The sequence below is a fragment of the Chitinimonas violaceus genome, assembly GCF_052601015.1.
Map to the genome: position 1 here is coordinate 1 of NZ_JBQXDJ010000022.1, position 56,624 is coordinate 56,624.

Below are 56,624 nucleotides of genomic sequence, written 5' to 3' on the forward strand. Positions count from 1 at the left end.
ACGGGCACTTTCCAGCAGTGGGCGAATGGTTTCAAATTGTTCGCGACTGACGTCGCTGGGGTAAGCGGTTCTCATTGGGCAAGCATCGCCGGTTTGGGGCTAGATGAAAAGACTTTGAACAGGTTCTAAGCGGAAGAAGTAGAGGGTGGATGTAAGCATCGCAAAGAGGCGTCGTTGGTGTAGCCCAGGACAATACGCTTTGAATTCAATCGCCTATAAATTACTACTGTGGGATCAGCTCGTTGTGCGGGGAAATGACAGCGTTGCTCATAGAAGCAGGTGTGAACTGCTGATTCAGATTGAGGAGAAGGCAATGGAACATATCACGATCAAATACAGGCTCCTTCTATTGGGCGCTATTGCGATGTCCGTCATGTTATTGGTTGGCGGCGTTGGATATTTCAGTAGTCGGAATTTGACCGATGCGATAATGCGTTCGGATCAGATGGTCAGTCTGTTACGTAACCAGACCGAAGCAGACATGATGCATGACGCTATCCGGTCGGATGTATTGCATATGTTTTGGCTGATGGCGCAGCAGCCGGCGCCTAAAAAGGAGGCGATTGACAAGGTGCGTACTGATCTGGCCGAGCACCTGGGAAATTTTCGGGATCTCGTCGATAAGAACGACAAGATGGATTTTCTGCCCAGTTCAGAGCGTACTGCGCTGGATGCGCTAAAACCCGATTTGGCCAGCTATGCAGCTCAAGCCCAGGTTGTGCTAGATAAGTTTGAACACCACGCAACGGATGCTGACGCTGCATTCCAGGTATTTTCCAGCAGTTTCTCCAAGCTTGAAGATAGCATGGAGAACTTCAGCAAGCTGATCGAGACAACTTCGCAAGCTCGCCACAAAGAGCAGGCTGAGATGATTGCCCAGGTGCAGCAAATCAGCGTCGCGGTCATTGTATTGGGTGCGATTATCCTTTTCGCCGCCATCTGGTGGATTGTCGGTGGTATCACCGGCCCGCTGGAAATGATCAGGGATTTTCTGCTCCGCATCGAAGGCGACCTTACGCTTCGACTACCTGACCTGGGCCGTAACGAAATCGGCGATACAGCCAGATCGGTGAATCGTCTGATTGAGGAGCAAGCCCGTACTATTGAACTTATCCAACGAGCAGTGCATAGCGTGGACGATGTTTCCGCTGAGTTGAAAGACCGGGCGGCGGACACCTGCGTACAGACCGAGGAAGCCAGCGTGCAGGCGTCACGAATCGGCAAAGCAGCAGAAGAGCTATCGGTAGCGGTGCAGCAGGTGAGTGCCAGCATCCAGCGTACCGTAGACCGCGCAAATGATGCGGCTACCACCGCTAAACAAGCTCATCAAAGCATTGCACGTTCTCAAGCTGCCAGTGAACAGTTAACCCGAGCGAGTGCGCAATCCTCCTCAATGATCGATGCACTTAGCCAAGCTGCAAATCAGATAGGGCAGGTGGCATCTGTCATCAAGGAAATTGCCGAGCAGACCAATTTGCTGGCACTTAACGCAGCGATAGAAGCTGCCCGGGCAGGTGAGAGCGGCCGTGGCTTTGCTGTCGTGGCGGATGAGGTGCGTAAGCTCGCGGAAAGAACCGCTACATCTACGGCGGATATCAGTCAGATGACGCAGCAGATCGAATCAGCCACCCGCTCTGCAGCTGCGGCAATGCGTGAGGTGAGCGAGGGTGTAGGCCAAGGCGTGGTTGATTTGGGAGAGGCCATGGGGGGTCAAGAAGCTATCCTGCGCGACACCGGTACCATGCGTGAATTGGCGACCGATATAGCCGATGCCACCCGCAGCCAAGTCGCGTCGGTAGAAGACACCACATCAAGCATGGTTGAAATTGGCCAACGCATTCAGGCGGCAGCGATTGATATGCGCGCCGTCGATGTTGGTGTCGAACAGTTACGCCAAGTAGTCAGTGAATTACGGCAGCATGTAGGGCATTTTCGTGTAGGGGCACCTTCAGCAAGCCAAACCTGAGTGGTAAGAGGTTGCCCGCTACAGAATAGCAACAAGCTTTAGCCAGTTTTTTCGTAAGGGGAAAGTAGTCGCCAAACACCATCCACCAAGCCTTCGATCGGACTGAACCGGGCCTTGTAGGCCATTTTTCGGCATTGGCCTATCCAATACCCAAGGTAGACATGCGGGAGCTTCAGCTGCTGGGTACGTTCCACCTGCCAAAGGATGTTGTAGGTACCATAGCTGGCATGGGTATCGTTGGGGTCGAAGAAGGTATAGACCGATGAAAGGCCGTCGCTGAGTTGGTCGATCAGGCTGACCATCTTGAGTTCGCCATCCAGCCGGAACTCGGCCAGGAAGCTGTCTACTTGGCTTTTCAGGATGAAGTTTTCGTACTGTTCCCTGCTGTCTTCATCCATGCCGCCGCCGCTATGGCGTTGTTTCTGGTATTGGTGGTAAAGCGCGTAGTGATCGTCCTGATAGACCAGCGGGAGAAGGGTGACAGTGAGGTTGCTGTGCCGTTTCAGGGCCCGGCGTTGGGTCCTGTCAGGTTGGAATTCATCAGCACGTAAGCGTACTGGCACACAGGCGCGGCATTGGTCACACCAGGGACGATAGGTGAACAGGCCACTACGGCGGAAACCGCTGCGTACGAGCTGGCTGTAGATATGTGCGTCGATCAATTCGGCGGGAATAGCCACCTGCGAGCGCGCCATCTGGTCGTCCAGATAGCTGCACTGGTAGGGCGCTGTCGCATAAAACTGCAATCGGATTAGGCGACTATCGCTAGGGTGGCTCACATTATTCTTCCCACTTTCGGGTGGTCGGGTAATGCCATAGGCCGGGTTGGCTGGGCGCTTGATTCAGTCTAGCCAGTTCGCTGCAAAAGACATCACGGCTGATTTCGCGCGCACCAAACCGGCTTAGATGCGCGGTACGCATTTGGCAGTCGATCAATCCAAAACCGGATTCTTCCAGCCAGCGTACCAGATGAACAAAGGCGATCTTGGATGCATCAGACCGATGGGCGAACATCGACTCGCCATAGAACATCTTGCCGATGGCAACACCATAGAGACCGCCAGCGAGTTCTCCATCCATCCAGCATTCGGCCGAATGGGCCCAGCCTTGCTCATGCAACTGGCAATAGGCGTCGATAATCTCGGGGCCAACCCAGGTGCCGTCCTGGTCGGGGCGCTGTACGGTGGAGCAGCACACCATCACTTCCCTGAATACGGTGTCAAATCGTATTTCGTAAGGTCTATGGCGCAGGGTTTTGAGTAGGGAACGCGGAATGTGCAGCTCGCTTGGCAACAGAACCATGCGAGGGTCCGGGCTCCACCACAGGATGGGTTCTCCTGACGAATACCAGGGGAAGATACCCTGGCCGTAAGCGAGTAGGAGTCGTTCCGGGCTGAGATCCCCTCCTGCGGCAAGGAGGCCATTGGGCTCGACCAAGGCAGATTGCAAGGGGGGAAAGGCCAGCGCCCGGCCCAGCCAAGGAATCATTGTGCTTTCAGCTTACCTGCAAGGCGGACCTGACACTCCGCACATATGCCGTACAGATACATGGCATGATCCTGAATCATGAAATTGTGTTTCTTGGCGATGACATCCTGGCGTTTTTCGATTTCAGCATCGAAAAATTCATCGACCTTGCCACACTTTACACATACCAAGTGGTCATGGTGTCCTCCCTGGTTCAGTTCAAACACCGCCTTGCCCGATTCGAAATGGTGCCGTACCAGAAGGCCGGCCTGTTCGAACTGGGTCAAAACACGGTAGACCGTAGCGAGCCCGACGTCATCCTGTTCATCAAGCAGCATACGGTAGACGTCTTCCGCTGTCAGGTGACGTTGGTCACTGGTTTCAAACAAATTGAGGATTTTTAGCCGTGGGCCGGTGGCCTTCAGGCCAGCATCTTTAAGATCGCTTGCTTTACTCATGGTTGTATCCGGGGGTATATGTTCTGAGTTAGGGTTCACAGATATGATACGGCACTTCCCCGTCTTGCCGCAGTCTAGGGTTTCTACTGTCTAGGTGCACTTGGCGACCTGAAACGGCAGAGAATCTGCTGGTATCGGATGTTGAACAGGCTCCTGGTGGCCACCGAATTCTCCTTTTACGTGTTTATTTGTAACCCATGCGCACACTTTTGATTGCTTTTCTGTTGGCTGGATTATCGGCCTGTAGCTACCTCACCCCCTATAAGTTGGAAGTGCCGCAAGGTAATGCGGTCACTGCTGACCAAGTGGCCAAACTCAAGATTGGCATGTCGCGTTCCCAAGTACGATTCGCATTGGGTACACCGATGTTGGCCGATGCATTTCATCCGGATCGTTGGGACTATCTCTATTACGAGAGCACTGGCAGCAAAGTGGCGCAGAACAAGCGTTATTACGTCCAGTTTGAGGGCGACCGCCTGATCAGCATGGGCGGGGAGACCTTACCAGCTCGCGCGGTGATTACCGGACAGGCACCGGCCAATCCCAGGGAGCAGGCAAAATGAGTTCTCAATTGCGTATTGCCATTGCTGGTGCGTCGGGCCGTATGGGGCGAGTGCTGATAGATACGGTGACCAGTCATCCTGATTGTAAACTCAGCGTGGCTTTGGACCGTGAAAGCGCGGAATCTCTTGGGCAGGACGCGGGAATGCCGCTTGGCCGGCAGACAGGCGTGGCGATTTGCAGTGATTTTCGTACTGCTTTGCGGGACGCCGATGTGTTGATCGACTTCACCCGCCCGGAAGGCACCTTGGCGCATTTGGCCATTTGTCGCGAACTTGGTGTGAATCTGGTGGTGGGGACTACGGGCTTTGATGATGCTGGCAAGCGTGCGTTGAAAGAGGCCGCCCGCGATGTCGGTATTGTGTTCGCCGCCAACTTCAGCGTAGGTGTGAATCTCAGTTTCAAATTACTGGACATCGCCGCTCGTGTGTTGAACACTGGTTACGACATCGAAGTGGTTGAGGCACATCATCGTCACAAAGTGGATGCACCGTCGGGTACGGCTCTGCGTATGGGCGAGGTGCTGGCTGATGCATTGGGGCGCGATCTGAAAGAGTGCGCAGTGTATGGCCGGGAAGGTGTGACCGGCGCACGTGACCCCTCTACTATCGGTTTTGCCACGGTACGGGGGGGCGACGTGGTGGGGGACCATACCGTGATGTTCATGGCGGATGGCGAGCGTATTGAGATTACCCATAAGGCCAGCTCCCGCGCCACGTTTGCACAAGGTGCCGTGCGTTCGGCATTGTGGTTGCGTGAGCAGCCTGCCGGGCTTTACGACATGCAGGATGTATTGGGACTAAACATCTAGGAGCCCGTTCACGGTCTTACTGCGTAGTGGCCAGCCTCAAAGTACCCAAGCACACGCTGGTTTCTGCGCTTCACCCTGCTGACAGCTGATCGTGAACATGTACTGATTAGGTTTGTGGACTAAACGCAAATAGAAATAGATTTTGCCGATCGTCGGCCGGATATCAGTTCACACAATAACGGGGAGCCGAGTGCTCCCCGTTTTGCTAGGCTCGATTCATCCCTATTCAATTTTATCCATTGGAATTGCCTGAATGAATTTGATGACAACTGACCTTAGTGACGAATACGGTGATCAGGTACAAGTAGTCGATCCGCTGTTTCGCCACTTTGGTCAACATGCACGTTTCGCCGGCCCGATTGCTACGCTGAAAGTATTTGAGGACAACAGTCTGGTACGTAGCACTTTGGAAACACCGGGTAACGGTCGTGTGTTGGTAGTCGATGGGGGAGGCAGCCTGCGGTGTGCGCTCGTAGGCGGGCAGTTGGGTGAGCTGGCAGTAAAGAATAACTGGGTAGGGATTGTGGTGTTTGGTTGTGTTCGTGATTCAGTCGAGCTCCATGCACAGGCAGTAGGTATTCGAGCTCTGGCGCTGCACCCACGAAAAAGTGTGAAGAAGGGGGAGGGAAGCAGCAATGTTCCGGTGCAGTTCGCCGGCGTGCGCTTCCTGCCAGGCTATTGGTTGTATGCCGATGAAGATGGCATGGTGGTTTCATCGCAATCACTGGCTACATAGCGTTGTTGGTTGAGGATCTGTAGAAACGTACTTCTCTACTGATAAATGGCGTTCATAACAGACCTTGGTTACCTGACGGAGATTGGACCATGTCTATCCTCATGCGCGTGTTAGCGATCTGCCTAACCCTGCTGTTGGCATCGTGTTGGAGCGGCAGCGGGACAAGCTCTGGAACGGGCACCGGTACCGGGCTTAACGTAACCATCACAGAGGTCAGTCCTCGTACTGTCCGGCCCGGTGGAACGCTGACTGTTACGGGTACTGGATTCAAGAAGGTGACATCCGCTCGTTTGGGCGCAGTATCAACTGCTACACCCAATATAATTTCAGACACCAGTCTTACTGTGATTGTGCCCGCGAATGCCGTCACAGGTAAATTGGAAGTGAGCGCTACGGATGGCACAGCAGGGAACGTGGCCACGACGGAGTACAATATAGTAGTTGATCTGTCACCTACGATTAGTAACGTTCCCTCTACAGTTGTGCCTGGCCAGACGATCACCATTACTGGCACTTTCCTGGACCAGATAGCAAGCGCCAAACTGGGCACGGTGGATTTACCCATCGTCAGTCAATCTGCTACGCAGTTGGTTTTGACTGTCCCCACCGACGCGACTTCTGGCGCGCCAGTATTGACAACCAAGAGTGGGACGCAAGTTACTAGCCCGCTGAACGTGACTGTATTGACCCCGTTGAATGTAACTGACCTCAGTCCAACAGAAGGTATTGCCGGTAGCAACATTACATTGACCGGGGCCGGATTGGACCGGATTGCGCAAGTCATGTTTGGCAGCGTAGAAGGGACGATTACCAGTAAGCAGCCTACCCAGCTGACAGTAACAGTACCTGTCGGGGCTACCCTGGGTACTGCTCCCTTGCAATTAGTTGCTGCAGACAGCTCACTTACTACATCGAAAACTTACCGGGTGGCCGCGCGCATTGTTGTCAACAGTTTTAACCCAACCTTTGGCTTGGCTGGAACTGTGGTAACGCTCAGCGGTTCTGGCTTCAGCGAGGTAAGTACCCTTAGTTTGTCTGGAGTAGTACAAACCATTGATCCGGCGCGTACCGATACATCGATGAGCTTCACGGTACAACCTGGCGCTACAAGCGGTACTATCACATTGGCGTCAAACAGTCAGGCGACAGTAACGGTAGGGAGTTATGCGGTTAGTGCCAATCAAGTTGCGACCATCAGCCGGATAGATTTCATGCAAACCTATTCACAAAAAGCCGGTGTGCAGTACCAGCGACTGGTTCCAGGTAAACCTGCGGTGGTAAGAGCCTATGTGCAGGGTTCCAACGGGATGACTGATCCCGGGATTACGCTGGTGGTGAAGAATGGCAGTACCGTTGTGGCGAGTTTGCCTATGACGGGGGGGCCGGGTGTCTTGCCAACCAGTGAGGACCCATTACAGTTGGGGCAGACCTACAACGCAACTTTGACCGCAGCACAGGTGGTCAGCGGACTCAATGTGACCGTCAGTGTGCCACCATCGGCTGGCGGCATCAGTTTGGATGCCACGCCGGTTATGGGGACTGCAACCAGTCTTAAACTGACCCTTGTGCCGGTCCGTACAGGTAGCGTTACAGCTACTGCCCCAACGCTCACGGAAGCACGTACTGAAATATTACGGACATTACCGTTAGCTACGACCAACGTGGACATTATCACCCGAGCTCCATATACCACATCTCAAGTTGGCGGCCCGCTAGCGTCCGGGGCGGATTGGGACAATGTACTGGATGACGTAAAGGCATTACGCGATAGCGAAGGCAATGGTCGCCAATACTATGGTTTCTTACCTAGCAGCAGCAAGCCTTATGCGGGTTTGGCATTCGTCAACTCTGTAGGCAGTAACAGTCATCTTGCAGGTATTGGGTTGGATACTGGGTATTCCGGATGGGCCGAGACATTTATTCATGAAATTGGGCACAATTTTAGCCGGTATCATGCGCCGTGTGGTGGAGCGGGTAACCCAGATGCTAACTACCCTTATGCAGGAGGTGCGCTGAACGGCACCCCACTTTATGATATCAACAGTGTTTATGCCGTTAATTACAGTGGTACTGGGGCCCCGGGAAGCATTGTCAACCCGGCTGGGCTCAACGACATCATGGGCTATTGCAGTAATTCCAGTTGGTTCTCTGACTATAACTACAACGCAACTCAGACTTACTTACAGTCCATCACCTTCCCATTGGTGATCAATCAGGCGCCAGAGACTGATTTGCTGGTAATTAGTGGGAGAGTCGATATGAACGGTGTGCGTTTTGCTACACCTACTGCCCAACGTGGTTTTGCCCGTTACGATGCCGGCGGGGCATATGTTCTGCGGATAACACTGGCAGATGGTACTGTACGTGAGCAGCCGGTTCGTAGTGTGCCTGTAGAGGATGGTGCGCCTGGACTAGAGCATTTCAGTCTGGCTATCCCTTATTCTGGGCCACTGGCCAAGTTGGAAATGTTCAAGAATGGTCGATTGTTAAACAATCAGTCTGTCTCGACCGCTGCCATGCAGACCAAGGTGGTTGATAGTGCGCCGAGTGTGAGCTGGCGAGAGCAGGATGGCATGCTGTTGGTGAGCTGGAATGCGGCAGCCTTTCCAAGTTTGACCGTGACGCAGGTAGGAAGCGAGCGACGGGTGCTGGCGATGAATTTGAGCGGCGGAAGTGCAAAGATTCCCTTAACAGGTATACCTGCTGGTGGGCAGTATGAGTTTGCCCTGGCGCACGCATTGGATGCCCGTCTCTTATACGGCAAGCGTTGAGAAGCGTATGAAGGCAGGGGCCATCTGGTTGGTACTGGATGGCCTTGTCTATAGTGATAATCTACATCGTGTTGCCAACGCGACTTGACGCAGTACTGCTGGCACCCACCAGTCTTAATCAGCAAAAACGGTCACTGGCTGTGATGTATACGAGTTCCGGGCTGGATTAACCTCATTTCGGTGCCTTCCTATGTTGCCACAGCGTTCACTGTCCGCTCTCGTGGCCGATCCTTCCTCCACGGCTCGCTTATCGCTACGCTCAATCCTGCAAGGGTTTGATATTCCGCGTATTGATACCGCGAGCACCTTGCACGAAACCCGGCGCAGGTTGTTGGAGAACAAGTACGACATTGTTCTGTGCGAATTCCATTTCGATGCAGAGGAAACAGGGCAGGATCTGCTTGAGGAGTTGCGCGAGAAAAAAGCACTACCGCTTTTCACCATCTTTATCATGGTCACTGGTGAAGCGAGTTATCCTCGTGTGGTTGGTGTAGCGGAAGAGACGCCGGATGAATACATGCTCAAGCCTGTACAGGCCGGCAGTCTGTCTGAACGGATCGAGAAGGCATTCAACCGCCGCCAGGCGCTGATGGAGATCTATGAGGGCTTGAACGCCAAAAACTACAATCAGGCGCTTAAGGCTGCTCAACAAATGATGGGGGTCAAAACCCCATATCTGACGGATATTGCAAAACTGTCTGCCAATATCCTGATGCGGTTGGGGCGGCTGGATGAGTCTGCCGCCATGTACAAGCGGATATTGGAAACCCGCAATCCAGCCTGGGCGAAACTCGGCCTGGCGAGGGTGGCGTTGCGTCAGGGTGATAAGCCGACTGCTGAAGCTGCGATGTTGGACATTATCGGTCAGCACCTTCGTTACCTTCCGGTTTTCAACCAGCTCAATGAATTTTATTTGGCGGATGAGCGCTTTGCCGAGGCGTTGGATATTACTGAGCAGGCCATCAAGATCACCCCGCATAGCCTTAAACGGCTTCAGCAGGCGGGGCAGTTGGCCTACAGTCTTGGACAACCGGAAAAAGCGGCTGAGTATCTCAACAAGGCTGTGAAAGTGAATGGCAAAGCCATCGACCTCGATTACCGCAGCTTGTTTCATCTATCCCTACTACAGTTCGATCAAGGGCACACTGCTGACGCTGCCAGCTTGGTAAAGCAAATAGCGGCGAAACAAAAGCATGAAGAAGCCGGCAGCAGCATGGCTACCCGGGGTGAATGGTATGGCGAGCTGGCGCAATCGGGCGAGGCGATTGCTAAGCGTGAACCGCTGGCGGCAATCGACATCATGCGCAAGTTGGCAGACAACTGGGAAGCGCCTGAATTCAACTTCGAATTTGCCTTGGACTATTTCACGGTGGTGGATCGCCTGTATGCCGATGATATCTCGGCAACATTGGCTGAATGGGTTGAGCCCATTGCCCTGCGTTTCGATACCGGCCGCAGTGCAGAGGAGCTGTTGGCACAACGATTCGCCTGCAGGCCGGCGCTTCTGGTGATTTTGACCTCGGCCAGTGACCATGTTGCACAGATCACCAATCAGGCTGCAGAACTGGTTATGCAGGAGAATTTTCGCGCGGCGGCTGAACTATTGGTCGCTGAAGGGCAGCGTACGCACAACAACCGTCTGTTGGCAGCAGCTGCCAACGCCGCAGTCAAAAGCTACCAAAATCTTCGTGACCTTGTCTTCAAGGAACAAGCAGAGGCTTGTCTCGCCACCATGGCGCCGCAGGACCCAGCTTTAACCCAACGTATTCAGGCTGCATTGGCAGAAGTGGTACCGAACCCACCGAAGAGTGAAGAGTCGGCAGAGGGTGAAAGCTAAGGACCTGTCTATAGTCTGATGCGCGTCAGCAATATGGCGTTAAAAACAGCCTCGGAATGCTCATTTACCACGCGTAAACTCCGCTTCCTCGGCTGTTTTCGCCTTGCCTTGCTCTAGCTCGCGAGACTTTAGACAGGCTCTAAGAACCTTTGGTCTGTTGCGAGCAGCTGTCAGCGGGGCGCAGAGCAGCGCAGGAACCGGAATGTACTTGGGTACATGAGGATTTCGAGAAGCACATAAGCCCTGATCACAGCTGCGCAGTAAGATCGTAGACAAGTTCTAAGCATTCTGGCCTGCCACCCAACCAGACGACCACGCCCACTGGAAGTTGTACCCTCCCAACCAGCCGGTAACGTCTACTACCTCTCCCACGAAGAATAGCCTTGGTACCTTCTTGACCATCAAGGTTTTGCTGGACAATGCGTCGGTATCGACACCACCACGGGTGACTTCCGCTTTCTTATAGCCTTGGCTGCCGCTAGGGATCACACACCATTCGTGTAGGCGTTGCGCCACGCTGTCCAATTCGCGCGGGGTGTATTGCTTCATTGGTTTGATGGGGACGACAGTCTCACAAAAAGCCTGGGCAAAGCGCTTGGGTAGCCAATCTGCCAGTACATTGGGCAGCAGCGTATCGCTGCGTTTCGCCTCTTCGAAGAGTGCATGCGCGTCGCGACCCGGCAGCAGGTCCAGCGCGATCTCCTGCCCAGGATGCCAGTACGATGAAATCTGCAAAATAGCCGGCCCGGACACACCGCGATGGGTGAAGAGCACGTTCTCGCGAAAGCTGGGTCCATCACCACCGTGTGCATCGCAGTCCAGTGAAACACCCGCTAGCTCATTGAAGAGGTCTTTGGGTTCGAAAGTCAGTGGTACCAGTGCAGCAGCCAATGGCGTGACGGGGAGGCCAAACTGCTTGGCAACCTCATAACCAAACCCGGTTGCCCCAATAGGTGGAATCGATAGCCCGCCCGTTGCAATGATCAGGCTCTGGCAATGCCAGCTCTCGTGTTCTGTATCGACCTGAAATCCCGTATCAGTCTTGGTAATACTTTTGATGGCAGTGCCCATACGCCATACCGTACCACCAAGGTCACACTCAGCTTTGAGCAGGTCGATAATGTCCTGTGCCGATTCGTCGCAGAACAATTGGCCGAGTTTCTTCTCGTGCCAGGCGATACCGTAGCGGTTGACGAGGTCGATGAAATCCTGCGCCGTATATTGTGCGAGCGCCGACTTGCAAAAATGTGGATTACGCGACAGATATCGTTCGGCCGATGTTTGGGTGTTGGTGAAATTGCAACGGCCACCGCCCGAGATTCGAATCTTCTCGGCCAAGCGCTCGCTATGATCAATCAATGTAACGCCGCGTCCGCGCTGGCTTGCGCTGGCTGCAGCCATCATGCCGGCGGCACCTGCGCCGATGACGATAACGTCTGTATTCACGTATTCCACCTAGTGTAAAAGCTCTCTAGTCGCTATAGTGGCGACAAAATGAGCCCCGCAATGCCAGTCCCTACGCGGGTTCTGACTAATCCAGTCCGTTGTGTCAATGAAGTCGGTTCAGCATTCAACACGCTGCACACGCGGGGCAGCATCGAATTCTAAAGCTCAACCACTCTGAGAGAGATACCTAAAAAATGAAACGCATTGGCTTGGTTCGTAAAACGTTTACCGCCTTAGCAGTGAGTGCTGCACTCGCGCCCGCAACTGTGTTGGCAGCTGGCGGTTATTCGAATACCTACTTTTTTGGCGATAGCCTGACCGACACGGGTGCATTTGGTAACCCTGCAGCCGGTACCGGTAATGTGCGTTTTACGACCAATTGGTCAAACTTCTATGCTGATCTGCTTGCTGCGAAATTTGGCAAGACCTTGAGCTCCGTCAACAGCGCAAATCCTGCTTTGGGCACTACCGGTAACAATTATGCCCAAGGTGGCGCCAGGGCCACTGAAGTGGCTGGTGCGCCGGCTGACTTGGGGGCCCAGGTAACCAATTTCCTGACCAATAGCGGTGGCAAGGCTGATCCCAATGCGCTCTATACCGTTTGGATTGGCGGCAATGACGTGGTGCCTGCATTGACTGCAGCTAGTGGTGCGGGCGGTGCGTTGGCTGGCCAGGCGATCATGGCTCAAGCCGCTACAGATACTTTGACGCAGATTGGTACGCTCCAAGCCGCGGGTGCCAAGCACATTCTGGTATTGAATGCACCGGATGTGAGCAAGACTCCCCGCCTCTTCTTTAATGTGGCAGGCATTGCCGCGACTACGGTAGCCCAAACAGTAGCTACTGGCGCAGGTGGTGCAACTGCTTATGCAACAAACTTACTGGGCGCAGTTAATCCGGCGTTGGCAGGCAATGCAGCATTGGTTTCTGCGACAGCATCGGCATTGACTGCAGTAACACCGGCAAATCTGAATGCCAGCGTACAAACAGCGTTGAACACCAATGCAGCGAGTTCCACGGCTACAGTGAGCAATGTGGCAACGGCTGCTACCAACTCGATTGTGACGGGTTATCCTGCTGCTGCGGCTAAAGCGGTGGCAGACGTGTTGTTTGGCGCGGGTGTGCTGACCACAACTGCACAATACAATGCTACCGTGGCTGCCTTGACTGCTGGTATCACAGCACAGGCTGGTGCGGCACTGAATGCACAATCCGCTACGATCAACACTCAGATTTCAAACGGCTATGCAACAGCTTCTGCGGGTGCTTTGGGTCTGGTAGACAGCGTTTACAACGCTAACCTCGCTGCCGGGTTGAGTGCACTGGGCGCTGATGGTTCGATCATCCAGTTGGACGTCAACCGTCTGATGAAGGAAGTATTGGCTAATCCAAGCGCTTATGGCTTTGACAATGTTACTGGTAATGCCTGTGCTTCGAATGCCAATAACTGTTTCGATGGCACTACTGGGGTGCCGATGTCGGCCGGTTACGATAACAGCCAGCGTTATTTCTTCTCTGATACATTCCATCCCACGCCGGAAGTACACCGCGCAGTTTTCCAGTACATTGCGTCGGTATTGGATGCGCCTTACTTCGCCGCCCAACTGGTTAATGCCCAGTCCGCTGCGCCACAATCGACCCATGCCGCTATCGATGAGCGCGGTGTACGTGCACGGTCGGTGAATGGCATGGATGTTTATGTACGTATGAACCGTCTGCATAACGATTTCAAAGGCAATGCTGAGACCCTGGAAAGCGATGGGGCCAATACGGCGACTACAGTGGGTATCGATAGCCAGGTTGGCGCCAATGCGGTGGTTGGTGCGGCGGTTACCCAGGTGCGCCACAGCACAGAGTTTTCCAATGGTATAGGTGAATTCCGCGCCACCAGCCGCTTGATGTCTCTGTATGGCCGGTACGACCTGGGCATGATGTCATTCGGTGGAGATGTGTTCTTCGGGTCTAGCCGCTTTGACAAGATCAATCGCCATATCACACTAGGTACCGCAACCCGTACCGAGAAGGGTGATACCAGCGGTACGATGGTGGGTTTCCGTCTGTTGGGCAGCTATACGATGGCGATGGGTTCGCTGTCGTTGATACCGACCGCCAGCTTGACCTATAGCGAGAGCACGATTGGTGGCTATGCCGAACAGAATCAGTGCGGTACCTCTGCTGCGCCGGCTGCCTGCAGCACGGCCATGCGTTTTGACAAGCAGCGCGTAGATTCGCTGTTGCTGGGTTTGGGTGGCAAGGCGGAGATGAACTTTGACCGTATCACACCATTCGCATCGCTCATGGCATACAAGGAAACCAAGGACGACAAGCGTACAGTAAGAGCCGGTCTTGTTACTCAACCGACCTCATTTAATACCGACGTTGGCGCGCCAGATTCGAGCTATACCGTGCTGACCGGCGGTGCGCGTGCCAGCTTCACCAAGACCTTGTCCGGCTATGTCAGCTACAGCCATACATTTGGCCTGGGTAAGGAAAAGCGCAACGCACTAGGGTTGGGGCTGCAAGGCACCTTCTAACAACCTATCAAAGTCCGCTGCGCGTCAGCAATACGGCGTTAAAACAGCCTCGGAATACTTATTTACCATAAGTAAACTCCGCTTCCTCGGCTGTTTTCGCTTTGTCTTGCATTAGCTCGTAAGACTTTGAGCTGATTCTAAGCGTCAGTACGATCTGTCGCGAGCAGTCGTCAGCGGGGTGCAGAACAGCGCAGAAACCGGAATGTACTTGGGTACATGAGGATTTCGAGCAGCACATAAGCCCTGATCACGGCTGCGCAGTAGAATTGCTTGCTGAATTACTAAGCAATAGCGCCTAAAGAAATATAAGTACTGCTCGTGATAAAGCCCCGGTTCTTATGGACTGGGGCTTTTTGTATGTGGACCTACCGCATATCGTTGTGCATTGAATATGCAGGTTTTTTTTGATTCACTGGTTGTGAGTCTGATGGTGTTTCACCCACGATGAACATCAGCAAAGAAACCTCGGCTTGCAAGCAGGGCAAGGCGCGGGGAACTATCAACGCGGCATGCGTTGGATAGAGATGCCGGTTTACGATCGGTGTAAACGGCTGTTGGTAGGGGGATATCTAGTTCCAGTCCAGGATGTGTCTGATACTCGGTCATTGTCTTCTCGTGTGACCTTGCAGGGGCTTGCTTTGCCTGAAATCCAGATGTACGCGTGCATCCTGGTTTCTATGCGGCTTGTTTCTTCAGTTGTCACTCGTTAAGAACCCGCTCAGGGGCGCGCTTTGGCTGGCGAGACTCTGAACAGGCTCTAAAAGCTTGATTACGATCTGTCACGAGCGGCTGTCAGCAGGGCGTAGAGCAGCACATAAGCGCTGATCACAGCTGCGCAGTTAAGAACCGTAAACAGGCTTAAGACCTTGAGCAGGTCTTCAGGCTCATGCGGCGAACTTTGGGAGCAATTGCTCCAAGCCCCGATCTCGGCTGCATAACCAAGTCGTGAAAAGGTTCTCATCAAGTGTTTCCCACATAGTGCATTGTCGTGCCCAAGTCGGTGTTTACAGTGATGTCCCGCATCTCTGTCCACTCACCAACAAGGAAATACACCATGCGTTATCTGAATCGCACTCGGCTGTTGACTCCCTTGCTTGTTGCGCTACTTGCCGGTCTTTCCGCAACCGCATTCGCTGAAACCGCTTTGGAGTTAGGTAAAAGTGAAGTAGTTATCGATATGTTGCGTATGCAGCGGACAAATTCTGCTGCATCGTTTCCCCGCACGCTGGATGGTGAATCACTAGAGGTCGAGATCAAGGACTTCTACGATAAGAACGGCTTGGTATCGATTTCCGGCCATGCCAAGGAGACCAGAAATTCGGTGTTCTTCCTGAAGGGGACACGTACGCAATTGCATGGCTACCTGGCATTTCATGACAAGCGTAAGGCCTATGAGTACCGTACCGATGAGCGTGGCGTGGTTACTGTAACTCAGGTCTCCATCACCAAGGTTTATCCTGACTTTGATGAAGCGTTTCAGCGAGGAGTCGATAAGGCGTTGGCAGACAGAACGCTTGCGGTGAACCACCCGGTGTATAGCCCCATGGCTTTGCGCCAAGCCCCGCATATTGGCTCCTACCCTAACACAGACCTTACCAAGCTCGAAAGCAAACCGGGTAGCCCGTGGGTGTTCTATTTGAATACCACGGCGGTCATGAATGGTTCTACACCGCTCAATGGCGTGACCAAAGAGCAGATGTATCGTACCTGGCAATCAGTGGCCGACCAGTTTTCGATGCTCAAGCTCAATGTCACCACCAACCGCCAGGTCTATGATGCCGCCCGTGCCGCCAACCCGCTGCGTACGGGCATCATCAACTACGTCAATCAAGATGGCCGCTCCTACGCCCCGGTGCATTCGTTCGGTACGACGTCTGCCGGTACCTTATTCCGTAACCCGTCTTCTGGTTGGGATTATGGTTACGGTATCGGGATGACGGCTGCGCATGAAGTTGGCCACCAGATGGGTATGCTGCACGATGGCGGTGGCAAAGGTGGAGAATACTTTGAGGGTATTCCTGCTTTCCAGTGGTGTCCCATCATGGGTAATTACTGGTATGGCGGCAGTTGGGCGAACCAGCTCTTCACCTGGAGTAAAGGCGAGTACGCAACGGCTTCCAATCAGGAAGACGACTTGCGCATCATGAATGTTGAAGAAAACGTGCCCTATATGGACGACGACAATGCCAATGGCAAAGCGTTGGTATTGCGAAGCGGTGGCGAAATCAACCCGCTTGATAATTGGGGGCAGATCGAACGCACGACCGATGCTGATGCCTTTACGTTCAACCTGAATAGCACCAGTACATTAAACCTGCGCGTCGACCCGATTGAGTATCTACGTATGCTGGATGTGGATGCTACGCTGTACAACGCGGCCGGTCAGGTCGTTGCGCAAAGCAATCTGGCAGTAAATCGTTCTGCGGAGTTTGTTGGTTTGAGCCTACCTGCAGGCAGTTATCGCCTGGTGATTCAGGGCGGGGCAGAAGGTACGCCGCAGAATGGATTTTCCAAGTATTCCTCACTGGGTTTCTATGCGTTGAAAGGTACGCTCAACACAACCGGTGGGCCTTCCGCAACGCCATTGACCAGTGGCGTGCCATTGCCGAATCAAGCGGGTGCAACTGGCAGCTGGAGCTACTACCGCATTGCCGTTCCCAGCGGCAGCACCTCGTTGAGCGTCTCGATTACGGGAAACAATGGTGATGCGGACATGTTTGTGCGTGCGGGTGCCTTACCTACCAACTCGGTCTACGCCTGCAAGGCAGATGGACCAACCAGCGCGGAAGGCTGTAGTGTGAATTCACCGGGCGTGGGCGACTATTACATTGGGGTGTACGGTTACGCTGCGTATACAGGGCTGGCTCTGAAAGCCACAGTAAGCCCATAGCCGAATTAACGCTTCATAAGCCAGCGGCGTGGTTGAGGGGGATTCCCTTAACCACGCCGCTTGTTTTTTACTTCAACTGGAGCCTGCTAAAAGTCTCGCGAGCTAAGGCAAGACAAGGCGAAAACAGCCGAGGACGCGGAGTTTACTCATGGTAAATGAGCATTCCGAGGCTGTTTTTAACGCTGTATTGCTGACGCGCAGCGGACTTTGACTCAGCCGGCCATGCCACTATGGCGCAGTAACGCATCAATGGCCGGTGTCCGCCCACGAAAGGCTTTAAAGCTTTCCATGGCAGGACGGCTGCCGCCAACGGCCAAGACCTCACGGCGGAATCGCTCGCCAATCAGCTTGATCTGCTCAGGCGCTTCCTCGAAAGCTGCATAGGCATCGGCACTTAGCACTTCTGCCCACTTATAGCTGTAGTAGCCCGCGGCATAACCACCGGCAAAGATATGGCCAAAAGCATGTGGGAAGCGGTTCCACTCGGGTGGGTGGTTGACGGCAACCTCGGCACGGATACGGCCCAGCAATTGCATGACAGTTTCCTTGCTGGCATCGAAACGGCTATGCAGCTCCATATCGAACAAGCCGAATTCTAACTGACGTGCAGTGCCCATGCCACTTTGGAAGTTCTTGGCGGCCAGCATCTTCACAAACAAGGAGTGTGGCAGCGGTTGGTGGGTTTCTGCGTGAGCGGTCATCGCAACGACACGATCCCATTCCCAACAGAAGTTTTCCATGAACTGGCTGGGCAATTCGACGGCATCCCATTCCACGCCGTTGAGTCCCGCGACACCCAAGTCGTCGACTTCAGTCAGCAGCTGGTGCAGGCCGTGGCCCATCTCGTGGAACAAGGTAATGACTTCGTCGTGGCTGAAGGTGGCAGGCTTACCATCCATGCCACGACCAAAATTACAGGTCAGGTACACCAGCGGGGTTTGCACGCCGTCGACCTTGATCCGCCGGTTGCGTGCGTCGTCCATCCAGGCGCCGCCACGCTTACCTTCACGTGCGTAGAGGTCGAGATAGAACTGCCCGACGAGCTTCCCCTCGCTGTTTACAAGCCGATAGAAGCGCACATCCTCTTGCCATACCGGCGCTTTGTCCAACTCGGCGGTCAGTCCGAACAACGATTGGATGACGCTGAACAAGCCAGCCAGTACGCGTGGCTCTGTGAAGTACTGCTTCACTTCCTGCTCCGAGAAGCTGTACCGCGCTTCTTTGAGCTTTTCGCTGACGTAGGCCAAGTCCCATGCTTGCAACTCCGCCATGCCCAGGTTGGCACGGGCAAAATCCTCCAGTTCGGTACGATCGCGTTTGGCGTAGGGTTTTGCGCGTTGGGCCAGGTCACGCAGGAAGGTCAGCACCTCATCAGGGCTGTCTGCCATTTTGGTTGTGACCGAGTAATCCGCATACTTGGCAAAACCCAGCATGCTGGCCAGTTCTTTGCGCAGCACCAGAATCCGGTCGATAGCGGCCGAGTTGTCCAGCTCCGGCTTACCCAGTTCAGAGGCGCGTGTTGCATAGGCATGATAAAGGGTCTCGCGTAGCTGGCGGTTGTCTGCATAGCTCTGCACTGGCAGGTAGCAGGGCATCTGCAACGTCAGCTTGTAACCGGACTTACCTTCTTTCTCGGCCATGGCACGGCACATGGCGATCACATCGGCAGGCAGGCCAGATAGTTCAGCTTCTGTCTCGACGTAAAGCGTGTAAGCGTCGGTCGCATCGAGCACGTTCTGCTCGAACTTGGCAGACAGGGTAGCCAGCTCTTCCTTGATAGCGGTGAAACGAGGCTTATCGGCATCGCTAAGTTCAGCGCCACCGAGGCGAAAATCACGCAGTGCGTTGTCGATGATACGTTTGCGGGCAGGGCTGAAGCTTGCGAATTCAGGGCCGGCCGCTAACTTCTTGTATTGGGCGAATAGCGCAAGGTTTTGACCGACTTCTGCACCAAACTGGCTTACCTTCGGTAAGTTGGTGTTGTAGGCTTCGCGCAGGGCAGGGGTGTTGACGACAGCTTGCAAGTGGCTGACCTGGCCCCAGGCACGCCCCAGTTTTTCGGTAGCGTCATCAAGCGGATTGACGAAGCTATCCCAGTTGACCGGGTTGACGACTTCCGCCGCTTTGACCGCAGCACGCGCTTCTTCCAGCAATTGGTCGATAGCGGGGGCGATATGCTCAGGCTGGATGTCGGCAAAACGTGGCAGGCCTGATAAGTCGAGTAATGGATTGCGCATTGGTCTGGGTCTCGGAAGCGAATAGCAAATTAATCGTGGACGGTTGCACCCGGATCGGGGGCTTTTCGGCTCGGAGCACACAATCGGCAACATGGCTGCCTGAGTCTGGCGTCGGCTATCTATTGTTGATTGGGGCGATAGGCCTGGAAAGCAAGCCATTTGGCTGCGAATTTATGTCAATGTTCCGGTTGTTGACGATCTTACTGCGCAGCTGTGATCAGGGCTTATGTGCTGCTCGAAAGCTCCGCAAAAAGTTCGCAGCCTCAGGTACTCAAGTACATTCTGGTTTCTGTGCTGCGCTTCAGCTTGCTGACGACAGATCGTAAACAGGTTCTTAGCGGCAAAAGTATTGTGTATACCCGGCTGAAATCACTCGTGATTTTTTCCAGCAGGGCCAGCTCCGTTATACTTGGGCGCACGCTTTTTGGGAGATGCTTCATGTCCATTCGCCCTTTCAAGGGTAACGTGCCCAGGGTGCCGGTTTCGGCGTATGTCGATGAATCCGCCGTCGTGGTGGGCGAGGTTGTGCTGGGTGAAAACGTGTCGATCTGGCCTGGCGCGGTTGTGCGTGGGGATGTCAACCACATCCATATCGGTCGGGATTCCAATGTTCAGGACCTTGTCTGCCTGCACGTAAGCCATAAACGGCCGGAAGACCCATTGGGTGCGCCGCTGATCATTGGTGAGCGCGTCACGATAGGCCATCAGGTTACTTTGCATGGCTGCACGATCGGTGACGAATGCCTGATTGGCATCGGTACGATAGTGCTTGATCGGGCGGTGATTGAGCCCCGGGTGATGATCGGTGCTGGATCGCTGGTTCCCCCCAACAAGGTGCTCAAGTCGGGTCATCTTTATGTTGGCCGCCCAGCCCAGCTGGTACGTCCGCTGACAGAAGATGAGATTAAACACTTTGCCTATTCGGCCCAGCATTATGTCCGTTTGATGCATGCACACATCAAGAGCCAGGTGGATTAGTTTCGCCCTACCTGTTGCCGGGGCCGGTATGGACTACCATGCTGGCTGATACTTCGAACCAAACTTTTCTGCTCCTTATGCTGAATTTCCTGCCTTCGCCGATTCTGGGTGTCTTTTCAGCCGTGCTGCTTGTGCTCAATGTGCTGGTGCTTGGCGCAATGATTCTTTTAATGGCGCTGATCAAGTTCTTTCTGCCGATTGTGCCGGTACGCCGCGTAATCGACCCGGTACTCAATGGTTTGGGCCAGGCATGGGTGGGCAATAACAGCTTTTGGATGGCGCTGGTGCAAAAGACCACCTGGCGTGTGGAGGGGCTGGATAAGCTATCAATACGCGGCTGGTACCTGGTGACGTCCAATCATCAGAGCTGGGTCGATATCCTGGTACTGCAGCGTGTATTCCATCGTCGCATTCCTTTCCTCAAGTTCTTCCTCAAGCAGCAGCTGATTTTTGTACCGGTGATTGGTTTGGTCTGGTGGGCACTGGATTTCCCGTTTATGAAGCGCTATTCCGAGGCCTATCTGAAAAAGCACCCAGAAAAGCGTGGCCAGGACCAGGCGACGACCCGGCGGGCCTGCGAGAAATTTTCGGTGGTGCCGACCTCAGTCATCAATTTTCTGGAAGGCACACGGTTCACCAAGGTAAAGCATGATCGACAGGGTTCGCCATTCCGGTATCTGCTACGGCCTAAGGCAGGTGGCATTGCCCTGGCAATCAATGCCATGGGGGAGAAGTTCCAGTCTTTGCTGGATGTGACGGTCTTCTACCCCGATGGCGCGCCGTCATTCTGGGACCTGTTGTCTGGCCGTGTCCGGCAGGTGGTTGTGCTGGTGAACGAGCAACCCATACCGCGTGAGCTGATCCAGGGCGACTACAGCGGCGACGCTGAGTTCCGAGCCCGCATGCAGGCGTGGGTGCAGGATTTATGGCAAGCCAAGGATCAGCAACTCGCCCAGCTGCACCAGCAATATCCAGCCGCCAAACAGACTGATTATGTCGGTAACCAGCAGAAGACTGCACCCTGAGTACGTTCCAGGGGGCTTCCCATTTTGAGAGGCAGCAGTGCTCATAGAGCCTATTTACGATCTGTCGCGAGCAGCAGCGCAGCAAGATCGTAAATAGGTTCTTACATTACATTTGTTTAAACAGATGCGCATACCCCCGGCTGACGGCAATCAATTCTGGGTGGGATTTCAGACTTAAGGTTACTCTTCCGGTGAAATCGCGTTTGGCTTCGGCGATTTCGCGCACATTGACCAGCGTGGCGCGGTGTACCTGCCAGAACTGATCGGTATCGAGCTGTTCAAGCAACTCCTTCAGCGGTGTACGAATCAGGTACTCGCCCTCTCGTGTGACCACTGTGGTGTATTTATCAGCTGCATGGAAGTAGCACACGTCGTTGATGGCGATCAGCTTTACTTCATTGCCTTGTCCGGCGCGAATCCAGCTTAGCCGTTGCGGTGCATTGCCTGGTGATATGCCATCCAAGGCGATGCGCAGCGATTCGAGCAGGGTGCTGTTGTTGGCGGGGCGCTGGCTGGCAAGCTTGCCCTGCAGTTTGGTAATCGCGCGTTGTAACCGTTCTTCGCTATAGGGCTTGAGCAGGTAGTCGATCGCATCGCGATCGAACGCTTCGACAGCATATTGGTCGAATGCGGTTACAAATACGCAATGGCAGCCATTGGCATTGCGTGCGACCTCCAGCCCGCTCAGACCCGGCATCTTGATGTCCAGGAATGCTATGTCCGGCTCGTGCTCGTGCAAAGCAGAGAGTGCTTCCAGACCATTGCGGGCAACTGTCACAATTTCCAGCTCAGGCCATAGGTTTGCCAGTTGCGACTTCAAGTAGTCTGCCAACAGGGGTTCATCATCGGCAATCAGGGCGCTGGTGCTCATTGCTTACTAGTGCTCCAGAGGAAGACTGATTCTTGCCCGCACGCCACCCTCTGGCTGACTACTTAATACCAGCTGGGCTTGGCTGCCGTAGAGTGTGTTCAGGCGTGCATGGACGTTGGCGAGGCCCACACCACCGCCGTATACGCCTGCAGGTAAACCCAGGCCATCGTCGACGATATCTGCGATCAACTGTTCTGCTTGTACTGAAACGGTAATGTATACAGTGCCACCCTCGATCTTTGGCTCCAGACCATGGCGAATTGCATTCTCGACCAGGGGTTGCAACAGCATCGGGGGGAGCAAAGCGTCTTGCAGCGTTGCCGGGCAAGCAATTTCAAATTTGAGTCGGTCCGCCATGCGTATCTGAAAAATGCCAAGGTAGGTACGCAGTAGTTCCAGTTCCTGGCGTACTGTCGCCTTGGTGTCACGTGTTCTTGCCAATGACGCACGCAGGTAGTCATTGAACAGTCCGAGCATCTGTTTGGCAGTGGTTGGTGATGCATCGATCAGGCTTTGTACGCTGGCCAGCGTATTAAATAGAAAGTGCGGTTCTATCTGTGCCTGCAGCATACGCAGCTGAGCTTGCACCAGCATCTTGTCCTGGCTGCCGCGTTTGGCTTGTTCTGCATGGTAGGCAGCTTCGAGTCGCCCGATTTTCTCCCTTCCCCACAGCACGCTGGCGACCACCGCGGCGGACAACATCATCACGATCAGGCTGGCGAGCAGGTAGCGTGGATATTCGATCACCATCCATGCGACTTCGTCCAAACGAACCAGCCAGTTGATGGCCAGCCCAAGCACACCGCCAACCGTGATGGCGCCCATGAAGTAAAGCGGTTCACGTGCAGGCGAAGGTTTGATGACGGTGAAGGTCAGCGTCAGGGCAACGAATACGGATACCCCAACGGTATGCGTGGTCAACATGACACGCCATGGGGGTGATTCGCTCGTCAGCGAAAAAAATATCCCTGCCAGTGTGTTGACCAGCAGGGTGATAAGCAGATTCCGCCACAGTGAGCGCCGGATCTGGCCCGCAGAAATGGGGGTGAGTGCAGCAGTATTCATGGGCTCACGGTACTTAGAACAAACGCTAACCGATTTGGTTGACCGGCTCCCGTTTTGCAGGAACCGCTTGCGGGGGGCGCAAGGGTATGACTTTGCCCGGTTTGGCCGCAGTTGTGGCGGGTTTTCGTCGTGCCATGGTCATAGGGCTGAACATATCTTCTCTCCTGTTTATCGTTTATTTGGGTTTTACGGCGGTAATTAACACACGCCAACGTTTCCCCGAAATGAACGGGTTTCGGAAACCTTTGTGTGCCGATAGTACCCAATGACGGCTAACTATGGACAGGGTGAAAGATAAGGCGTCAGTTTGATCGTGACGAGGGCCTTGCGACGAAATGCTGTTTGCAGGTGCGGGATGGCTGTTAGGACGGATGAGCGATCTGCCGCGGTGGACGAAAGTGTCGTGTATTGGCGTAGAACGCTGCGTCTTGTACGGGCCACCAGCCTGGAATGCCGAGCACAGGCAACGGCGGTAGGGAGCGTGGGTCGCGCAATTGTCCGGTATCGATGCGTATCGCCAGTTCGCTATCGAGCGCTGCCAATTGTTGGGCCAGCGGTAAACCGAACCAGCCGGTTTCCACTTTAATGATGATGACCTTGGCAACGATACCGATGAAGGGGGCCAGACCTTTTTCCTGTAAAGCATGGCCAAAACAATAGGCGGCTAATTGCTGGCCCCAAGCCGTACGCTGAGTTTGGAACAGGGTTATCCAGTCGTGGGAATGCAAGGCTTTGGCGAGTTCTGGGTCGGCACAGGCCAATACAAGCCCGGATTCATCAAATAAGGTGGCGGCATCGCGTGTCCGGTTACGCTGCCCTGTACGTTCTCGTGCCATTTCGCGCAGGTGAAGGGCATTCAATGCAGCCTTGGCTTGCGGCCAAGCCAGCCAGCATAGTGCGTTGAAACAGTCGTGCCAGTTATCGGGTCGCGTAGCAACTTGCCCGCTGTGCGCAATACGTAACTCGTAAGCCTGCTCGTCCAGTTGGTCTGGTGGAGTAAAGCGTAGGGTCTGGCCGGATTGAGTAACCGGTAACAGATCCACCGGTATGCCTGCCCATGCTTCAGCCGTTGGGAACTGTTGCCAGCCGAGTTTGTGCAACGTAGGCAGCAGTGGCGTAAACCAAGGGGAGTGGTGCAGTAAGTAGTTGGGCCAGGGCAGCATGGAAGAATGCAGGAAAAGTCTGGCACTATTTTAGCGGCAAGCGGTTACACCGTGGTTCGCGCCTTGTACCTATAGGACCAAGGCGCGTACACAGAGAAGTTAGAACCCGTCAACCATCTGTAGCGAACAGCTGTACTCAGGGTTGATCCGCTATTCGCGACAGATCGTAAACAGGTACTTAGAGTCGCTAACAAAACCCAGCGAAGCGATTCCGGCTAGGCGCACAAGCGTAGGCAGTACGTAGGTACGGCAAGCTTGTGCAACAACGCCAGAAGGGTTTTGTTAGCGGCTCTTAGAATCCCGCCAGTACCAACTTCCCAATCACTCGCCCCTCTTCAAGCAATGCATGGGCTTTCTTCAGATTGCTTGCATTGATTGGGCCTAACACCTCTCCCAACGTAGTTTTCAGTGTGCCGGCATCGATCAGTTTCGCTACTTCGGTTAGCAATTTGTGCTGCTCCACCATATCGGCTGTCTTAAACATGGCGCGGGTGAACATCAGCTCCCAGTGAAAACTGGCGCTTTTGGCTTTGAGGATACCAAGGCTCTGTGGTTGCAGGGTTTCGACGATCGAGACGATTTTGCCTTGTGGTGCGATCAGGGCAGCCATGGCTGTGAAGTAGGCATCGGTATCGCTGGCGCAGAATATGTAGTCGAATTCCTTGTAACCATGGGCCTGTGCGTCAGCTTGCAACGCTGCCCCGTGGTTGATGACGGTATCGGCACCCAGTTCCCGGCACCATTGGATGGATTCGGCACGCGACGCTGTGGCGATGACGGTGAGTCCGGCGAGTTTTGCCAGTTGGATGGCGATAGAACCGACACCGCCAGCGCCGCCAATAATCAAAAGCGTTTTGCCCTTTGCGCTGCCGTCACGCTTGATGGCGAGGCGTTCGAACAGTGATTCCCATGCGGTGATCGCGGTAAGTGGCAAAGCTGCAGCCTGAGTTGGGCTGAGCGTGCGCGGTGCAAGGCCGACGATACGCTCATCCACCAGCTGGAACTCAGCATTGCTACCTTGGCGGGTGATGTCGCCAGCGTAATAGACTCTGTCGCCGGGTTTGAACATGCTGACAGCGTCACCCACGGCTTCTACAACGCCTGTGGCATCCCAACCCAGGATACGCGGGGTAGCCTCGACAGTAGCCTTGGGTGCACGCACTTTGAAGTCGACCGGGTTGACGGCGATGGCTTCAATGCGGACCAGCAGGTCATGGCCGGTTGGTGCGGCTGGTTTGGGCAGGTCGTAGTCGAGCAGCGATTCCGGGTGGCTGATCGGAAGATATTGGGTCAGAGCAACAGCTTTCATGAGGCTTCTCCGGGTTGTTGGAACCTGTTTAGCGTTGGCTACGTGCCAGTAGAAAGACGTTAAAAACGCGCTCGGAACGCGTATTTACCACTTGTAAACTTCGCTTCCTCGATTGTTTCCGTTTTATCTAGCCCTGGTTTGCGAGACATCAAACAGATTTCTGGATAGGTGAACGCAGTGTGTACCAATGATGGATATGGATAAATCCAGTTTTTGGAATATGATTGTTGCCAATGGAAAACAATCGAATCCTGCCTGATGAGCTGGCGGCAATGGCGATCTTCGCGACCGTTGTGGAAGCGGGCAGTCTGACCCTGGCTGCGGAGCGTCTTGAACTATCCAAATCGGCTGTGAGTAAGAGCCTGGCATGGTTAGAAGGCAAGCTTGCCGCGCGATTGTTGCAGCGTACTACCCGACGCCAATCGCTTACCGAAGTAGGGCAAGCCTATTTCGAGCATTGCCGTCGTATGCTCGCCGAGGCAGCGGAAGCGCGCCAGGCGGTCGATCGCCTGCATGCCGAGCCTGTAGGGGTGTTGCGTGTGTCCGCGCCGGTGAGTTTTGGCAGCCAGCATGTTGCGCCATTGCTACCCGAGTTGCTTGCCCGCTACCCGGCTTTGCAAATCGACCTGGTATTGAACGACCACTTGGTTGATCTTGCCGAGGAAGGGTTTGACCTGGCGGTACGGGTAAGTGACCAACCCGCGGACTTACTAGTAGCCCGTACGTTGGCGCCAATACGTTGGGTGATTTGTGCAAGCCCAACCTACTTGGCGCGTTACGGTACACCTGAGCGGCCGCAAGACCTTAGCGTGCATGCCTGTCTGACTTACCCTTTACTGACCCCAAGCGGCGTATGGCCTTTTATGCATGATGGCCAGCGGATCGTGATGCCAGTGCAAGGGCCATTGCGTACCAATAGCAGTGTTGCATTGATGGCAGCTTGCGTAGGGGGAGCGGGGTTGACGCGTTTACCGACTTTCAGCTGCGGAAATCTGCTCGCAAGCGGTGAATTGGTGGCGGTGCTACAAGACTATGCTGTCCCACCCCAGACCGCGACAGCGGTCTATTTACCGAACCGGTATCAGTCTCCCAAACTGCGGGCATTCATTGATTTTATGCGTGAACGCATGGGTGCAGGTCAAACAACACCTTCCTGGGATGCTTGGTTAACGGCGAAGTGAGAACCTGTTTATGATCCTACTGCGCAGCTGTGATCAGGGCTTATGTGCTGCTCGAAATCCTCATGTCCAAAAGTACACTCCGGTTTCTGCGCTGCACCCTGCTGACAGCTGCTCGCTACAGATCGTGAGCAGGTTCTAAGTGTGGGAATAATTCTTTCATTGGAACAGTAAAGATTTATGGAAGACACTTCAGTGAATGAAATAGATATTCCAAAACTGATCAAGTTACATCGGCTAGCCGTTTGGGTTGCGATAGCTAGCTTTATTAGTATGTGCACGCACATTTATGCCAGTTTGGCGGTGCTGCCATTTCAACTCTACTGTGCTGTGCGAATAAGCCGAGCGATAAAACTGAGGTGGTGGGTACAGGTTGTGTATGTTCTTCTGATGTTGATTCCTTTTGTAAGTACATTGGCTGTACTGTCACTCAGCAATAAAGCCGGCAAGTTATTGAAACGTGAGGGAATCCCAATTGGCCCTATGGGCTTCAAGGTTGGAAAGGAGGATACGGTGAACTATTCCATGGAATTACTACGGGCAGCAGATGCTAAAGACTCGAATAAGGGAGCTGAAGTCCTCGAAGAGGAGCTTAAAAGCCGTAGACAAGATTAATTAAATCTTTGACGGGCAGTAAAAAGCCGCCAATTTGGCGGCTTTTTACTGGACTAACGACTTACTTCAATACAGCGATAGCGGCATCGTAGTTGGGTTCATCCTTGATCTCGGCAACCAATTCGCTGTGGATAACCTTATTGGCTTCATCCAACACGACAACTGCACGAGCGGTGACACCAGCCAATGGGCCGCCTGTGATCTCAACACCATAGTTGCGGATAAAGTCGCGGCCACGCATGGTCGATAAAGTCACAACGTTCGATAGACCTTCCGCACCGCAGAAACGTTTCTGGGCGAAAGGCAGGTCGGCGGAAATGCACAACACCACCGTATTGTTCAGCTTGTCGGCCTGAGCATTGAATTTACGGGTCGAGGTGGCGCAGGTGGGCGTGTCGATACTTGGGAAGATATTCAATACCTTGCGTTTGCCGGCATAGTTTTCCAGCGTGACATCGCCGAGGTCGGCATTGACCAAAGTAAAGGCGGGCGCAGTGCTGCCTACGGTAGGGAAAGTGCCATTTACGGGGACTGGGTTGCCGCCAAGGGTAACGGTGGACATTGCATGCTCCAATTTCAGGGGTTAAAAAACACCAATCCCGCGTGCGCGGGAATGGTGTTGGGTACTATTACTGCTGTTCGAAGCAGGTAGCTGATCAGCTTGCTGCGGCTGCCGCCAACATCGCTTCGGCCAGTTTCTCGTAATTAGGTTCAGAGTTCACATCCATAACCAGTTCGGCATACAGGACGTTGTCGTCTACATCGAGACCAAAGAGCGCAGTCGCCATCATGCCTGATAAAGGAACATCGGTGATCATCACACCGTAGTCCTTATGGAAATCCCTCCCCCGCATGGTGGAGAGCAGCTGTACCTTGCGCATACCTTCGGTAGCGACGATACGGCCCAGTGCATAAGGCGTATCGATGGATACGACAAAGCATTTGGCATTGGGGAAACCATCTGCAATGGCTTCGAGGCGGCGGGCTATCTTCAGGCCAATTTCTGCGTCCACGCTTGGCACCACGGCGATGACTTTGCGTCGTCCGATGAATTTGGCCAGTGGCACATCGGCCAGGTTGGTGTCAACCAGCATAAAGCTCGGCGCATTATCGCCGACGCGGGGAAAACGGCCACCTACACCAAGGGGTTCGCCGTTCAGTAGCACAGTGGCCATGTCTTGTGTCCTCCGGTTAATCGCCTCTGCAGTATTGACAGCGATAGCGCTGAAAGCAAGGTGTGGGCTTGTCCGGCGAGGTACTGATTAATGAGGTTTGTGACAAGACGAAGGTTCTATCACCGGTGGACTCAGTTCGATTTCGGATAGAACCAATAAAGTGAGTAACCGCTTGATTTCATAGCGCCCAGATCAAGCTGCAAGAAGACGCGCAGGTCTGCCCCAGCACCCAACGAGGCTGGCAATGGTGTGGGCTGGCCATCGGCTTGTGGGGCAATATATTGGTCCGGATTGAAAACCTTACGTGCCACGATGCGGTCGTTGTCATCCGTCAACGTCAATTCCAACAATGGTAATGCCTGGGCAAAGTGGGCTTGGTTGCGCAGGGTGGCATTCAGTTGAATCAGGCTTGAATGATCGGGCACATAGGTCAGCTCGTTCCATTCAGTACGCAGTAGTTCTGCCCGGGCGGGAAGTTGCAATGTGCAGCCTACTTGCGCACAAAACCGTTCCAGTTTTGGCTCGATGCCCGGTAGTTGGATGGCAATTTCAGTACGGTAGCGCAGCGTGAGCTGGCCGAGCAACAGGATGAGAGCCAACAGGGCAGGGATACTCCACAACCAACGCCATGGAGATGGGGCGGTGGGGACACGCAGCAATGCCTCATCTTCGGCAGTGAGGATAGGCCGGTAATTCGGTGGGGAGGGCGGTTCTGAACGCCCATGGGGTGTAACCACCGATGCTGGTGTGGCGATCAAGGTAGGCGCCAAGGCTGCAGCCAGCCGGGCCTCGGTTTCCTCATTCACATGCTGTGTCCAGCGCGCAAAGGCTTCAGGCGATATGTCATCGTCTGTACCGACAGCAGTGATTTCTATCGTCTGGGTTTCCTGCTCTTCGGGGTTTGCCGCATCCTTTGCTGGTGCTGGTGCTGGTGCTGGTGCTGGTGCTGGTGCTGGTGCTGGTGCTGGTGCTGGTGCTGGTGCTGGTGCTGGTGCTGGTGCTGGTGCAGAAATCGCGGCCGGTGTGGTGTCAAGATCAAGCGATGGGAAGCTGAGGCTGGGCTCCCGCCTGCTGCTTCCATGTGTGGTCTGAGCAACCGGGCATGGCGTTGCAACAGGTGTATTTGACGCCTGCTTTAGAGGCGCATGGTGTGATGGTGCACGCTCTTCTACGTCAGCAGAATGAGCGGCTTTATGCGAGCCGGTTACATCTTGCGTAACAAGGCCCACGTCCTTGGCATGAATCGCATCCTCGGTGTGGGGTGCCACAGGCTGCGGAACGATGGGGCTCGTCGTTTCGACAGGTTTGGGTGTGCCTGACGCTGGCGACTTGGCGGGTTCCTTGTGGGTATCGCCAACAAAATGCGTACGGGCATCAAAAACGAAGGCGCAGCGGCCACAGCGCACCTTGCCGTCGAAAGCGGACAGGTGCGTATCGGTAACGCGAAAACTGGTGCGACAGTTAGGACAACGCGTGACGTGGTACATGGCGGGGATTCTAGCGGGCCTCCGCTGGTGTGCAAGCGCTTACTTGCGCATGCCGGCAATACGTACCCAACCTTCTCGTTCTGCGGATACGTTCAAAGTGAAATTTGGCGCATAGATAGCGATGATATCGTCCGCCTGCTCGGCCAGAATACCGGATAACACCAGACGACCACCTGGGCGGCAACGGCTGGCTAGCAACGGCATCAGCATCTTGAGCGGATTGGTCAGAATATTGGCGACAACAAGGTCATACACTCTTTCTGGCGCAGCATTAGGTAAGAAGAATTGCGCCTCCACATGGTTCTGCTCGGCATTTTGTTGGCTGGCAACCATGGCCTGGGTATCAATGTCCACGCCATGTACTTCACCGGCCCCTAGTAATTTGGCGGCGATAGCCAGAATGCCGGAACCACAGCCATAGTCGAGTACGCTTTCGCCGGTCTTTACCTCGGCGTCCAGCCATTGCAAGCATAGCCAAGTCGTAGGGTGGCTGCCGGTACCAAACGCCAGACCGGGGTCGAGCGCAATATTGATCGCATTGGCGGTTGGCTCATGCCAAGTAGGGGTGATCCATAACCGGTCGGATACCTGGATAGGGTCGAATTGTGACTGCGTCAGCCTTACCCAGTCCTGCTCCTCCACACGGTTGATGGTGTGGCGGGGTGGCGTGATGCCAACTACATTGGCAGCGCCCGTTACCATGAGTTCCGCATTGCTATGTTCTTCTAACAGCGCAACCACGACGCTTTCATCCCAGAGCTGTTCGAGTGGCATGCCTGGTTCGCCAAAGATGGGTTTTTCCATTTCGGTGCCGGCAGCGGCATCTTCGATGCTGACGCTCAGCGCGCCAAGGTCGAACAAAGCATCCGACAGGGCTTCAGCGTGTGTGGAATTAGCGTGAATACGCAGTTCTTGCCATGGCATGGCGGACTCCGGAAGAAAAAACAATGGCCGGGTTGAACTTCAACCCGGCCGGTGCGGATTTTACCACTCAAGCGCACTATCGACAGAACCGCTTAAGCGGATCAATTGAAACGTAGTACCTGATGGGGCTGGCATCCTAGCCTTTGGACTCGGCCAACAGGTGCTCCAGGTAATGAATGGACGTGCCACCTTTGATAAAGCCCTTATCGTTGAACAGCACCTGATGCAGCGGGATGTTGGTTTTGATGCCTTCAATCGCCATTTCCGACAATGCAATCCGCATCCGCGCCATGGCTTGTTCGCGGGTATCGCCAAACGCAATCACCTTGCCCACCATCGAGTCATAGTTCGGCGGCACGGTATAGCCCTGGTAGATATGCGAATCAACACGAATGCCCGGGCCGCCGGGGGGATGGTAAGTCGCTATCTTGCCCGGACTGGGGATGAACTTGAACGGGTCTTCGGCATTGACCCGGCATTCCATTGCATGCCCCTTCAGGATGATGTCCTTTTGTACGAAGCGCAGTTTCTCGCCCGCAGCAATGCGGATTTGCTCCTGCACAATGTCGATGCCGGTAATCTGTTCCGTGACAGGGTGTTCCACCTGCACGCGGGTGTTCATTTCAATGAAGTAGAACTCACCGTTCTCGAACAGGAATTCGAAGGTACCAGCCCCTCTGTAACCGATACGGCGGCATGCTTCGGCGCATGCTTCGCCCACTTTCTTGCGCTGTTTTTCGGTAATGCCAGGTGCAGGGGCTTCCTCGATGACTTTTTGGTGGCGACGCTGCATTGAGCAGTCACGCTCACCGAGGTAGATGGCGTTACCGTACTCGTCGGCAAGTACCTGAATTTCGATATGGCGTGGGTTCTCCAGGAACTTTTCCATATACACCGTGGGGTTGCCAAAGGCAGCGCCAGCTTCGGTGCGAGTCATTTCCACCGCTTTTATCAGATCTTCCTCGGCGCGTACAACCCGCATACCACGGCCACCGCCACCACCGGCCGCCTTGATGATGACAGGGTAGCCTACCTTACGGCCGATCTTGAGCATTTCGTCAGTGTCGTCCGGCAGTGCACCATCCGAACCGGGTACACAGGGCACGCCTGCGGCTTTCATGGCGTCTTTGGCGGAAACTTTGTCGCCCATCAGACGGATCGAATCGGGACGTGGTCCGATAAAGACGAACCCAGACTGTTCCACCCGCTCGGCAAAGTCTGCGTTTTCGCTCAAAAAGCCGTAGCCAGGATGTATGGCTTGTGCATCGGTGACTTCTGCTGCAGCGATGATGGCAGGAATGTTCAGGTAGGACTGTGTGCTGGGAGCGGGGCCGATACAAACCGATTCATCAGCCAGTTTTACATACTTGGCTTCACGGTCGACTTCGGAATGCACCACGACTGTCTTGATGCCCATTTCGCGGCATGCGCGCTGGATGCGCAATGCGATTTCACCACGATTGGCGATTAGGATTTTTTCAAACATGGATCACTCCGTGAGGGGTGAGGAGCACGGGATGAAGCGGGCGTGCAAGAACGCCTTATCTGCTCCAACGCGCATACCTCACAGAATTCAACCAATCACAAACAATGGTTCGCCATATTCAACTGGTGTGCCATTTTCGACTAGAACGGCCTTGATGACACCAGACGTCTCAGCCTCGATTTCGTTCAAGAGTTTCATGGCTTCGATGATACATAGCGTATCACCGGCGTTAACTTGCTGACCTACTTCTGCAAACGGTTTTGCACCCGGGCTGGCTGAACGGTAGAAAGTACCAACCATGGGGGACTTCACGGGCGTGCCTTCCGGCAACCCGCTGGCTACAGGCGTGGCGCCAGTGCCGGTGGTGGCTGGAGCTGCAGTTTGGGCGGAAGGGGCGATGAAATGCTGGGCGGGCGGGGACGCAAACATGATTGGTTGCGTATTTTGATTGACGCGGGTGATGCGTACTTTCTCTTCACCTTCAGTTACTTCGATTTCGGCAATACCGGACTCTTCTACGAGGTCGATTAACTTTTTGAGCTTGCGTAAATCCATGCCCATTCCCTTAAGTAATTTTGTATTGGTACGTATGCCCAGCCCCCTGAACGAGTTCAGGTTGACTGATTACGCTTGAGATAGTCAATTGCGTGTTCAAGGGCATAGCTGTAGCCAGCTGGACCCAAGCCACAGATAACGCCCACTGCAAGGTCCGAAAAGTAGGAGTGATGCCGGAAAGACTCGCGTGCGTGGACGTTGGAGAGATGGACTTCGATAAAGGGCAACTTTACGGCTGCAAAAGCATCGCGCAGGGCAATGCTGGTGTGTGTGAAGGCGGCTGGGTTGATGATGATAAAAGCAGTTCCATCATCAAAGGCTGTATGCACACGCTCTATCAGGGTTGCTTCGCTATTGCTCTGGAGTGTTGTACAGGCGTAACCCGCGGCAGCCGCCTCATTGCAAAGGCGGTTGTTGATGCTGTCCAGCGTTTCGGCGCCGTAATACTGTGGTTCACGTCGCCCAAGCATATTCAGGTTTGGGCCGTGCAGTATCAGGATGGTGCTTTTCTGTCCAGCCAAATTGTGCAGGTTCGGCTTCGTCATGGCCGCGAGTTTGCCGCAGATGGCTGCACGTTGTCTATTATTCGCCGAAAATTAGGTCAAGCAATTGCTCGAAATTTGTTGCTTCGATAGGCAGGATCTCAGGTTCCGCGCGGTTTTTGGCATTTATGGTGCCATTGTTCTAATGGCCGCGGGTTGATGAGAGGTGCTGATATAATGTCGCCTTTTCCCTGCAGTTCGCTTCTTTTTCCTCTAAATGCAGCTTTCCGATTTCGATTACGACTTGCCAGAGCGATTGATTGCTCAGTTCCCACCCGCCACGCGTGGTGCTAGCCGCCTGCTGCATCTACCGGTTCCGACGGGTTTATACGATAGGCAATTTTCCGATTTGCCGCAGTTACTACGCGCAGGGGATCTGCTGGTACTGAATGATACCCGGGTGATCAAAGCGCGCCTGTATGGTCATAAAGACAGTGGTGGTCAGATTGAAGCGATGGTTGAGCGTGTCACGGGACAGTACGAAGTACTGGCTATGATACGTGCCAGCAAGTCGCCCAAACCTGGCACATGGCTGGTATTTGGTGGCCAGTGGCGTGCGCAGATGGTGGCGCGACAGGGAGAATTCTTCCAACTGCGTTTTGAACAGCCTGCGTTGGGTGTATTGGAAGCTGCAGGTCAGTTGCCATTACCACCTTATATTGAACATCAGCCAGATAGCGCAGATGCAGAGCGCTATCAGACCGTCTTCGCACGTGAGCCCGGTGCTGTGGCTGCGCCCACGGCTGGTTTGCATTTTACGAAAGACATGTTGGCGACACTAGCCCAGGCTGGCGTGGCGCATGCAAGATTGACGTTGCATGTGGGAGCCGGCACTTTTCAGCCGGTGAGGGTGGAGAATCTGGCAGAACACCGTATGCACCACGAGCGCTATGTAATTCCTGAGGAGACGCTGTCGGCTATCGCGGCCACCCGTGCTCGTGGCGGACGTGTCATCGCGGTGGGGACGACCAGCTTGCGGGCCTTGGAAGCAGCCTGCAGAGGGGGTGACTTTGCTGAGCCTGAGGGGGATACGGACATCTTTATTACTCCCGGTTATTGTTTCCGTGCAGTTGACGCCTTAATCACGAATTTCCATTTGCCCAAATCGACGTTGCTGATGCTGGTGTCAGCCTTTATGGGTTATGAGCGTATGCGAGCTGCTTACGCGCACGCAATTGAGGCCGAGTATCGTTTTTTCAGCTATGGCGATGCGATGCTGTTGGAACGGATTTAAGATGATAATCGTCGTCTGCCTGCCATAATTTGCCTATGTCCGAGCCAAGTACGATGCCTCCGCGCATCGCTTTTCTGCCGCGTAATGAGGAAGGTCGCGATTTTATCGTCGGCGATCTTCATGGCTGCCGGCGGGACTTGGATATTCTGCTGATATCGGTTGGATTCGATCCACGTCGTGGAGACAGGTTGTTTTCCTGCGGTGACTTGGTCGACCGTGGTCCAGATGCTATGGGATGTTTGAATCTGCTGCGTCAGCCCTGGTTTTACGCGGTGCTTGGCAACCACGAACAGATGCTGCTGAATGCCATGGATGGCGATGATGATGCGATCGCGTTATCAGTGGCCAATGGAGGTGGATGGGCGCTGGGCCGTATCTTAAAAAAGGACCCAGCCTTGTTTGCCGCGGCGCAGGTATTGCGTCGTTTGCCACATGTCCTGGTGGTGGGGCCAGGCACACTGGAGCGATTCAATGTGGTGCATGCCGCGCTGCTTGAATCGCCTACGGGTAAAAAGCTATATAGAGACGCCGATTTGGATGCGCGGCTTGCGGATGCCGATAACAAAGTCGTAGAGCGTCTTATCTGGAGCCGTACCCTGGCCGATGAGGCTGCCGGGGCGGTAATGGCCAAGGAGCCGGCCAGCTGGATGAATGGTTTGTCGATTACCTATTGCGGCCACAGTCCTGTGCCGCATCCTATTATTTTCCACTCGCATTGCCATCTTGATACCGGAGCGGGTTACGAGGGCAATGTTTATGTAGGGCGGCTTGATAGTGGTGCGCGGATGCGCCTTACCCTCGCCGAGCACCGGGGCAACGAGCCCGTTTTCTATACCCGTTGAATCCTATTTTCTTAACCCAATTGCGCGCCGGACTGTGTATCCGGTTGCGCCAGGAGTCTTGTTATGCCGGAAAACGGCTTGAAGTTCACGCTTAAAACCACCAGTCATGGTGCTCGTCGCGGTAGTGTGGAGTTAAACCATGGTGTGGTGGAAACCCCTGTATTCATGCCGGTAGGTACGTATGGCACGGTCAAAGCCATGTCTCCGCTGGAACTGAATGAAATCGGCGCCCAGATCGTCCTGGGGAATACTTTCCATCTTTGGCTCCGGCCGGGCTTGGAAGTGATCGATGCCCATGGTGGGCTGCATAAGTTTATGGGGTGGGATAAGCCGATCCTGACAGACTCAGGTGGCTTTCAGGTTTTCAGCCTGGGTGCGCTGCGTAAGATTACTGAGGATGGCGTGAAGTTTTCTTCCCCGGTCAATGGCGACAAGCTGTTCCTGACGCCTGAAATCTCGATGCAGATACAAAAGAGCCTTAATTCCGACATAGTCATGATTTTCGATGAGTGCACACCTTATCCGGCAGACGAAAAGACAGCGGCGGCATCCATGCGTATGTCAGCCCGCTGGGCGCGTCGTTCCAAGGATGAGTTTGCGCGGTTGGAGAACCCCAATGCGTTATTTGGTATTGTTCAGGGCGGTATGCATGAACGCCTGCGTGACGAAAGCCTTGCTGGTTTGCAGGATATCGGTTTTCACGGTTACGCGATTGGCGGCCTAAGCGTAGGTGAGCCGAAGGAAGAGTTCACGCGTGTCCTGGCTTATACCGCACCTAAGCTACCTGTAGATAAGCCACGTTATCTGATGGGGGTGGGTACGCCGGAAGATCTTGTTTACGGTGTAAGCCAAGGTGTGGACATGTTCGATTGCGTGATGCCAACGCGTAACGCCCGAAATGGGTGGCTGTTTACCCGCTTTGGTGACGTCAAGATCAAGAACGCCCGTTTCAAGAATGATGTACGGCCATTGGATGAAAGCTGTGCGTGTTACGCTTGCCAGAATTTCAGCAGGGCTTATTTGCATCACCTTTTCCGGACCGGAGAGATTCTTGGGGCTCGGCTCAATACTATTCACAACCTTTATTACTACCAATGGTTGATGGCAGGTATGCGCGCCGCGATCGAAGCCGATACGTTTGACGAGTTCGTGTCGCGGTTCCATGCAGAGCGTGGTCGTGGTATCGAATAAGCACTGTGGTTTTATATGTTGGCCGACTGAATATGGTTGAACCAACGTGAAATCTGGTGTTCAAACGCCTTTGACAATCTAATGCTGGCTGGCGGCAGTTCGCGGTGTTGATGCCATCGTTGCCTATGGCAAATACCGATGGGTGGATTTTGCCCACCGGCACGGCTAGAATGCCCCGCCTGTTTTCCAAGAAATGATTCGCGATCTGTTGCGACCAATTGCCAACAGGGTGAAGCGCTGGAATCGGTGTGTACTGCCGAGTACACATGGGTTTTGAGTTGCGTATGAATCCTGGTTGCCATTGTGTAGCAATGGTTGTGAGCAGCTTCTTTTAAATATGTAGTTCTGTTTACTGAGACTTTTTATGCTGATCACCCCCGCTTACGCCGCCCCCGCTCAACCGGCTGGCTTTGAGCTGATGTCCTTCGTGCCGATGATTATCATCTTCGTGCTGTTCTATTTCCTGCTGATTCGTCCGCAGCAAAAGCGCATGAAGGAGCAAAAAGCCATGATCGACGCCATTGCCAAGGGCGATGAAGTAGTAACCAATGGCGGGGTACTGGGTCGGGTCGTCAAGGCCAGCGAACAATACCTCACCGTGGAAGTCGCAGACGGGGTGGAGATGGTCGTACAGCGTGTCGCTATTGCGAACAAGCTGGAAAAAGGTACCCTGAAGGCGCAGCGTTAAGTTATCCACGGGCAGCTATCCGGTTGCCCGTTTCTTCTTTGGCTTTGCGGCCGCACAGTCTGTTTCTCGCCTATGAATCGATATCCTGTTTGGAAATACCTGATCATCCTGGCTGCCGTAGCGCTGGGCCTGGTCTATTCCGTGCCTAACCTCTATGGCGAAAGCCCCGCGGTGCAGATTTCCGGCGCGCGTTCGAGCATCAAGGTCGACAATGCCGTCATGGGTAAGGTCGAGCAGCTGTTGAGCAATGCAAAGCTGCAGCCGTCAGGTTTGTTCCTGGAGAACAACAGCCTCAAGGTGCGCTTCAAAGATGTGGATGTGCAGCTCAAGGCTAAGACCCTGATCCAGGAAAACATGGGTGAGAACTATGTAGTAGCGCTCAACCTGTTGTCGAATACACCGCATTGGCTGACATCGCTGGGCGCACACCCAATGTTCCTGGGGCTGGACCTGCGCGGCGGGGTTCATTTCTTGCTGGAAATCGATATGAAAGCCGCAGTGGATAAGGCTTTCGAGCGGATTGCCGGTGATGTGCGGCGGGAGTTGAAGGACAAAAAGATTCGTGCCGGTGCGATCAAGCGTGGCACTAATGGTGTGGAAGTGCAGTTGCGTGATGCAGAAACACTGCGCGCCGCACGTAGTGCCATCGAAAAAGCACTGCCTGTCGTTCAGATTACCGAGCAGTCGACCTCAGGTAATTTCAACCTCAAGTTGACGCTGACTGAAACAGAGCTGCTTCGTATCAAGACAGATGCCGTCAAACAGAACATCGCTACCCTGCATAACCGGGTGAATGAGCTGGGTACTACGGAACCCATCATCCAGCAGCAAGGGCTTGAACGTATCGTAGTGCAGTTGCCTGGTGTGCAGGACACAGCCCGTGCCAAGGATATTCTCGGTCGTACCGCTACCTTGGAAGTGCGTATGGTAGAGGATGACCAGTCCAAGTTGGCCGAGGCGCTCAATGGCAATGTGCCAGCGGGTTACGAGTTGATGGATGAGTTGGACCCGCGTGGTAACCGGCGGATTCTGGTAAAGCGTGAGGTTGAACTGACTGGCGAGAATATCAACGATGCCCAGGCAGGGTTTGACGACCATAACCAACCTGCGGTGCATATCAACCTCGATAGCGGGGGCGCGAATATCTTCCGTCAGCTGACTGCAGAGAATATTGGTAAGCGCATGGCCATGATCCTGGTCGAAAAGGGCAAAGGTCAGGTGGTGACTGCGCCAGTTATCCGTGGTGAGATTGGCGGTGGGCGTGTACAGATTTCCGGTGCGATGAGCACTGCGGATGCCAACGACACAGCGCTGCTTCTGCGCGCCGGTTCGTTGGCGGCGCCAATGGATATCGTAGAAGAACGCACTATCGGTCCAAGTCTGGGTAAAGAGAACATCGAGAAGGGTTTCAATTCCACCTTGTACGGCTTTGCCGCCATCGTGGTGTTCATGGTGATCTACTACCGAGTGTTTGGTGTGACGGCATCGGTTGCGCTGGCTGCCAACGTGCTGTTCCTGATTGCATTGCTGTCCATGCTGCAGGCCACACTGACCTTGCCGGGTATTGCAGCTATTGCGCTGACCTTGGGTATGGCTATTGACTCAAACGTGCTGATCAATGAACGGATTCGCGAAGAGGTGCGCAATGGCGCGCCGCCGCAGACGGCGATTAAAGCCGGTTACGAGCATGCCTGGGCAACCATTCTCGATTCAAACATCACTACGTTGATCGCCGGTGTGGCATTGCTGATCTTCGGTTCTGGCGCTGTCCGTGGTTTTGCCGTGGTGCATTGCCTTGGCATCCTCACTTCGATGTTCTCGGCCGTGGTGGTATCGCGCGGCCTGGTTAACCTGATCTACGGTTATCGCCGTAAAGTCAGCAAACTCGCCGTATAAGCCGGAAGAATCGCCATGTTGGAAATGTTCCATTTCAAAAAAGACATCCCGTTCATGAGCTACGGGAAGCTGACGACGACGATCTCGTTGCTCACCTTCCTCCTTGCCGTGTTCTTCCTGGTGTACAAGGGTCTGAACCTGAGTATTGAATTCACAGGCGGTACTGTGCTGGAAGTACGCTACAGCCGGCCTGCCGATCTGCTTGAAGTGCGCCATCAGGTTGAATCGTTGAATCTCAGCGGCAAGAACACCGAGATTGTTGTGCAGGCGTTGGGCACGAGCCGTGACATCATGATTCGTCTGCCCAATGTTTCGGGTACCAGCAGCGCTGCGCTCTCAGAGAAGGTCATGAACGAGTTGCGCAGGAGCGATGCGCAAGTCGAGCAGCGCAAAGTGGAGTACGTAGGCCCATCTGTTGGTGAGGAGCTAGTTACGCATGGTTTGACTGCGTTGGCGATAGTTTGCCTTGGCATCATCATTTACTTGGCTATTCGGTTCGAGTGGCGTTTTGCTGTTTCAGCCATCATCGCCAACTTGCATGACGTGGTGATCATCCTCGGTGTGTTTGCCTTCTTCCAGTGGGAGTTTTCGCTGACGGTACTGGCTGCTGTATTGGCAGTGCTTGGCTATTCGGTGAACGAATCGGTGGTGGTGTTCGACCGGATCCGTGAAAACTTCCGCAAAGCCGGTCTGCGCGGCAAGACAGTGCCAGAGGTAATCGACAACGCCATCACGGCCACCATGAGCCGTACGGTTATTACCCACGGTTCGACCGAAATGATGGTTCTGGCGATGCTGTTCTTCGGTGGCACTGCATTGCATGGTTTTGCCATGGCGCTGACCATCGGCATCGTGTTTGGTATCTATTCCTCAGTGTTGGTGGCCTCGCCACTGTTGCTGCTGTTTGGCGTGACGCGCGAGAACATGATCAAGCCGGTTAAAGTCAAAGAAGAAGCGGTCGTTTAAGAACAGGTTCTAAGTCACGAAGTATTGCTCTGCCACACTGCCCGAGCTTGGTGCATGTACGGTTTGTCGTACCTGTGTCTTGCTTGGGCAGTTTGCTATTTGGCTTTGAACAAGTCTTTGGAAGCAGCATGTGGCTTGCTATCCCCTTATCGGGTCTTGTTCAGTATCTTTCTATACCCAGGTACATTCCGGTTCTCGTGCTGTATTTCGCCCAATTCAGGGTTGCGCGACAAATTTCAGATAGTTGCCTGAATCCGCCGTCACTTGATAGACCGTAATAACTCAATGCTAGAAGCTCGCGATGGACTTTAATCTGATCGATATTATTCTTAACCTCGACGTGTTTCTGGGCCAGATGGTGAACCAGTACGGTCCATGGATCTACCTCATTCTCTTTCTGGTGATCTTTTGTGAGACGGGTCTTGTTGTGATGCCGTTCCTGCCGGGGGATTCCTTGTTGTTTGTCGCCGGCGCGATTGCAGCAACGGGTGGGATGAATCCTTATGGTCTGGCCGCATGCCTATTTACGGCGGCCATTCTGGGTGACTCGCTGAACTATGTGATAGGTAAGCGTGCAGGGGAGCGGTTGTTCTCCAATCCGAATTCCAAGATATTCCGCCGCGATTATCTCGACAGTACAAAGGCTTTTTATGATCGCCATGGTGGGAAGACAGTCGCGCTGGCCCGCTTCTTACCGATTGTGCGTACCTTCGCCCCATTCGTTGCTGGTATGGCGGCGATGCCTTACCCCAAGTTTCTTTTCTTCAGTGTGCTGGGTACGCTGATCTGGGTCGGTTCATTGGTTACGTTGGGCTACCAGTTCGGCAGTGTGCCTTTCATCAAGGACAATCTGTCGGTGATGGTTGTTGTTGTTGTGGCTATTTCGTTCCTGCCCATGCTGATCAAGCTGGTGCATGCCAGATTGGCAAGCCGGCGAACTGCCTGAGCAAGTCATGGAAAGCTTTTACACCGACAAGAAACAGGTACGTCTTTCTTTCGAACGTGCCGCTGCCAGTTACGATGGTGCAGCCGTATTACAGCGTGAAGTGGCGGACCGGATGTTCGAGCGGTTGGAGCTGGTGAAGCTGGCCCCTACCCGGATATTGGATGCTGGCAGCGGTACCGGTTATGCCGGTCCGCGCCTCAGGGCGCATTACAAGGATGCGCGCTTGTTGGAGCTCGACCTGGCGTTGTCGATGCTGCAGGTGGCAGCGGGGAAGCTAGGGTTATTGGAGCGAGTGTTTCAGAAACGCAGCTGGCAGATTTGTGCGGACATTGAAGCATTGCCCTTGGCTGCCAATTCACTGGAGCTGGTGTGGTCCAGTTTGGCGATCCAGTGGCTGAACGAACCCGATACGGTATTTCGTGAATTCCACCGGGTGCTCAAGCCGGAGGGGTTGCTGATGTTCAGCAGTTTCGGCCCGGATACCCTGATCGAGATGCGGAGTGCTTTTTCGCAGGCCGATGCGCGGCCCCATGTGAATCGATTCATCGATATGCACGATCTGGGCGATGCCCTGTCACATGCGGGTTTCTCTGCTCCAGTGATGGACATGGAAAAGATTGTGCTGACATATAGCGATATGAAGTCCGTGATGCGGGACCTTAAAGCCATTGGTGCACACAATGTGGCGTTTGGCCGTGGCCGCGGCTTGATGGGGAAGACCGCTTTTCAGCGAGCCGAAGCGGCCTATGAGAAATTGCGCCGCGAAGGCAGGCTGCCCGCAACCTACGAAGTGGTCTACGGACATGCCTGGAAGCCTGCTCCCAAACCTGGGTTTGCTGATGGCCGCCAGGTTATCGAGTTCCGGCCGAGAACCAAATAATGGCGGGATACTTCATTACCGGCACGGATACCGAAGTCGGCAAGACCATGGTGACCTGTGTGCTGTTGCGCGAGCTCGCCAAGTCCGGGCATCGAGTGGTGGGTATGAAGCCCGTGGCTTCGGGGTGTGTACGCACCAGCACTGGGGAGCTGGAGAACGAAGACGTCGTGGCCCATGCACATGCAAGCAATGTCGAGGCGGCTTTATCGCTGCGCAATCCCTATGCATTTGAACCGCCCATCTCGCCACATTTGGCGGCGGCGGCGGTTGGGGTGACCTTGGACCTGGATTTGTTGCGTGAAAGCCACGAAAAATTGGCCGAACTCGCCGACCTCGTATTAGTCGAAGGAGCGGGTGGTTGGCTTGCTCCTCTGGACGATAACCGAACTATGGCAGACTTGGCGGCCATATTGAAATTGCCGGTGATTTTGGTGGTGGGATTGAGGCTCGGTTGTCTCAATCACGCAATGCTAACGGTAAAAGCCATTCGAGACAGTGGGTTAGCGTTAGCGGGTTGGGTAGCGAATTGTATCGATCCTGCCATGCCCGCCCGCGATGCGAACTTGGCATACCTAGATGCACACATTCCCGCCCCTCGCTTAGGGATGGTTCCCTATATACCTGACGGCAAAAAGTTCGAATTTAACCAAGAGCAAATATTCGGTTTTTTACCAGAAATGCTTATCAAATAAGGACTTCTGGCGATTTTGTTCGTTGAGCCCCCTTACTACCTCTGCTAGCATTGATGCGACTTTTTGCCGCAGCGCAGACGCTGGTCTGTGTTGTGCGGTAGAGCAACACGACGCCGGAATACCGGCGCAGAGGGAAACGACGCCCGCGGGCGTGCCGTCATGGGGACAATATGAAGAACCGCGTATCCGGGCTGATTGCATCATTGCTGTTCGCTGTCAGTCACTCTGCCTTTGCCGAATACAAACTCAATCTACAAGCACCCGTTAATGACCTCGCCCGCGAGGTCTACAGCCTGCACACCTTTCTGTTGGTGATCTGCACGGTCATCTTCATCGTGGTGTTTGGTGTGATGTTCTATTCGATCTTCAAGCACCGTAAGAGCAAGGGCCACAAAGCCGCCAACTTTCACGAAAGTACGACTGTCGAGATCATCTGGACGATCATTCCCGTGCTGATTCTGGTTGCCATGGCCTGGCCTGCCACCAAGGTCATCATCGCCCAGAAGGATACTCGTGGCGCGGACATGACCATCAAAGTTACGGGTTATCAGTGGAAATGGGGCTATGACTATCTGGACGAAGGTTTCAGCTTCCACAGCCGTTTGAAGACGCCGCAGGACCAGTACGAGAACTTTGGCGGTGAAAAGCCGACCCGCAATACAGACTATCTGTTGGAAGTGGATAACCCGGTTGTGGTGCCGGTTGGTAAGCGTGTGCGTGTACTGCTCACCGCCAACGATGTGATCCATTCCTGGTGGGTGCCGGCTTTTAGTGTGAAGCAGGATGCGATACCCGGTTTTATCCGGGATACCTGGTTCATGGCCGACAAAGAGGGTGTTTACCGCGGTCAGTGTGTTGAGCTGTGCGGTAAGGACCATGGCTTCATGCCGATTGTGGTGCATGTGGTGAGCCAGGAGAAATACAAGACATGGGTTGAAGAGCAGAAGAAGATTGCTGCCGCGAGCCAGGACGATCCGAACAAGGTTTGGGTGCTGGCTGATATGAAGGCACGGGGTGAAAAGGTCTATCAAGCCAATTGTGCGGTGTGCCATCAGGCCAACGGTAAGGGCCAGGGTGCATTCCCGGCGTTGGATGGCTCAAAGATAGTGACGGGGCCGAAGACAGATCAGATCCACCTGGTGATGAATGGCAAGAATGCGATGCCAGCCTGGGGCAAGACCCTGTCTGATACCGAGATTGCCGCTGCCATTACCTATACACGCAATAACTGGGGCAACAGTACGGGTGAAGTGGTGCAACCCGCTGAAATCAAGACCGCTCGCCAGTAATGGCCGGATAGAGAGGACGAGAAGATGACGACCATAACGCACGCGCCTGAGGCTTCCCATGATGATCACCACGACCATCATCCGACAGGCTTGGCCCGCTGGGTGACGGCAACCAATCACAAGGACATCGGTACCTTGTATATGTGGTTCGCCTTCATCATGTTTATTTCTGGCGGCGTGATGGCCCTATGCATTCGCCTGGAGTTGTTCTCCCCTGGCTTGCAGTTCTTCAGGCCAGAGCTCTTCAACCAGTTCACCACGCTGCATGGCTTGATCATGGTGTTCGGTGCCATCATGCCGGCATTCACCGGGCTGGCTAACTGGCAGATTCCGTTGATGATAGGCGCGCCGGATATGGCGTTTGCCCGGATGAACAACTGGTCGTTCTGGCTCCTGCCGCCGGCAGCGTTGTTGTTGATGATCAGTTTCGTGGTGCCTGGTGGCGCTGCGGCTGCGGGCTGGACGCTCTATGCGCCGCTCTCAACCCAGATGGGCATGGGGATGGACCTGACCATCTTCGCCATCCACATCATGGGTATTTCTTCCATCATGGGTGCCATCAATATCGTCACCACCATCCTGAACATGCGTGCACCGGGCATGACCCTGATGAAGATGCCGATGTTCTGCTGGACGACGCTGATCACAGCGTACCTCCTGATTGCGGTGATGCCCGTATTGGCTGGCGCAGTGACCATGGTGCTGACCGACCGCCATTTTGGTACCAGCTTCTTCAATGCCGCCGGTGGTGGTGACCCTGTGCTTTATCAGCACGTGTTCTGGTTCTTCGGTCACCCCGAAGTTTACATCATGGCGCTGCCAGCGTTTGGCGTGGTCAGCCAGGTGATCCCGACCTTTTCGCGTAAGCCCTTGTTCGGCTATCACTCGATGGTGTACGCCACTTCGTCCATCGCCATTCTGAGCTTCATGGTCTGGGCCCACCATATGTACTCGGTTGGTATGCCGGTTACCGCCCAGCTCTTCTTCATGTACGCGACCACGCTGATTGCTGTACCCACCGGGGTGAAGGTGTTCAACTGGATCGCCACCATGTGGCAGGGGTCGATGAGTCTGGAAACCCCCATGTTGTTTGCGATTGGTTTTGTCTGTCTGTTTACGCTTGGCGGTTTGTCCGGCGTGGTGTTATCGATTGCGGCAGTAGATATCCAGCTGCATGACACCTACTACGTGGTGGCGCATTTTCACTATGTGCTGGTGGCTGGTGCGTTGTTCTCGTTGTTCTCGGCGGTTTACTACTGGCTGCCGAAATGGACCGGTTATATGTACAACGAGAAGATGGGCAAGTTCCACTTCTGGTGGTCGATGATCTGGTTCAACGTCACCTTCTTCCCCATGCATTTCCTGGGTCTTGCCGGTATGCCGCGCCGTATTCCAGACTACGCCACGCAATTTACCGAATTCAACACCATGGCCTCAGTTGGCGCGATGATGTTTGGCTTCGGCCAGCTGATTCTGCTGTACAACGTGATTCACACCATCCGTGGTGGGGTTGGCCCAGCTCCGCAACGCCCATGGGAAGGCGCACATACCCTGGAGTGGGAAGTACCTTCGCCTGCGCCATTTCACACTTGGGAAACCCCACCACCTGTGGAGTTGGTCGATAGATTGTCGGCTGCGCAAAAGCTGCATTGAGGAAGAAGGCGATGCAAAACAAGAACCTGCGTACTGGGTTAATTCTGGCCAGTATTGCTGTGGCGATTGGCCTCGGTTTCGTGGCACGCCTTTACTTCCTGGGGCACTGAGTTGAGTCGGCAGTTGAAAGACCAAAATGGCGTCATGGCCGAAAACCGGCGCACATTGACCAAGCTGTTGGTAGTGGCGGTTGGCATGTTCGGTTTCGGCTTTGCGTTGGTGCCGTTCTACGAAAAGATCTGTCAGGTTACGGGCATCAACAATCTGTTGCGGCCGGATGAGGTGATCAATACCCAGGTTGATACGCAGCGCACGGTGACCATACAGCTTGATGCCAACCTGCGCAGTGAGTTGCCTTGGCGTTTTGCGCCGGAACAGACCAGCTTGAAGGTTCATCCTGGCCAGCTTGTGCAGGTGATGTACGACATTGAGAGTAGTGCACCGCGCCCCATTGTTGGCCAGGCGATACCGAGTTATGGGCCGGGGCGGGCTGCGGAGTTCTTCAATAAGCTGGAGTGTTTTTGCTTTGCGCAACAGACCTTCCAGCCAGGTGAAAAACGGCGGATGCCGGTGGTTTTCGTGATCGACCCGAAGCTGCCGACAGATATTCATACCATTACCCTGTCGTACAGCTTCTTTGAAGTGGCAGGCACTGCCGCAAGTAAAAAACCGCCCGAAGCCTGAGGTTGACTATGGATACGCCACCCACTAAGCCCAGTATGAATCCCTTCAAGGCAATTGGCGCTGTGGTGGCGGCGTTTACCGGTATCCGGCGAGGAAATGATTCCAAAGGGGATTTGCAGAAGCTCTCCCCGATACAGATCATCCTGGCGGCATTGATATGCGCCGCAGTATTTATCGTCAGCCTGATTCTGCTGGTTCGCAGCATCGTGCCGAATTAGCGCAGGCTGACCAAGCTGAACAGAAATAAGAGGGCCGGCCACACCGGCGCATAAACGAGAACCCATCTGGGAGCAGACACAATATGGCAACGCATCAACCCGATTATTTTGTGCCGCAGCCATCCAAATGGCCTTTGGTTGGCGCTTTTGCGCTCTTCTTCATCGGATTCGGCGCTTCATTGGCAGTGAATGCCATCAGCCTGGGTTATGGCTCACTGGCTGTCGGTTTCGCCATTCTTATCTATATGTTGTTCGGCTGGTTCGGCGATGTAGTGAAGGAATCCCAAGGCGGGGTCTATTCCAAACGGGTGGACTTGTCTTTCCGTTGGGGCATGGGCTGGTTCATCTTCTCGGAGGTGATGTTCTTCGCAGCCTTCTTCGGCACCTTGTTCTACGTACGGACCATCTCGGTGCCGGAGCTCGGCAATATGGAGCACAAGTTGCTCTGGCCCGACTTCCGGTCCATGTGGCCGACATCGGTAGCACCAAACGGCACCGAGCCCTATGAGGTGATGGCAGCCTGGGGCCTGCCTGCCTGGAATACGCTGATCCTGCTGACGTCCGGGGTGACGTTGACGATTGCGCACTGGGGGCTGATGAAGAACAACCGTGGCCAGCTCAAACTCGGCTTGTTGGTTACCGTACTACTTGGCGCGCTGTTTCTGGGCCTGCAGGTGTATGAGTATTCACACGCTTGGGGACATATGGGGCTGACCCTTGCTTCGGGCGTGTATGGCGCGACCTTTTACATGATGACCGGCTTTCACGGCATGCACGTCTTTATCGGTGCGCTGATGTTGGCGGTTATGTATGCCCGTTCGCTAAAGGGGCATTTCACTGCCGAACACCATTTTGCTTTTGAAGCGGCAGCTTGGTATTGGCACTTTGTGGATGTGGTTTGGTTGATTCTGTTTGTGTTTGTCTACTGGCTCTAAGGACGATTCAGGGTCTGCTGTGCGTCAGCGATACGGCGTTGAAAACACCCTCAGAATGCTCATTTACTCTGTGTAAATTCCGCTTCCTCAGGTGTTTTCGCCTTGTCTCGCTTTAGCTCGCGAGACCTTTAAGATGTGCTTAAGCGCTTGTTTGCGATGAAGCGTGAGTAAGTGCCAGGACGGCTGAAAAGAAAATGGTGCAGCCTGTGCTGCACCATTTTGTCGCGATAGGCATTTATTCAACCGCCGTAGACCCCATGTGGTTGGATGTAGCCAAACTTGGCTGCCAGCATCAGTAGCAGGAAGAGGCCCACTGACATCGCTACCCGGATGGTCAGCGCTTTTACTGTTCTATCTGAACTGCCTTTGTGTTTGATCAGTGCAAAGAGTGCTGATCCAAGGGCGATCAGAATGCCGATGATCAACAGTACGATGATGATTTTCATAGTGAGCCGGTAGCGGTAGTAACAATCGTAAAGCTGAGTGTAGCCCCCCTTGTCTTCTCCTCGCCAGACCTTCCCTCTCTCATTTCGCCGCCCTACCTGGTTCATTGTGCTGGTTACGTTGGTGTTTGTTGCGCTGACTATACGGTTGGGTTACTGGCAGCTTGGCAGGGGGCAGCAAAAGGAAGCAATGGCGGCGCTGTTGGCGCAGCGGGATACTGTACCCGCTGCATCCTGGCACGGAGAACTGGGCGATACTGCCTGGCAGCGCAGATTTCTACTGACTGGTGTGTGGCAACCCCAAGGACAGATTTACCTGGATAACCGGGTAAACCAGGGTAGGGCGGGCTTTCATGTGCTTACGCCATTGGCTTTACCCGATGGGCGTTGGTTTCTGGTTAATCGGGGATGGTTACCCAAGCAGGTCGGTGTACCGCCGGCGGCGCTAGTACCTGGCGGACCTGTAACGTTGACAATCCGTCTGGTATCGCCACAGCAACACTACGTGGAACTGGCTACGGCGCAGACGCAGGGTGAAGTGTGGCAAAACCTTGATTGGAGCCGTTACCAAAAGCAGTTCCGGGTGCCTATGGTGGCTGCATTGGCTTACCAGCTTGAAGGCCAGGATAGTTTGATACGCAACTGGCCAACACCCGATCTGGGGGTGGAAAAGCATTATGGTTATGCTGGGCAGTGGTTTGTGTTTGCAGCGCTGGCTGTGGTGTTGTTTATTGTTTTGCATTGGAAGCGACCTACGCAATGAATCCTCCTGTACCTAGAGCCTCCAATGGCCGTTGGGCCCTGTTTGCCGTACTGGCAGTCGCGATTGCGCCGATATTGGCGTCCTACCTGACTTATTACGTGTGGAAGCCTGCTGGTGGTAAATCCTATGGTGAGCTGTTGCCCGTACAGCCGGTACCGGCATTCAAGCTGAGCACCCTTGAGGGTGCTTCCGCCAGCTTGGCCGATTTGAAAGGAAAGTGGCTATTGGTGATGGTGGACAGCACCCGGTGCGAGCAGTCGTGCCCCGATGCCTTGTATGCGATGCGCCAATATCGGTTGGCGCAGGGCAAGGAGATGGACAGGGTAGAGCGGGTATGGCTGGTGACAGACGCAGCACAGCCTTCGGCAGCCACGTTAAAGCAAGCAGATGGTATGCATATCCGGCGTGCGCTGGATCCTGTCCCTCTGCCCAGACAGCTTGATGGAGGCATTTACCTGATCGACCCATTGGGCAATCAGGTGATGCGGTACCCTCGTACCGCTGAGCCGCGAAAAGTCATCAAGGAATTGACCGGGTTGCTAAAGAACAACGAAAACATCGGTTAATCCACAAGGACTGTTGCAAAACTTCGGGTTCGATTCCTTGCGTGTGCCGGCATTGTCGGTAGGGAGGAGGAATCTGTGTAGGCTGTTTGCTCTAACTTGTTCGCGCTCTTACTGTGCAGTCGTGATCAGGGTTTATGCGCTACTCTGCACCCTGCTGACGGCTGCTCGTAACAGAGCGTGAACAAGTTCTGATAAGGCTGGGCAGCTGTGCTCAGAGCATGCTTGCCCATGTTAGGTAGTAGACAGGTTTCAATCGGTTTCATGCTTCACTGATCGTGCACTTATGTACAAGAAACTTACGTTGTTAGCTGCTGTTTGGACTTTTTGTCTGATCGTATTGGGTGCTTATGTACGCCTGTCTGATGCGGGTCTTGGGTGTCCAGATTGGCCGGGTTGTTATGGCAAGGTCACGCCACATCATGCGATTGACGAAATCAGCGCCGCCCATGCCGAGCAGCCATATGGTCCGGTAAGTCTGACCAAAGCCTGGAAAGAGATGGTGCACCGCTATTTCGCCAGTACCTTGGGCTTCCTGATCCTGGTGATTACCGTATTGGCGGTACGGCATCGGCAGAAGTTGCGGCAGTCACCGGCACTATCGGTTGCCACATTCTTTGTCGTCTGTTTCCAAGGGGCACTGGGGGCGTGGACAGTAACCATGCTGCTCAAGCCCGCAATTGTCACGTCGCATCTGATCGGTGGGATGACATTGTTGGCAATGCTGGTCTGGCTGAGTCTACGCCAGTACGACTGGGCCCTTATTAAGCAAGATGTACCCAATCTGCGGCTTCAAGCATTTTTCGGATTGATGATTCTGGCCTGCCAGATTGTTCTGGGCGGTTGGGTAAGTACGAACTACGCCGCACTTGCCTGTGTCGACTTCCCCACCTGCCAGGGCAGTATGGTGCCCACGATGGATTTTGCCGATGCATTCCATGTATTGCGGGAACTGGGGCAGACGCCGGATGGCGATATGTTGACCATGGCGAACCTGACGGCGATTCATTGGCTGCATCGCGTGGGGGCATTGGTGACGTTTTGTTACCTTGCCTGGTTGAGCTGGCGCCTATATCGCCGACAGGTATTGCGTGGTCTGGCTTGCGCCATTGCAGTGGCGCTATGCGTGCAGGTTGGATTGGGTATTGCCAATGTTGTCTTGCACCTGCCTTTGCTTGTGGCTGCGTTGCATAACGCCGGCGCGGCTTTTCTGCTGGTTTTGTTGGTCTGTTTGAATTTCCGCCTTGCGCACCGTCCTCGCGTTTTGTCGGTAAAAAGCGAAGTGGCAAGTGCTACCCGCCTGAGTGTTGGCGATACGGCAACCTCGGCGCGGTAAGTCTGTTCAAGCCCAACGCCGGGTTGCAGGTCGGAAATCAATAGAAGCTAAGAATGGAGTCCATGATGAGCAGCACTGCGATCCTGCGCAAAGCCCCACTTTCTTTGCGCACCAGCTTGCGTGAATTCCTGGCGCTTACCAAACCCCGAGTGGTGGCATTGATTGTGTTCTGTGCGGTGATCGGTATGTTTCTGGCAAGGCCAGATTTGCCGCCACTGCTGCTGGTATTGGCCGGGACAGTGGGCATCGCACTGGTGGCTGGTGCTGCTGCTGCTATCAATTGTCTGGTGGAGCAGAAGATCGACGCTGTTATGGCGCGTACCCGTGCCCGGCCTTTACCGCGTGGTCAGGTAACCAGCCAGCAGACGCTTGTTTTTGCCAGCGTGGTGGGTGGTTTCGGCCTGTGGTTGCTGTATGAGATGGTTAACCCGCTGACCATGTGGCTTACGTTGGCGACCTTTGTGGGGTACGCCATCATCTATACCCTGGTGCTTAAGCCGAATACCCCACAAAACATCGTTATTGGTGGTGCATCTGGGGCTATGCCGCCCATTCTGGGTTGGGCGGCTGTTACCGGTACGGTTAGTCACGACGCCTTGATTCTTTTCCTGATCATCTTCGCCTGGACGCCTCCACATTTCTGGGCCTTGGCGCTATACCGACGTGAGGAGTATGCCAAGGCAGGTTTGCCGATGTTGCCTGTGACGCATGGCGAGGCTTTCACCCGATTGCATGTGTTGCTCTACACCCTTATTCTCACTGCGGTCACCTTGTTACCTGTAGCGACCGGCATGAGCGGATGGATTTACCTGCTTGCAGCAGTGGTGCTTGATGTGATCTTCCTGGTTTATGCCTGGCGTATCTGGCGTAATTATTCCGATGCCTTGGCACGTAGTGCTTTTCGCTATTCCATTCTTTACCTCTCCTTGTTGTTTGCAGCGCTCTTGCTTGATCACTATTTGCCTTTTCCCCTGGTATAAAACCATGTGTCGTTCTTTGTTTACAGCAGCGCTGTTGGGGTTGCTGATTGCTATTACTGGCTGTGGTCAACAGGCCAAGCCGGTTTTTCAGTCTACCGATGTGACCGGTGCGCCGATTGGGGGCGAGTTTCGCCTGACTGGCCACGATGGCAAGCTGCGTAGTCTTTCCGATTTCAAAGGTAAGGCTGTGGTGCTGTTTTTTGGATTCACCCATTGTCCGGATGTCTGCCCGACGACGATGAGCGAATTGGCGATTGCGATGAAACAGCTGGGTGAAAAAGCGAATCAGGTCCAGGTACTGTTTGTCAGTGTCGACCCTGAACGCGATACGCCTACTTTGCTAAGCCAATATGTGCCTGCCTTCAATCCTGGCTTTATAGGGTTGACCGGTAGCCAGGAAGAAATCCGCGCAGTGGCCGATAAATTCAAGATCGTCTACCAGAAGTCGGCGCCGGGTGGTTCAAGCAATGCGAACAATTACACAGTCGACCATAGCGCAGGCGCATATATTATTGATAAACAAGGACAGCTAAGATTGTTTGTTAATTATGGTGCGGGTAGTGCTGTGTTTGCACACGATTTGGCGCTATTACTCTAAGAACTCGTTCACGAGCTAAATGGGAAAGCATTAACGGGCAAGCGAGCCTTGGCATGAATCCATATAATGGTAGCTGGGGCATATAAATGCCCCCTGTGTCCAAACCAATATCCTATGTGAGCTGTAAATACAGTGGCGGAACAGGACAACAACTCTGCGCAGGACAAAAGTGAAAGCGTCGAACTGATCCCGGCCGGGGTGGACGTGAGTGGATACCTGCTGCGTACACCGGTGGAAATCAGCTTTGTATTGCGTTCGCTCGCCCAGAAAAGCGATCTGGTGACGATCCACTTTGATCACGGGGCGCATTCTTTTCTATCGGCGCTGCTCGCGGTCGATACCAAACAGCAATGTTTCTGGTTTGATATCAGTGGCGTCGACGCGATAAACCGCGCACTCGTGCGGTCGGACCATGTGGTATTTGCTGCTGCGCCTGAAGGGGTGAAGATCCAGTTTGTACTGGCCGGCAGTGTGAGCCTGGACGAATACGACGAAAGGCCCGCATTCGTTGCGAGCTTTCCGTCAGACCTTATCAAGCTGCAAAGGCGCGAGTATTTCCGGCTTGATACACCAATAGGCCGGCCTATTTTATGTAAGTTGCCGCATCCAAATGGAAAGGTCTACGAATTGCCCTTGCATGATATTTCTGTCGGTGGGGTAGGTTTGTGGATGAGTGGTCCGGTGGATGCTGAGCTCACGCAAGTATTTTCAGAATGCCGGATTGATCTCGGTACATTTGGCATGATCGAGGTCAGCCTGGAGATACGCAGTATGCGCCAGGTCACCAAACGTGATGGCAGCATACAGACCATGGTCGGGACGCGGTATGTCAATCTGTCGAGGCAGACCGAGAACCTGCTGCAACGCTATATGGCCCAGCTGGAACGCGAACGGCATCAGCTTTTGCGTAACTGATCCAACAGCGTATCAGGTGTTGGGTAGGCCAGCCGCATACCCAGCTCGCGTTTCAACCGTGTGTTATCCAACCGCCGCGATTCCCGCATGAACGACCATAGCGCAGGCGATGCCGTCTGTTGTATCTGGGCGTAAGGCAGGCGTGGTGGGCGTGGCAGTTTGTAGGCATCTGCTACTTTGTCGAACCAGTCTCCCATTTTCCATTCACTATCGTCGCAAGCGTGGTAGACCCGCCCAGGCAGACCACGAAACAAAGCCAGACAACAAGCCATGGCAAGGTCATTCGCATGGATATGGTTGCTGTAGTTGTCATCGCTAGGGACTAGTACGGGCGTTGACTTTTCGATCCGCTGCAGAGGAAGGCGATTTGCAGCATAGATGCCGGGTGCGCGTAGTATGCTGATCCGACACCCGCTACGCCTTCCATAATTACGCAGAACAGATTCCGCCACTACACGCCGATGGGCGCGGTCTGACTCAGGGTGGCAAGGTCGACATTCGTTAAAGCGTATGCCGCTACAGTCGCCGTATACCCCGGTTGTACTGATGTAGACCAACCTGCGTGGTAGAATTGTGCACCGTGTGAGTGCCGCCAGCAGTCGAGATGTGCGTGGGTCGTCCTTGCTTTGGGGCGAAGGTGGGGCTGAGTGCAGGACATAGTCGGCCAAGCCTGCCAACCTTGCCAGACTGCTTGGATTATCGAGATCTGCCTGGATTGGCACCACTCCCTTGGCCCGTAACGCAGCGGCGCGTTCCCTACTACGGCAAAGAGTGTACACCCGAAAGCGCCTTGTCAGCCAAGGCAAGGCACGCTCCAGTACATCGCCGCACCCGATAATTAATAGTCTTCTTTGCATAGCGTCATTGTAATGGCCGATATGCTTCCAGATACGTAGGAATTCCATGGCCAGTCAGCTCACTATTGAACCGAGCAAACAGCAGATAACCGTCGAGGACGGTGAAACCATTCTTGAAGCCGCTATGCGGGTTGGGTTCAACATGCCCTACAGCTGCCGTAATGGAGCGTGTGGCGCATGCAAAGGCACAGTGTTGGCTGGCGATGTCCAGCACCGTGAACACTCGACCTCTGCGCTTAACGAAACCGAGCAGATGCAGGGCTTGGCGTTGTTCTGTTGTGCCGAGCCTGTGGGTGATGTAACGATTGAATGCCGAGAAATCCTCGCCACCAAAGATATCCAGATTCGTACCATGCCGTGTCGGGTCGAGCATATCGAGCGTGCGTCGCACGATGTCGCCGTGCTCTCGTTGAAGCTGCCTACCAACGAGCGGTTGCAGTTCCTGGCAGGCCAGTACATCGATATTCATACCAAGGATGGTAAGAAGCGCAGTTTTTCACTGGCAAATCGGCCGCATAGCGAGGGGTACCTGCAGTTGCATGTACGCTTGGTACCTGGTGGTGAATTTTCTGAATACGTACATAAGTCGATGCGTGAGCGCGAGATCCTGCGTTTCACCGGGCCATTAGGCTCTTTCTTCCTGAGGGAAGAGTCGGACAAGCCCATCATCTTTTTGGCTAGCGGCACGGGCTTCGCGCCGATCAAGAGTATCGTTGAATACGCCATTCAGAAGGGTATCCAGCGCGAGATGATCCTGTACTGGGGGGCGCGTACGTTATCAGACTTGTATATGCCTGAGTTGCCCAGCCAGTGGCAAGTGGATTTGCCTAACTTCACGTTTATCCCGGTGCTATCGGAACCCCTGCCGGAGGATGCCTGGCAAGGGCGTACTGGCTTTGTACACGAGGCTATCCTGCATGATTTCGTGGACTTGTCGGGCTTCCAAGTCTATGCCTGCGGAGCGCCTGTGATGGTGGAGGCGGCCCATGGCAGTTTCACTGGAAGAGGGCTGCCCGCCGAGGAATTTTTCTCCGATGCATTTTTTCTTTCAAAAGATCTAGGCAAAACCAAATAGGTCGGTATAATTCGCCCCCTAACGCCGACTTAGCTCAGTTGGTAGAGCAGCTGCCTTGTAATCAGCAGGTCGCCAGTTCGATTCCGGCAGTCGGCACCAAGAATCAGGGGGTTACGTGTAAACGTAGCCCCCTTCTTCTATCCAAATTGCGAAGCGCTTCGCAATCTTTACTTCGTCGGGTCACTCATAGCGCCCCTGCGGTCCCTGATGTAGTGCTCAGTCATTGCTACCGTTGTATGTCCTAGTAATTTCTGTGATTTGCGAATATCGCCGGTATCGTCTGCCTTATCTGTACCTGCTTTTGCTCTTAAGTCACGGAATTGGAATTCATCAATCGCAGCTGCTAGAAGGAATAATCGTTCCTTTACATTTGGATCAGCCGTTTTATAAACCTTTTCCATTACCGTTTTTATTGCTCGCTCTCTTGCTTTATCGAAACGATATCTAAGAGCATCCTTACGAATTCCTTCACCCTTCTCGTTTACAATTAGGCGTAATGAATGAATTTCTAATGTTTTTTTTCGGCTCCTAATAAGACCGATCAACTGCTCTAGCGACCCTTTAAGGGCAATTCGAATCTTTTTCTTAGTTTTTCCAGTGCGGATTGAAAGAGCACCATATTTAATGTCTGTTTCAGACATTCGAATTGTATCGCTTGGTCGTTGTCCTGTTAAATAAGCAAGGTCCATACAATCGCGTAAGGTCTGACAAGCTGCTGCGTAAACGGCATTGTTTACGTCATCTTCGATATAAACATCTCTGCCAAGCTCTCTGAATTTTGTAATTCCTTGACATGGATTAGCTAATTTTGTATAGCCAGACTCTCTAGCGTAATTCCAAATTGCAGAGAAAAGGGCTATTTCTCTGTTGGCAATGACGTGTCCATGGTTGTT

General features: G+C 54.0%; 54 protein-coding genes and 1 tRNA gene (1 of these 55 running past the window's edge). 35 read left to right on the plus strand and 20 right to left on the minus strand.

Annotated features, from left to right (window positions below; translation table 11 throughout):
• Positions 1 to 313 precede the first annotated feature (313 nt).
• The gene (locus ACUHMQ_RS09640; RefSeq protein ID WP_445295250.1) at positions 314 to 1,966 is read left to right on the plus strand and encodes a methyl-accepting chemotaxis protein; all 1,653 of its coding nucleotides are present in this window, start codon (positions 314 to 316) and stop codon (positions 1,964 to 1,966) included.
• Between the two features lie 38 nt (positions 1,967 to 2,004).
• On the opposite strand, the gene ACUHMQ_RS09645 is transcribed toward ACUHMQ_RS09640, so the two are convergent.
• The 3 genes from ACUHMQ_RS09645 to fur are packed head-to-tail and all read right to left on the minus strand — an operon-like array spanning position 2,005 to position 3,891.
• Positions 2,005 to 2,745 carry an arginyltransferase gene (locus tag ACUHMQ_RS09645; RefSeq protein ID WP_445295251.1) on the minus strand — a complete coding sequence of 247 codons (741 nt, stop codon included), beginning with the start codon at positions 2,743 to 2,745 and terminating at the stop codon, positions 2,005 to 2,007.
• A gap of 1 nt (position 2,746) precedes the next feature.
• Positions 2,747 to 3,454, minus strand: coding sequence for a leucyl/phenylalanyl-tRNA--protein transferase (aat, locus tag ACUHMQ_RS09650; protein WP_445295252.1), 708 nt, complete (start codon positions 3,452 to 3,454; stop codon positions 2,747 to 2,749).
• On the minus strand, positions 3,451 to 3,891 hold the full coding sequence (gene fur, locus ACUHMQ_RS09655; protein ID WP_445295253.1) for a ferric iron uptake transcriptional regulator: 441 nt from the start codon (positions 3,889 to 3,891) through the stop codon (positions 3,451 to 3,453). Before fur ends, aat begins: the two co-directional genes overlap by 4 nt.
• 197 nt (positions 3,892 to 4,088) lie before the next feature.
• Here fur and ACUHMQ_RS09660 point away from each other — a divergent pair, with 197 nt between their 5' ends.
• The 5 genes from ACUHMQ_RS09660 (at position 4,089) to ACUHMQ_RS09680 (ending at position 10,607) form a co-directional block, all read left to right on the plus strand.
• On the plus strand, positions 4,089 to 4,454 hold the full coding sequence (locus ACUHMQ_RS09660) for an outer membrane protein assembly factor BamE (RefSeq protein ID WP_445295254.1): 366 nt from the start codon (positions 4,089 to 4,091) through the stop codon (positions 4,452 to 4,454).
• Positions 4,451 to 5,263 carry a 4-hydroxy-tetrahydrodipicolinate reductase gene (gene dapB / locus ACUHMQ_RS09665; RefSeq protein ID WP_445295255.1) on the plus strand — a complete coding sequence of 271 codons (813 nt, stop codon included), beginning with the start codon at positions 4,451 to 4,453 and terminating at the stop codon, positions 5,261 to 5,263. Before ACUHMQ_RS09660 ends, dapB begins: the two co-directional genes overlap by 4 nt.
• A gap of 253 nt (positions 5,264 to 5,516) precedes the next feature.
• Positions 5,517 to 5,999, plus strand: a complete 483-nt coding sequence (gene rraA / locus ACUHMQ_RS09670; protein WP_445295256.1) for a ribonuclease E activity regulator RraA — start codon at positions 5,517 to 5,519, stop codon at positions 5,997 to 5,999.
• A gap of 89 nt (positions 6,000 to 6,088) precedes the next feature.
• On the plus strand, positions 6,089 to 8,770 hold the full coding sequence (locus ACUHMQ_RS09675; protein WP_445295257.1) for an IPT/TIG domain-containing protein: 2,682 nt from the start codon (positions 6,089 to 6,091) through the stop codon (positions 8,768 to 8,770).
• A gap of 190 nt (positions 8,771 to 8,960) precedes the next feature.
• Complete coding sequence (locus ACUHMQ_RS09680; protein ID WP_445295258.1) at positions 8,961 to 10,607, plus strand: tetratricopeptide repeat protein; 1,647 nt, start codon at positions 8,961 to 8,963, stop codon at positions 10,605 to 10,607.
• A 279-nt stretch (positions 10,608 to 10,886) separates the two neighbouring features.
• Here the strand turns inward: ACUHMQ_RS09680 and ACUHMQ_RS09685 are convergent, their stop codons facing one another.
• A complete protein-coding gene (locus tag ACUHMQ_RS09685; protein WP_445295259.1) occupies positions 10,887 to 12,053 on the minus strand; it encodes a BaiN/RdsA family NAD(P)/FAD-dependent oxidoreductase in 1,167 nt (388 codons plus the stop codon).
• 194 nt (positions 12,054 to 12,247) lie between these two features.
• Between ACUHMQ_RS09685 and ACUHMQ_RS09690 the strand changes: the two genes are divergently transcribed.
• Positions 12,248 to 14,587, plus strand: a complete 2,340-nt coding sequence (locus ACUHMQ_RS09690; RefSeq protein ID WP_445295260.1) for an autotransporter domain-containing protein — start codon at positions 12,248 to 12,250, stop codon at positions 14,585 to 14,587.
• 769 nt (positions 14,588 to 15,356) lie between these two features.
• Here the strand turns inward: ACUHMQ_RS09690 and ACUHMQ_RS09695 are convergent.
• Entirely contained in the window at positions 15,357 to 15,548 is a 192-nt protein-coding gene (locus ACUHMQ_RS09695; protein WP_445295261.1) for a hypothetical protein, read from the minus strand.
• Between the two features lie 93 nt (positions 15,549 to 15,641).
• On the opposite strand from ACUHMQ_RS09695, the gene ACUHMQ_RS09700 reads away from it, so the two are divergent.
• On the plus strand, positions 15,642 to 17,477 hold the full coding sequence (locus tag ACUHMQ_RS09700) for a PPC domain-containing protein (protein WP_445295262.1): 1,836 nt from the start codon (positions 15,642 to 15,644) through the stop codon (positions 17,475 to 17,477).
• Between the two features lie 212 nt (positions 17,478 to 17,689).
• Here the strand turns inward: ACUHMQ_RS09700 and ACUHMQ_RS09705 are convergent, their stop codons facing one another.
• Entirely contained in the window at positions 17,690 to 19,714 is a 2,025-nt protein-coding gene (locus ACUHMQ_RS09705) for a M3 family metallopeptidase (protein WP_445295263.1), read from the minus strand.
• Positions 19,715 to 20,152: 438 nt separating this feature from the next.
• On the opposite strand from ACUHMQ_RS09705, the gene ACUHMQ_RS09710 reads away from it, so the two are divergent.
• Together ACUHMQ_RS09710 and yihG are read left to right on the plus strand one after the other, a co-directional pair.
• Complete coding sequence (locus tag ACUHMQ_RS09710; protein ID WP_445295264.1) at positions 20,153 to 20,692, plus strand: gamma carbonic anhydrase family protein; 540 nt, start codon at positions 20,153 to 20,155, stop codon at positions 20,690 to 20,692.
• 38 nt (positions 20,693 to 20,730) lie between these two features.
• The gene (gene yihG / locus ACUHMQ_RS09715) at positions 20,731 to 21,717 is read left to right on the plus strand and encodes a 1-acylglycerol-3-phosphate O-acyltransferase, YihG family (protein ID WP_445295265.1); all 987 of its coding nucleotides are present in this window, start codon (positions 20,731 to 20,733) and stop codon (positions 21,715 to 21,717) included.
• Between the two features lie 106 nt (positions 21,718 to 21,823).
• Here the strand turns inward: yihG and ACUHMQ_RS09720 are convergent, their stop codons facing one another.
• The 4 genes from ACUHMQ_RS09720 to ACUHMQ_RS09735 form a co-directional block, all read right to left on the minus strand.
• Complete coding sequence (locus ACUHMQ_RS09720; protein ID WP_445295266.1) at positions 21,824 to 22,588, minus strand: LytR/AlgR family response regulator transcription factor; 765 nt, start codon at positions 22,586 to 22,588, stop codon at positions 21,824 to 21,826.
• Between the two features lie 6 nt (positions 22,589 to 22,594).
• Positions 22,595 to 23,653, minus strand: coding sequence for a sensor histidine kinase (locus ACUHMQ_RS09725; RefSeq protein ID WP_445295267.1), 1,059 nt, complete (start codon positions 23,651 to 23,653; stop codon positions 22,595 to 22,597).
• A 362-nt stretch (positions 23,654 to 24,015) separates the two neighbouring features.
• On the minus strand, positions 24,016 to 24,816 hold the full coding sequence (locus ACUHMQ_RS09730; protein WP_445295268.1) for a DUF3025 domain-containing protein: 801 nt from the start codon (positions 24,814 to 24,816) through the stop codon (positions 24,016 to 24,018).
• A 292-nt stretch (positions 24,817 to 25,108) separates the two neighbouring features.
• Positions 25,109 to 26,125 (minus strand): zinc-binding alcohol dehydrogenase family protein, encoded by a 1,017-nt coding sequence (locus ACUHMQ_RS09735; protein ID WP_445295269.1) that lies wholly within the window; start codon positions 26,123 to 26,125, stop codon positions 25,109 to 25,111.
• Between the two features lie 233 nt (positions 26,126 to 26,358).
• Here ACUHMQ_RS09735 and ACUHMQ_RS09740 point away from each other — a divergent pair, with 233 nt between their 5' ends.
• Entirely contained in the window at positions 26,359 to 27,306 is a 948-nt protein-coding gene (locus tag ACUHMQ_RS09740) for a LysR family transcriptional regulator (RefSeq protein ID WP_445295270.1), read from the plus strand.
• Between the two features lie 177 nt (positions 27,307 to 27,483).
• A complete protein-coding gene (locus ACUHMQ_RS09745) occupies positions 27,484 to 27,918 on the plus strand; it encodes a hypothetical protein (protein ID WP_445295271.1) in 435 nt (144 codons plus the stop codon).
• Positions 27,919 to 27,979: 61 nt separating this feature from the next.
• Here ACUHMQ_RS09745 and tpx (ACUHMQ_RS09750) read toward each other — a convergent pair whose 3' ends face one another.
• The 7 genes from tpx (ACUHMQ_RS09750) to aroQ all read right to left on the minus strand — a co-directional run bounded on the left by tpx (ACUHMQ_RS09750) (position 27,980) and on the right by aroQ (position 34,090).
• On the minus strand, positions 27,980 to 28,480 hold the full coding sequence (tpx, locus tag ACUHMQ_RS09750; protein ID WP_445295272.1) for a thiol peroxidase: 501 nt from the start codon (positions 28,478 to 28,480) through the stop codon (positions 27,980 to 27,982).
• Between the two features lie 94 nt (positions 28,481 to 28,574).
• Complete coding sequence (gene tpx, locus ACUHMQ_RS09755; RefSeq protein ID WP_445295273.1) at positions 28,575 to 29,093, minus strand: thiol peroxidase; 519 nt, start codon at positions 29,091 to 29,093, stop codon at positions 28,575 to 28,577.
• 131 nt (positions 29,094 to 29,224) lie between these two features.
• Complete coding sequence (locus ACUHMQ_RS09760; protein WP_445295274.1) at positions 29,225 to 30,580, minus strand: DUF3426 domain-containing protein; 1,356 nt, start codon at positions 30,578 to 30,580, stop codon at positions 29,225 to 29,227.
• Positions 30,581 to 30,619: 39 nt separating this feature from the next.
• Positions 30,620 to 31,504 carry a 50S ribosomal protein L11 methyltransferase gene (gene prmA / locus ACUHMQ_RS09765; protein WP_445295275.1) on the minus strand — a complete coding sequence of 295 codons (885 nt, stop codon included), beginning with the start codon at positions 31,502 to 31,504 and terminating at the stop codon, positions 30,620 to 30,622.
• A 136-nt stretch (positions 31,505 to 31,640) separates the two neighbouring features.
• A complete protein-coding gene (accC, locus tag ACUHMQ_RS09770) occupies positions 31,641 to 32,990 on the minus strand; it encodes an acetyl-CoA carboxylase biotin carboxylase subunit (RefSeq protein WP_445295276.1) in 1,350 nt (449 codons plus the stop codon).
• An 87-nt stretch (positions 32,991 to 33,077) separates the two neighbouring features.
• Entirely contained in the window at positions 33,078 to 33,545 is a 468-nt protein-coding gene (accB, locus tag ACUHMQ_RS09775; protein ID WP_445295277.1) for an acetyl-CoA carboxylase biotin carboxyl carrier protein, read from the minus strand.
• Positions 33,546 to 33,601: 56 nt separating this feature from the next.
• Positions 33,602 to 34,090: a type II 3-dehydroquinate dehydratase gene (aroQ, locus tag ACUHMQ_RS09780; RefSeq protein ID WP_445295278.1), complete on the minus strand. Its 489-nt coding sequence runs from the start codon at positions 34,088 to 34,090 to the stop codon at positions 33,602 to 33,604.
• A gap of 214 nt (positions 34,091 to 34,304) precedes the next feature.
• Between aroQ and queA the strand changes: the two genes are divergently transcribed.
• The 15 genes from queA (at position 34,305) to ACUHMQ_RS09855 (ending at position 48,201) form a co-directional block, all read left to right on the plus strand.
• Positions 34,305 to 35,321 (plus strand): tRNA preQ1(34) S-adenosylmethionine ribosyltransferase-isomerase QueA, encoded by a 1,017-nt coding sequence (queA, locus tag ACUHMQ_RS09785; RefSeq protein WP_445295279.1) that lies wholly within the window; start codon positions 34,305 to 34,307, stop codon positions 35,319 to 35,321.
• A 53-nt stretch (positions 35,322 to 35,374) separates the two neighbouring features.
• A complete protein-coding gene (locus ACUHMQ_RS09790) occupies positions 35,375 to 36,163 on the plus strand; it encodes a metallophosphoesterase (RefSeq protein WP_445295280.1) in 789 nt (262 codons plus the stop codon).
• Between the two features lie 63 nt (positions 36,164 to 36,226).
• Complete coding sequence (gene tgt / locus ACUHMQ_RS09795) at positions 36,227 to 37,354, plus strand: tRNA guanosine(34) transglycosylase Tgt (protein ID WP_445295281.1); 1,128 nt, start codon at positions 36,227 to 36,229, stop codon at positions 37,352 to 37,354.
• Between the two features lie 364 nt (positions 37,355 to 37,718).
• Positions 37,719 to 38,042 (plus strand): preprotein translocase subunit YajC, encoded by a 324-nt coding sequence (yajC, locus tag ACUHMQ_RS09800; protein WP_445295282.1) that lies wholly within the window; start codon positions 37,719 to 37,721, stop codon positions 38,040 to 38,042.
• Between the two features lie 72 nt (positions 38,043 to 38,114).
• The gene (secD, locus tag ACUHMQ_RS09805) at positions 38,115 to 39,938 is read left to right on the plus strand and encodes a protein translocase subunit SecD (protein WP_445295283.1); all 1,824 of its coding nucleotides are present in this window, start codon (positions 38,115 to 38,117) and stop codon (positions 39,936 to 39,938) included.
• A gap of 18 nt (positions 39,939 to 39,956) precedes the next feature.
• Entirely contained in the window at positions 39,957 to 40,904 is a 948-nt protein-coding gene (secF, locus tag ACUHMQ_RS09810) for a protein translocase subunit SecF (protein WP_445295306.1), read from the plus strand.
• A gap of 301 nt (positions 40,905 to 41,205) precedes the next feature.
• The gene (locus ACUHMQ_RS09815) at positions 41,206 to 41,850 is read left to right on the plus strand and encodes a DedA family protein (protein WP_445295284.1); all 645 of its coding nucleotides are present in this window, start codon (positions 41,206 to 41,208) and stop codon (positions 41,848 to 41,850) included.
• Entirely contained in the window at positions 41,819 to 42,730 is a 912-nt protein-coding gene (gene bioC / locus ACUHMQ_RS09820) for a malonyl-ACP O-methyltransferase BioC (RefSeq protein WP_445295285.1), read from the plus strand. The genes ACUHMQ_RS09815 and bioC overlap by 32 nt, the downstream gene beginning before the upstream one ends.
• Positions 42,730 to 43,422 carry a dethiobiotin synthase gene (gene bioD / locus ACUHMQ_RS09825; protein WP_445295286.1) on the plus strand — a complete coding sequence of 231 codons (693 nt, stop codon included), beginning with the start codon at positions 42,730 to 42,732 and terminating at the stop codon, positions 43,420 to 43,422. Before bioC ends, bioD begins: the two co-directional genes overlap by 1 nt.
• Before the next feature lie 170 nt (positions 43,423 to 43,592).
• Positions 43,593 to 44,711: a cytochrome c oxidase subunit II gene (gene coxB / locus ACUHMQ_RS09830; protein WP_445295287.1), complete on the plus strand. Its 1,119-nt coding sequence runs from the start codon at positions 43,593 to 43,595 to the stop codon at positions 44,709 to 44,711.
• 24 nt (positions 44,712 to 44,735) lie between these two features.
• Positions 44,736 to 46,364, plus strand: a complete 1,629-nt coding sequence (gene ctaD / locus ACUHMQ_RS09835; RefSeq protein ID WP_445295288.1) for a cytochrome c oxidase subunit I — start codon at positions 44,736 to 44,738, stop codon at positions 46,362 to 46,364.
• A gap of 11 nt (positions 46,365 to 46,375) precedes the next feature.
• Positions 46,376 to 46,474: a cytochrome oxidase small assembly protein gene (locus tag ACUHMQ_RS09840; RefSeq protein WP_445295289.1), complete on the plus strand. Its 99-nt coding sequence runs from the start codon at positions 46,376 to 46,378 to the stop codon at positions 46,472 to 46,474.
• Between the two features lie 13 nt (positions 46,475 to 46,487).
• The gene (locus tag ACUHMQ_RS09845) at positions 46,488 to 47,048 is read left to right on the plus strand and encodes a cytochrome c oxidase assembly protein (RefSeq protein ID WP_445295290.1); all 561 of its coding nucleotides are present in this window, start codon (positions 46,488 to 46,490) and stop codon (positions 47,046 to 47,048) included.
• A gap of 8 nt (positions 47,049 to 47,056) precedes the next feature.
• Positions 47,057 to 47,266 carry a DUF2970 domain-containing protein gene (locus tag ACUHMQ_RS09850; protein WP_445295291.1) on the plus strand — a complete coding sequence of 70 codons (210 nt, stop codon included), beginning with the start codon at positions 47,057 to 47,059 and terminating at the stop codon, positions 47,264 to 47,266.
• An 83-nt stretch (positions 47,267 to 47,349) separates the two neighbouring features.
• Positions 47,350 to 48,201, plus strand: a complete 852-nt coding sequence (locus tag ACUHMQ_RS09855) for a cytochrome c oxidase subunit 3 (RefSeq protein ID WP_445295292.1) — start codon at positions 47,350 to 47,352, stop codon at positions 48,199 to 48,201.
• A gap of 239 nt (positions 48,202 to 48,440) precedes the next feature.
• On the opposite strand, the gene ACUHMQ_RS09860 is transcribed toward ACUHMQ_RS09855, so the two are convergent.
• Entirely contained in the window at positions 48,441 to 48,647 is a 207-nt protein-coding gene (locus ACUHMQ_RS09860) for a twin transmembrane helix small protein (protein ID WP_445295293.1), read from the minus strand.
• Between the two features lie 49 nt (positions 48,648 to 48,696).
• Here ACUHMQ_RS09860 and ACUHMQ_RS09865 point away from each other — a divergent pair, with 49 nt between their 5' ends.
• From ACUHMQ_RS09865 to ACUHMQ_RS09890, 6 genes are all read left to right on the plus strand, one after another.
• Positions 48,697 to 49,407 (plus strand): SURF1 family protein, encoded by a 711-nt coding sequence (locus ACUHMQ_RS09865; protein WP_445295294.1) that lies wholly within the window; start codon positions 48,697 to 48,699, stop codon positions 49,405 to 49,407.
• Positions 49,404 to 49,973, plus strand: a complete 570-nt coding sequence (locus ACUHMQ_RS09870; protein ID WP_445295295.1) for an SCO family protein — start codon at positions 49,404 to 49,406, stop codon at positions 49,971 to 49,973. The genes ACUHMQ_RS09865 and ACUHMQ_RS09870 overlap by 4 nt, the downstream gene beginning before the upstream one ends.
• Before the next feature lie 283 nt (positions 49,974 to 50,256).
• Positions 50,257 to 51,306, plus strand: a complete 1,050-nt coding sequence (locus ACUHMQ_RS09875) for a COX15/CtaA family protein (protein ID WP_445295296.1) — start codon at positions 50,257 to 50,259, stop codon at positions 51,304 to 51,306.
• A gap of 62 nt (positions 51,307 to 51,368) precedes the next feature.
• On the plus strand, positions 51,369 to 52,286 hold the full coding sequence (gene cyoE, locus ACUHMQ_RS09880) for a heme o synthase (RefSeq protein WP_445295297.1): 918 nt from the start codon (positions 51,369 to 51,371) through the stop codon (positions 52,284 to 52,286).
• Between the two features lie 4 nt (positions 52,287 to 52,290).
• Entirely contained in the window at positions 52,291 to 52,884 is a 594-nt protein-coding gene (locus ACUHMQ_RS09885) for an SCO family protein (RefSeq protein WP_445295298.1), read from the plus strand.
• A 132-nt stretch (positions 52,885 to 53,016) separates the two neighbouring features.
• A complete protein-coding gene (locus ACUHMQ_RS09890; RefSeq protein ID WP_445295299.1) occupies positions 53,017 to 53,799 on the plus strand; it encodes a flagellar brake protein in 783 nt (260 codons plus the stop codon).
• Here ACUHMQ_RS09890 and ACUHMQ_RS09895 read toward each other — a convergent pair.
• Positions 53,781 to 54,704: an NAD-dependent epimerase/dehydratase family protein gene (locus ACUHMQ_RS09895; RefSeq protein WP_445295300.1), complete on the minus strand. Its 924-nt coding sequence runs from the start codon at positions 54,702 to 54,704 to the stop codon at positions 53,781 to 53,783. The genes ACUHMQ_RS09890 and ACUHMQ_RS09895 overlap by 19 nt on opposite strands.
• Between ACUHMQ_RS09895 and ACUHMQ_RS09900 the strand changes: the two genes are divergently transcribed.
• Positions 54,703 to 55,731: a CDP-6-deoxy-delta-3,4-glucoseen reductase gene (locus ACUHMQ_RS09900; RefSeq protein ID WP_445295301.1), complete on the plus strand. Its 1,029-nt coding sequence runs from the start codon at positions 54,703 to 54,705 to the stop codon at positions 55,729 to 55,731. The two genes, ACUHMQ_RS09895 and ACUHMQ_RS09900, sit on opposite strands and share 2 nt — an antisense overlap.
• Positions 55,732 to 55,754: 23 nt before the next feature.
• Positions 55,755 to 55,830, plus strand: a tRNA-Thr gene (locus ACUHMQ_RS09905).
• Positions 55,831 to 55,898: 68 nt separating this feature from the next.
• Here ACUHMQ_RS09905 and ACUHMQ_RS09910 read toward each other — a convergent pair.
• Positions 55,899 to 56,624, minus strand: the 3' portion of a protein-coding gene (locus tag ACUHMQ_RS09910; protein ID WP_445295302.1) for a tyrosine-type recombinase/integrase. It continues 417 nt past the right edge of the window; the window shows 726 of its 1,143 coding nt (coding positions 418–1,143); the start codon falls outside the window, past its right edge — the gene reads right to left on this strand; it ends in the stop codon at positions 55,899 to 55,901.

Excerpts from the sequence above, each read along its gene's own strand:
- ACUHMQ_RS09640 (WP_445295250.1), top strand. The coding sequence starts at position 314 with ATGGAACATATCACGATCAAATACAGGCTCCTTCTATTGGGCGCTATT.
- ACUHMQ_RS09815 (WP_445295284.1), top strand. The coding sequence starts at position 41,206 with ATGGACTTTAATCTGATCGATATTATTCTTAACCTCGACGTGTTTCTG.
- ACUHMQ_RS09740 (WP_445295270.1), top strand. The coding sequence starts at position 26,359 with ATGGAAAACAATCGAATCCTGCCTGATGAGCTGGCGGCAATGGCGATC.
- ACUHMQ_RS09705 (WP_445295263.1), bottom strand. The coding sequence starts at position 19,714 with ATGCGCAATCCATTACTCGACTTATCAGGCCTGCCACGTTTTGCCGAC.
- ACUHMQ_RS09870 (WP_445295295.1), top strand. The coding sequence starts at position 49,404 with ATGAATCCTCCTGTACCTAGAGCCTCCAATGGCCGTTGGGCCCTGTTT.
- ACUHMQ_RS09710 (WP_445295264.1), top strand. The coding sequence starts at position 20,153 with ATGTCCATTCGCCCTTTCAAGGGTAACGTGCCCAGGGTGCCGGTTTCG.
- ACUHMQ_RS09690 (WP_445295260.1), top strand. The coding sequence starts at position 12,248 with ATGAAACGCATTGGCTTGGTTCGTAAAACGTTTACCGCCTTAGCAGTG.
- ACUHMQ_RS09660 (WP_445295254.1), top strand. The coding sequence starts at position 4,089 with ATGCGCACACTTTTGATTGCTTTTCTGTTGGCTGGATTATCGGCCTGT.
- ACUHMQ_RS09680 (WP_445295258.1), top strand. The coding sequence starts at position 8,961 with ATGTTGCCACAGCGTTCACTGTCCGCTCTCGTGGCCGATCCTTCCTCC.
- yihG (WP_445295265.1), top strand. The coding sequence starts at position 20,731 with ATGCTGGCTGATACTTCGAACCAAACTTTTCTGCTCCTTATGCTGAAT.
- ACUHMQ_RS09730 (WP_445295268.1), bottom strand. The coding sequence starts at position 24,816 with ATGCTGCCCTGGCCCAACTACTTACTGCACCACTCCCCTTGGTTTACG.
- ACUHMQ_RS09840 (WP_445295289.1), top strand. The coding sequence starts at position 46,376 with ATGCAAAACAAGAACCTGCGTACTGGGTTAATTCTGGCCAGTATTGCT.
- ACUHMQ_RS09860 (WP_445295293.1), bottom strand. The coding sequence starts at position 48,647 with ATGAAAATCATCATCGTACTGTTGATCATCGGCATTCTGATCGCCCTT.
- secD (WP_445295283.1), top strand. The coding sequence starts at position 38,115 with ATGAATCGATATCCTGTTTGGAAATACCTGATCATCCTGGCTGCCGTA.
- ACUHMQ_RS09675 (WP_445295257.1), top strand. The coding sequence starts at position 6,089 with ATGTCTATCCTCATGCGCGTGTTAGCGATCTGCCTAACCCTGCTGTTG.
- accB (WP_445295277.1), bottom strand. The coding sequence starts at position 33,545 with ATGGATTTACGCAAGCTCAAAAAGTTAATCGACCTCGTAGAAGAGTCC.
- ACUHMQ_RS09850 (WP_445295291.1), top strand. The coding sequence starts at position 47,057 with ATGGATACGCCACCCACTAAGCCCAGTATGAATCCCTTCAAGGCAATT.
- queA (WP_445295279.1), top strand. The coding sequence starts at position 34,305 with ATGCAGCTTTCCGATTTCGATTACGACTTGCCAGAGCGATTGATTGCT.
- ctaD (WP_445295288.1), top strand. The coding sequence starts at position 44,736 with ATGACGACCATAACGCACGCGCCTGAGGCTTCCCATGATGATCACCAC.
- tgt (WP_445295281.1), top strand. The coding sequence starts at position 36,227 with ATGCCGGAAAACGGCTTGAAGTTCACGCTTAAAACCACCAGTCATGGT.
- dapB (WP_445295255.1), top strand. The coding sequence starts at position 4,451 with ATGAGTTCTCAATTGCGTATTGCCATTGCTGGTGCGTCGGGCCGTATG.
- bioD (WP_445295286.1), top strand. The coding sequence starts at position 42,730 with ATGGCGGGATACTTCATTACCGGCACGGATACCGAAGTCGGCAAGACC.
- aat (WP_445295252.1), bottom strand. The coding sequence starts at position 3,454 with ATGATTCCTTGGCTGGGCCGGGCGCTGGCCTTTCCCCCCTTGCAATCT.
- coxB (WP_445295287.1), top strand. The coding sequence starts at position 43,593 with ATGAAGAACCGCGTATCCGGGCTGATTGCATCATTGCTGTTCGCTGTC.
- ACUHMQ_RS09725 (WP_445295267.1), bottom strand. The coding sequence starts at position 23,653 with ATGAATACTGCTGCACTCACCCCCATTTCTGCGGGCCAGATCCGGCGC.
- ACUHMQ_RS09760 (WP_445295274.1), bottom strand. The coding sequence starts at position 30,580 with ATGTACCACGTCACGCGTTGTCCTAACTGTCGCACCAGTTTTCGCGTT.
- fur (WP_445295253.1), bottom strand. The coding sequence starts at position 3,891 with ATGAGTAAAGCAAGCGATCTTAAAGATGCTGGCCTGAAGGCCACCGGC.
- ACUHMQ_RS09900 (WP_445295301.1), top strand. The coding sequence starts at position 54,703 with ATGGCCAGTCAGCTCACTATTGAACCGAGCAAACAGCAGATAACCGTC.
- ACUHMQ_RS09790 (WP_445295280.1), top strand. The coding sequence starts at position 35,375 with ATGCCTCCGCGCATCGCTTTTCTGCCGCGTAATGAGGAAGGTCGCGAT.
- tpx (WP_445295272.1), bottom strand. The coding sequence starts at position 28,480 with ATGTCCACCGTTACCCTTGGCGGCAACCCAGTCCCCGTAAATGGCACT.
- ACUHMQ_RS09700 (WP_445295262.1), top strand. The coding sequence starts at position 15,642 with ATGCGTTATCTGAATCGCACTCGGCTGTTGACTCCCTTGCTTGTTGCG.
- ACUHMQ_RS09735 (WP_445295269.1), bottom strand. The coding sequence starts at position 26,125 with ATGAAAGCTGTTGCTCTGACCCAATATCTTCCGATCAGCCACCCGGAA.
- ACUHMQ_RS09695 (WP_445295261.1), bottom strand. The coding sequence starts at position 15,548 with ATGAGAACCTTTTCACGACTTGGTTATGCAGCCGAGATCGGGGCTTGG.
- ACUHMQ_RS09720 (WP_445295266.1), bottom strand. The coding sequence starts at position 22,588 with ATGAGCACCAGCGCCCTGATTGCCGATGATGAACCCCTGTTGGCAGAC.
- cyoE (WP_445295297.1), top strand. The coding sequence starts at position 51,369 with ATGATGAGCAGCACTGCGATCCTGCGCAAAGCCCCACTTTCTTTGCGC.
- prmA (WP_445295275.1), bottom strand. The coding sequence starts at position 31,504 with ATGCCATGGCAAGAACTGCGTATTCACGCTAATTCCACACACGCTGAA.
- ACUHMQ_RS09895 (WP_445295300.1), bottom strand. The coding sequence starts at position 54,704 with ATGGAATTCCTACGTATCTGGAAGCATATCGGCCATTACAATGACGCT.
- bioC (WP_445295285.1), top strand. The coding sequence starts at position 41,819 with ATGCCAGATTGGCAAGCCGGCGAACTGCCTGAGCAAGTCATGGAAAGC.
- ACUHMQ_RS09855 (WP_445295292.1), top strand. The coding sequence starts at position 47,350 with ATGGCAACGCATCAACCCGATTATTTTGTGCCGCAGCCATCCAAATGG.
- ACUHMQ_RS09875 (WP_445295296.1), top strand. The coding sequence starts at position 50,257 with ATGTACAAGAAACTTACGTTGTTAGCTGCTGTTTGGACTTTTTGTCTG.
- ACUHMQ_RS09885 (WP_445295298.1), top strand. The coding sequence starts at position 52,291 with ATGTGTCGTTCTTTGTTTACAGCAGCGCTGTTGGGGTTGCTGATTGCT.
- aroQ (WP_445295278.1), bottom strand. The coding sequence starts at position 34,090 with ATGACGAAGCCGAACCTGCACAATTTGGCTGGACAGAAAAGCACCATC.
- accC (WP_445295276.1), bottom strand. The coding sequence starts at position 32,990 with ATGTTTGAAAAAATCCTAATCGCCAATCGTGGTGAAATCGCATTGCGC.
- tpx (WP_445295273.1), bottom strand. The coding sequence starts at position 29,093 with ATGGCCACTGTGCTACTGAACGGCGAACCCCTTGGTGTAGGTGGCCGT.
- rraA (WP_445295256.1), top strand. The coding sequence starts at position 5,517 with ATGAATTTGATGACAACTGACCTTAGTGACGAATACGGTGATCAGGTA.
- yajC (WP_445295282.1), top strand. The coding sequence starts at position 37,719 with ATGCTGATCACCCCCGCTTACGCCGCCCCCGCTCAACCGGCTGGCTTT.
- ACUHMQ_RS09745 (WP_445295271.1), top strand. The coding sequence starts at position 27,484 with ATGGAAGACACTTCAGTGAATGAAATAGATATTCCAAAACTGATCAAG.